Raw genomic sequence first — 57671 nt, 5'->3', positions numbered from 1 at the left:
AACTTGGGCAGCAAAAAAGGCGGCATCTTATCTTTCTGATGAATTAAAAACCCGAGTAGAAATTAAAAGTATTTATTTAAAGCCATTTAAATCTTTGGTGTTAGAAGATTTATATGTACAAGATTTAGATAAAGACACCCTCATAAACGCCCCAAAATTAACAGTAGATATTTCTTATTTCTCCCCGTTTAAGGAAAGAAAAATAGCTTTAAATCAAATTACGTTAGAGCATACAAAATTTTATTTAAAAAGCTATAAAGACTCCACCACAAACCTCTCTTTTATTATCAATTATTTTGATGGCGGCGTGGTTGATACTACAGTAAAGAAAAAACCTTTTGATTTTGTAATCAGCAATGCAAAAATTAAAAACTTAGCTTTTAAATATAGAAACTACCGAAAAGCCGATACAACACTCAAAGGCGTTAATTATGATGACGTTTATGTTAGGAATTTATCGGCAGATATAAAAAACATAGATACTAAAAATTACATTCTAAAAGCTCAAATTAATAAGCTAAACTTTATAGAAAAAAGCGGTTTTGTGCTAAAAAACTTAACTGCTGCAACTACGATTGATGCAAATAATATTATTTTAGAAAACTTATACTTAAGAACCCCAAATAGTACGCTAAGAGATTATTTTAGCATGCGTTTTAATAATTATACAGATTTTGACGATGTTATAAATAAGGTAACATTAGAAGGGCATTTTAAGAACGCAAAAATATTTGCTGAAGACATTGCATTTTTTGCCCCACAAATAGATTATATGAAGTTGCATTTATATGTAACTGGCCAAATAAAAGGCAAAGTAAATAATTTGAGAGCCAAAGATTTGACTATTAAAGCTGGTAAAGCAACTTACATTAAAGGAGATTTTGAAGTAAAAGGATTGCCAGAAATTAAAAACACATTTTTAAACTTAAATTTTAAACAAATTTATAGCAACAAGGCCGATGTTGATGATATTGTAGAAAAACTTACTGGCAGCACTAAAAATACCTTACCTAGTGTAATTAATAAATTTGGAAATATAAATTTTGAAGGCCAGTTTACTGGTTTTATAAACGATTTTATTGCTTATGGTAATTTTAAGACAAAGTTAGGTCAGGTAAAATCTGATGTTAACATGAAAATAGATAGATTTAATATCCCATCATACAGTGGTAAAGTACAGGCAATAGATTTTAATTTAGGAGAACTGCTTGATGAACCTTTAGTAAAAAGAACATCTTTTGTGGCTAATGTTAATGGAAGAGGATTTGAAATTGAAAACTTAACCGAAAAAATTGTAGCGAAAGCAACCTATTTTGAATTTAAAAATTATAGCTATAGAAATATTGATATTAATGGCACCATTAATAAACAAATATTTAATGGTAAACTTAAAATTGATGATAAAAACTTAAAATTAGATTTTAACGGAAAAGCCAATTTAAACCCTACTTTACCTGAGTTTAATTTTATAGCTACTATTAAAGACGCCCGACTCCACAAGTTAAATTTATCTAAAGATACTGTAGTTATTGATGCTGATTTGAGAACCAATTTTACAGGGAATAATTTAAGTAATATTCAAGGTGAGTTTGGTCTTAAAAATGTGAGATTAACCAATACAGAAAAATCTGTGATTATAGATTCTGTATTATTGAAAGCAGATGGCATTGGTAAAGAGAGGTTATTGGCTTTAACATCAAACGTTGGGGATGCATCAATTAAAGGCGAATATGATTTAAATACTCTTCCATCGGCATTCAAAACCATTGTTAAAAAGTACATCCCATCTTACCAAGCTAATATTGTAAAGTCTAAAAACCAAAATTTTGAGTTTAGAGTTGATTTAAAAAACTTCGATTATTTATCGAGCTTGTTTATTCCTGAACTTAAAATACCAGAACGTGGTGCTTTGTTTGGTAAATTTAATTCAGAAAAAGATTCTGTAACAATAAATGGATTTATTAAAACGCTTACTTACTCAGGTAAAACTTTCAGTAATATCATTATAGATCAAACCACGAATAACAGATCTATGGAGGCCATTATTTCTATGGATAAACTTGAATTATCTGAAGGTGGTTTATTTGTGCAAAACATTATTATACAAAACACTTTAAGAAACGACAGCTTAACATTTAACGTTAAACTTTCAGATAAAGATGCCATAAACCAACTCGATTTATACGGTTTAGTTGAATTTGGAACAGATACACTTGCAAAAGTTAGCTTGTTACCATCTGATGTAATTATAGATAATCAGATATGGAAGATTCAAGACAAAGTGCGTATTAAATTTGAAAACAACCGAACCTTGATTGAAAGTTTTGAGCTTTCTAGCAACAACCAATTAATTGCGATAAATGGAGCAATTTCTAAAAACGAGAGTGATGGATTAGAAGTGGTTATAGAAAATCTTAGAATGAGTTCTCTAAGTCAACTTACTAAAGCTTATGGTGTAAATTTAAGTGGAATTATGAGTGGCACAGCCAACCTCTCTGCAATATTAGCAACTCCAAATATAAAATCAGACATTAACATAGATTCTTTAAAATATAACGATACGCCAATTGGAGATTTAAAAACCAGCTCGGTTTATAATAATGCCACCCATAAAATTGATGTAGATGCTACTATTTTTAAAAGTGGGAGTAAAACTATGGATGTAAAAGGTAATATTGACATAAATAGCGAAACAGATAATTTTAATTTAGAAGTAGTATTAGATAAAACAGAACTAATTATTGTAGAACCATTTGTAAAAACTTTAGTCTCTAAACTTAAAGGGCAAATTAGCTCTAATTTAAAAGTATCAGGAAGGTTTGATAATCCTAAAATTAACGGCAATGTTGGTTTTATTAATACTGGTTTGGTAGTAAATTATCTAAAAACTGCCTATACGTTTACCCATAATGTTGAGATAGAAAATAGTATCATAAAAATTAACAACTTAACACTTAATGATATTAACGGAAACAAAGCTATAGCTAATGGAACTGTTGATATGCGCTTGCCCAATAATCCTACTATAAATGTGGTTTTAAATGCAACCAATTTTATGGGTTTAAATACTACCGCTAAAGATAATCCGATTTACTACGGCACTGCATTTGGTACCGGCGAATTTAGTTTTAATGGCCCAACGGATGCCATGAAAATTGTTATTAAAGCCAAAACAGAAGAAGGAACAGAGTTTACAATCCCTTTAAACGGAGCATCCACAATTAACAATAACGATTTTATAGTTTACGTTGCAAAAGACTCTACATTAAATAAAAAGCAAACAGAAAACTATTTTAATGGTTTAACCATGGAGTTTGAACTTAGTGTTGATGAAGGCTCCACAGCTAATATTTTAACAGAAGTTGGTAATTTAACCGGAAAAGGTACAGCGCAATTAAATTTAAAAATTACCAGTTTAGGCGATTTTGAAATGAAAGGTGATTACGCTATAACTGAAGGTCAGTTTGATTTTACTGCTAATAATTTAATTAATAAAACCTTTGATATAAGAAAGGGAGGAACCATTAGATGGACAGGAAACCCATCTGATGCCGACATAAATTTGAATGCGGTATATAGCACAAGAGCTTCATTAAGTCCGCTTTATGCTGCCGCAGGTAGAACCTTACCTGATAGAGACCAAAATTTGAGAGTTTTAGCCGAGGCAGAAATGTTGCTTAAAGGCTCACTATTAAACCCACAAATAGATTTTAACTTAAATTTCCCAAACAATTCTGGTTATAAAACAGAGCTTCAAGGATATTTAGATGATAAAGACAATGAGGCCCAACAGGTAATTAATTTAGTAGTAAGAAACAGCTTTAATGGTAACTCAAGTGCTGGTATAGGTTTAGATAATCAAACCTTAATTGGCTCTGGTTTAGAACTTGGTTTTAGTAAACTCCAAAACATTGTCTCGCAGACTCTAGGGGTTAAAAATTTAGATTTTAACATTCGCTCTTTAAGTGAATTTGGTATTGGTTATAGCTTTTTTGATAACCGTTTAAAAGTATCAGGCAATTTTGTAAATAACAACTTTAACGATAACTTTTTTAACGATAACGTTTTCAATTCTTCTTTTAATGATTTAACCAGAGACGCACAAATGACTTATGACATTAAGAAAGATGGAAGTTTTGTAGGTAAAATTTTTAACAGACCGTCTAACAGAGATTTTTTTAACTTAAATAGCGATATATATACCAACGGTGTAGGTTTGGTTTATGTACAGGAGTATGATACTTTTGATGAATTTTTGAAAAACACTTTTGGCAGAGGCAAGAAAAAAACAGAAGAAGAACAAAAAGAAGAATCTGAAGGTAGATCTAAAACGCAACAAACACCAATAATTTACGCTCCAAAAGAAGATGATTAAGTTATATAAAGCTGTAAATTAAAAAAACCTGCTTGAATTTAAACAAGCAGGTTTTTTAATGATATGTATTTTTGAAATAAAATTATGCTTTGCTCATTATAGAATGTCCCATTTTATCCCTTTTGGTCTTCAAATATAATTCATTGTGTTGGTTAGAATCTATTTCAATAGCAACATTTTCTACCACTTCTAAACCGTAACCAATTAATCCAGCTCTTTTAGTAGGGTTGTTGGTCATTAAGCGCATTTTTCTAACTCCTAAACTTCTCAAAATTTGAGCTCCTACACCATAATCTCTTTCGTCCATTTTAAACCCTAAAGCTAAATTAGCTTCAACAGTATCCATTCCATTTTCTTGCAGGTTATACGCTTTTAATTTGTTTATCAAACCTATCCCTCTACCCTCTTGGTTCATATAAATAATTAAACCTTTCCCCTCTTTCTCTATCATTTCCATAGATTTATGTAATTGAGGGCCACAATCGCATCTGCATGAGCCAAAAATATCACCTGTAATACAAGAACTATGTACTCTAACTAAAACAGGTTCATCTTTTTCCCAAGTTCCCTTTATTAAAGCAATATGATTTTCTTGGGTATTTACTTGTGTAAAGGCTGCCATTTCAAAATCGCCCCATTCTGTAGGAAGCTTAACAGAAACTTCTTGCTTAATTAAAGACTCCGTTTTTAAACGGTACGAGATTAAATCTTCGATAGAAACAATTTTCATGTCTAACTCTTTTGCCATTACCAACAGTTCGGGCAAACGAGCCATTTCACCTTCCTTATTCATAATCTCGCAGATTACTCCTGCAGGTTCCAATCCGGCTAGTAGCGGAAAATCTATTGCAGCTTCTGTGTGTCCAGACCTCCTTAAAACCCCTCCATTTTTAGCAATTAACGGAAAAATATGCCCTGGTCTTCCTAAATCTGTTGATTTTGTTGCGGGGTCTATTAATGCTATCACTGTTTTAGATCTATCAGAAGCAGAAATACCCGTTGTACAACCATTGCCAATTAAATCTACAGATACCGTAAAGTTAGTTTCAAAAGTTGCAGTATTTTGCCCAACCATTAATTCTAAATCTAACTCGGCACATCTTTGCTGAGTTAAAGGCACACAAATTAAACCCCTACCTTGGGTAGCCATAAAATTTATAATCTCTGGTGTTACCTTACTTGCGGCAACCAAAAAATCACCTTCATTCTCACGGTCTTCGTCATCAACTACAATAATAACTTTCCCGGCTTTTATATCCTCTATTGCTTCTTCTATTGTGTTTAGCATATTAATTTTATTGCTTTAAAACCCCTCTAATTCTATCAAATCAATTTTGAAACTTAAGCTTTTAAAATAGCTTTGTCTATTTCTATAATTGAGATGCAAATTTAATTAATTTATTGTTGTGCTTTTTTCTTATCAGTCAAACTGATGCAATAAAAGTTAAGGCTACTAATTAGATATTTACCTATACTTTTAATGCTATTAATTGAGAACCTTTTTAACTTGATTTAGTTTTACGAAATATTTTTTTGAAGAAATTTTTATAAAAATCCACGTCAAACAAAGCAGAATCTACAGTGGCCTTGTAGGTTAAAAATAAACCTATTGGTGTGAGTACAAATATGGCCATCCACATACCCCAAACTGGGTCCATGTTTCCTACTTTAACAGATTTCTCGCCTACGGTGCTAATAATATGATAAATTAAAAAGAATAAAACCGATACAACAACAGGTAAACCTAAACCGCCTTTTCTAATAATAGCACCTAAAGGAGCACCAATAAAAAACAAAACTAAACAAGAAACCGCAAGTGTAAATTTTCTGTTATATTCTATTCTGTAGCGTCTTATTACATCTGTTTTTTCTCCTTTTTGGATTATTGCTTCGTTAATGCTTTCTTTAATTGTTCTAATATTATCCTTAGCTCCAGAAAAAACTGACTCTCTTTTAATACTATCAATCCCGGCCAAAACCCCATCCTTTTTAAAGGTTATATTTTTTATAGTCTTAGCAATCCTATAATTTTGAGTGGCATAAAAAATTTTGTGGTATGGAGCTATTGATTTAAAAACATTTTTAGAAATACTATCACTTAAATGCGTCACCGAATCTTTGTAAACTAATAATTGTTTAATGTTTAGCATTTGATAGTTTCCTTTAAAAAGATTTTCATCCTCTCTTTTAAATTGAAAACTCGATAAATCAAATTTTTGCTCAGTTTCTTTAAATCTTAATCGGGTAAGTTCCTGGCGAGGGTTATAACCGGTTTTTCCTGTATTTTCTTCATACCTTACCCCATCTTTTAAGCGTAAAATCAGAAAGTTTCCGTCATCTGTTTTATACATCTCGCCCTCTTTTGCCATTAAAATATTGGTATTTCCTTGGCCTTTAGTTTGGTCGTATATTACAATGTCTTTAAGTATTTGCCCATCATTTTCCTTTTTTTCGACCCTTATAGAATAGCCTGGAATACTATTATTAAATACGCCTTCTTCTATTAAAAAAGCTGCTTTTTGTTCTCTAACATCATAAAGTAATGCGCCCATTTTAAGGTTAGCAATTGGCAGCATATAATCAGAAAAAAGAAATGCACCAATGCCTAAAAAAGTTACCAAAATAAACAATGGGGCCATTGCCTTTTGTAAAGAAATTCCAGCAGATTTTATAGCAACCAGCTCATAGTTTTCGCCAAGGTTGCCAAATGTCATTATTGAAGAAAGTAAAATGGCTAAGGGCAAAGCCATTGCTACATTGGTAGCAGCGGCATACATTAATAGTTTTAAAATCACATACCATTCAAAACCTTTACCAATTAAATCATCAATGTATTTAAATAAAAATAACATTAACAATAAAAACATCACTATAAAAAAAGTGACAATAAAAGGTCTAATAAATGCTTTTAAAACTAAAAGATGTACTTTTTTCACGCTACAAAAATAGCAAAATTATGCGCCAATTACATTAAGGAGGGTATCAATTTGAATATCCCAAATTGCTTGGCGTTCTTTTAAGTTTTCTGGCAATGCAAAATCAGTTACCATTAAAGCTACATCATTTGTAAGCTCATCTTTAATTATTTCGAACTCAAAATAAGTGTAGGGTTCGTCATCTAATAAATGAAATTTAACCAATTTGTTTTCTTTTATTGATAATAGCTTGGCTTTCTGCTCTTCACCGTCATCCCAAATAAAGGTATAAACATGATCTTTTATTTTAACATTATCTGCAAACCATTCCGACAATCCATTTGGTTCACTAATGAAGCTAAACAAAATTTTCGAAGATGATCTTATTTCGTATTCTAATGTAAATTTTACCTTTTCGCTCATGAGCTTTTACTAAATTTAAGAAATGTAATATGCGATTTAATTTTTGAAATTCATTTTTTAAATAAAAGTATTTTAAAATTAAACTAAACTTATTTTCTTAATAATTATGCCTTCAACAAAAAATTATTAGTTAAACTATTTTATATCATTAGTGATATAAACAATAGCCTTAAAAAGTTAAGATTTTGAAAATCAGAATTTTACATAAAAATAAAATAATTTTCAATATTCTTTTTAAAACGAAAGCAAATTACGCTATATTTGCAACCTCAAATAAAAATGACCCAGCGATTAACCTAAATGGTTAAAGCGCAAGATTCATATCCGCCAGCGGGCGGACTGCAGAAGAAAATTGAAATTATTAATATAAAACCCACGGCGGGGTAGCTCAGATGGTTAGAGCGCAGGATTCATAACCCTGAGGTCGGCAGTTCGATCCTGCTCCCCGCTACTAAAGCTTCTACATTGTAGAGGCTTTTTTTGTTTATACTCAACAACATCCTATGTTTACAGTTTATGTTTTGTATTCAATTAACTATCAAAAAATCTATATAGGATTTACTTCTGATTTAGAACAAAGACTGATTTCTCATAATATTTTAGGCACTAAAGGTTATACATTAAAATACAGACCTTGGGAAGTTATTCATACAGAAACTTTCGAAATAAAAACTGATGCGCTTAAAAGGGAAAAACAATTGAAAACAGCCAAAGGAAGAGCCTTTATATGGGAAATGATAAATATAGGTTAGAACTCAGAATTCATATACGCCAGCAGGCGGACGGAGTTCGATCCTGCTCCCCGCTACATAGCCTCGGCAATGTAGAGGCTTCTTTTGGTTTATCTTTTAAAAATCAAAATCTCAACCTTATTCCTTTAAACAAAGTATTTTTAATATCATTGTTTTAAATTAGAATGATATCACATATAAATGGAAAAAAAATCTGAGGCACCTGTTTTCTTTTGCATACCAGATATAACAGGGTTTACAAAGTTTATCACTTCAACAAAACATCCAGATTTTGCGCATAAAGTAATTAGCAATGTTTTAAATAATGTGATTAGTGCTAATATTTTAGGCTTAAGTGTTGCAGAAATTGAAGGTGATGCAGTTTTTTTTTACAAAACTGGCAGGTTGCCGGCGGTAAATAAAGTTGCTAAACAGTGCCAGTTAATATATCATACATTTTTAGATACCATTGCTGCTTTTGAGCAAACAGACCCTGAATTATACCATCTTTATCTTTCTAAAAATCAACTGGGTATTAAAATAGTTATCCATCACGGGCACATTATGCTTACAAAAATTAAGGGCCGCACCAAACTAATGGGTGAAGATGTGATTTTAGTCCATAAATTACTTAAAAACAGCATCATTGATCCTTGCTATATATTACTCACCAATAAATATATTGAAAAGTTAAAAGATAAAAAAGTTGTTAAAACTTGGTTTAATTGGGAAAACGTTAAAAAAGGAAAAGATAAATACGAACATTTTGGATTAACGCACTATTCTTACATATCCTTAATTGACTGTAAATCTGTTAAAATGAATATATAATTATACCTATAAAACCAACAGCACAAAGAATTAAACCAGTCATAAAAATATTATAAGACCAAGTTAACAATTTGTATTTTTTCACCAAAACACCTCCTAAATGATAAATATCAACAGACATACTATCATACAATTCGTCTTTTTGGTCTTTCAACTCCCTTACATGATCCACAAATTGCTTAAGTTGTAGTTGGGCAAAATTTCCAAAAAATAATATACTGCTACTTTTGTTGTCAAGCTCATATTTCTCTTTGGTGGTAACATTTGGGCGGGCAGATAAGATTGCAAATGTTACAGAAATTAAACTACTAATTACCAGTAACAGCATTGGAAAAACAAACCTCATGTGTTGAAAGCCTTCAGAATCTGCAAATGTGTAGCCCGAACCAAATAATGTAATGATAACAGATACAACAATCGTATTTATACTTATCATAATATTTGCTTTTTGGTCTGCCATTGAACTCAAATTCATGTGGTAACCATAAACAGAACGGTACAAGGTTTCAATTCCTCTGCCTTCTTTGTTAAGTTTAGCAGTAGTAGATTTTTCTTTTAACTGTAGCTTATACTGGTCACTTTTAGCCTTTTCAACTACTTCCCTTTGCTTCTTAATGTTACTTTCTCTTCTGCCACCATACTCGGCAACAGCTTTGCTAGTTTTAAATTTTTTGGAAATTAAAAAATCTAACTGCAGTTCAGCCCATTCTAAATCATTGTAAGTTTTTTTATTAACTTTTTCCCATTCGCATCTCAGTAATTCAGCTCTTTTATCAAATTTCTTTTTGCCTATGTTAACATAATCGGCATCATGCAAAATTTCTTCTAACAAATTTGCTTGGTTTTCACCATACTTGGTGCTTAATATCAAGGTTTTAATTTTATCAAACTTTTCTTTGTTTTCATTTTTAGAAAAATAAGCTAACATAATATTGGCGCTTTCTTCTTCGTGGTTTTTATAGTCTTTGGTGTAACCAGTATCGTGAAACCATGCAGCTATCGTTAAATTTTCTTTATCATCAGCACTTAAATTGTAACTTTCACCTAATAATTTTACTGCTTCTACGGTTTGTAACGTATGGTTAAAGTTGTGATAAACACAATTATCTGGAAGTTTTTCTTTAAATAACTCAAAAATGTGTGCTTCTACTTCTTTTTCAGAATATAAATTATCCATATATTATTTTTTTCAATTTACTAAAAATGTGCGAATGGTATAAGTTTTGATTAAACCATCATTCGTAATTATATTATCAAATTTAAATCCAAAATGCATAAATATTTACTCTTATTTTTTTCATTCTTTTTTTTATCATGTTTTAATAACACTAAATATAATAAAGCGGACGAGCAAAAAGAAACTTCAGAAAACATTGTAATTGATTTACCAAAAAAACTACAAGAAATATCAGGTATTACCTTTATTACAGATAGTTTAGTTGCCGCAATTGAAGATGAACATGGAATTATATATTACTATGATTTAGGGAAACAGGAAATTATTAAAGAATATACTTTTGCAGATGATGGTGATTACGAAGATATTGTTAAAGTGGGTTCAGACTTATATGTTGTAAAAAGTGATGGTACAATATATGAAATCAGAAATTTTGCAAATAAAAACCCAGCTGTTATTCATTATAATACCCCTTTAAAGGGTAAAAATGATATTGAAGGTTTAACCTATAATAAAGAATTGAATAGCTTGCTATTGTCTGTTAAAGAAAAAAACCTAGATAAGAACCAGAAAGACACAAAAAATATTTACCAGTTTTCATTAATTGATAAAACATTAAATGAGATACCCGTTTACCAAATTCATTTTAAAGATATAGAAAGTGCTTTTGAAAGTGATGCTCTTATTGAAGCTTCTAAAAAATTTTTGAAAGCTGCTGGCAACGATAATTTGAATGAAGTGATAAAACCATCTGCTTTAACCTATCATCCCATTGACGGCAATCTTTATATTTTATCTGCAATAAATAATATGGTGATTGTACTTGATAAAGAAGGAGCATTTTTAAACATTATTAAATTAACAGGAAAAGAGTTTACACAACCAGAAGGTTTAGCTTTCAACAGTAAGGGAGAAATGTTTATATCAAACGAAGGCAAAAATAAAAAAGGAAACATTACTAAAGTCTATCAAACAGATGCAAAATAAATACAAATTAATTTTAAGCTTTTTAATAATTAGCTTAATATATACTTCATGTACTACCTATAAACCATTTTATGCTAAAAGTGAAAGAGATTGGCAAAAAGCTAACAATCCTGATTCTTTAAAACTTGACTATACTGTTTTTTTAGTAGGTGATGCTGGAAACCCATCTTTAGATGTGCAAGAACCTACATTAAAGCTTATGGAAAAGCAAATGTATAAAACAGATACAACTATTAGTAAAAATGGTTTAGATACTGTTATCAATAAATACTCGAGCAAAAAAGATGTTGTGATATTTATGGGAGATAATATTTATAATAATGGAATGCCAGATGTAGGCGATAATGATAGACCAGAAAAAGAGAAATTTATTACCGAACAGCTTAAAATTATAAAAGACTTTAAAGGTAAAAAGATAATTATTCCAGGTAACCATGATTGGAACCACAGCCTTAGCGGTGGTTTGGCTGCCTTAAAAAGACAAGAAGAATTTGTTGAAAATTATTTAGACAGTACAGATGTGTTTTTACCAAGTAACGGTTGTGCTGGACCAATAACCGTTCAAATGAATGGCAATTTAGTAATTATTGCCATTGATAGCGAATGGTGGTTAACATCAAACGCCCGTTCTGATAGGTTTGAACAAGGTTGTACAGTAGAAAATGAAGACCAATTGATAGCACAAATTAAAGATATTGTTATTAGAAATAAAGGTAAAAATATTGTGTTTACGCAACATCACCCTTTATTTTCTAACGGAAAACACGGTGGTTATTTCACATTATTAGAATATATTTTTCCATTAACATTAGTTAAAGATAACTTATACATCCCTTTGCCAATTATAGGTTCCATATATCCTCTAATGCGCCAATATGGTTTATCACGTCAAGATATTTCTAACAAACGTTACCAAGATTTAAGAACTAAACTTTTAGCAATTTTTGAAGACCAACCTAATGTAGTTTTTGCAGCCGGCCACGAACATGCTTTAATGCTTACAAAATATAAAACGCTAAACCATGTTGTTAGTGGGGCAGGCAGTAAAAATAGTTCGTTATTTAAAGGTAACGATGCGCTATTTGGGCATGGAACAAAAGGTTTTGCTCGTTTAAACTACTATAACAACGGACAATGCTGGGTAGAATTTTGGGAGCCTATTAATGACGGCAGTACTGGAAAATTAGTTTACAGATCACCGCTGTATTCTTTACCTGCCACTAAACAAAAAGAAAGATTAGAAATAAATGCTAACTACAGTGATTCTGTAAAAGTTATGGCTGTTGGCGAACGTTATAAGGCATCAAAATTTAAACAATCTGTTTTTGGTGAACATTACCGCTCTGTTTGGGCTACACCAATTGAAATTCCGTATTTAGATTTAACTAAATTTGCTGGTGGTTTAACACCTTTACAACTAGGGGGTGGTAACCAAACCATTTCTTTAAGGTTAGAAGGAAAAGACAAAATACAATACCAATTTAGAACTATTGATAAAGATCCGTCTGCTCTATTACCAGAAGGGTTCAAAAGCACTTTTGCAGATGATTTTGTACAAGATCAAATATCTTCTGCACATCCATTTGGTGCGCTAATTATTCCCGATTTAGCAGATGCTATTGGTGTTTTTCATACAAACCCACAAATTGTGTATATGCCGTATTCTATTTTATTGGGGCCGTATTTGCAAGAAATTGGTGGCAGAGCAGGTATTATTGAGGTTAGACCCGATGAAGATTTATCTAAATTTAAAGATTTTGGTTTTACTAAAAACGCAGTAAGTACTGCAACCATGTATGAGAAAATTAAAGAAGATAACGACAATGAAGTTGACCAAAAAGAATTTTTAAAAGCAAGACTTTTTGATATGCTTATTGGAGATTGGGATAGACATGAAGACCAATGGCGTTGGGCCGAGTTTAAGAAAAAAGGTAAAGGCGAAATCTTTAAACCAATTCCGAGAGATAGAGACCAAGTATTCACAAAATTTGAGGGAGCTATTCCAAAATTAATAAGTAAAATGGTGCCAGATATTCAATCTTTTGGATACGAGATAAAAGACCCTGCTAAACTTTCTATTGCAGCCCGTAACCTTGATAGAAATTTATTAAATAAGCTTACTTATGAAGAATGGATGAATACCGCTTCATTTATGAGAGCGAAATTAACAGATGAAGTTATTGAAAAAGCAGTAAGTAAATTACCTAAAAAAGCTTTTGATTTAACCGGGGCCGAGTTAATTGCTAAATTGAAATCAAGAAGAAACGAACTTGAAAAAACGGCAAAAGCTTATTACAATGTTTTAGGTGAAGAAGTTACCATAACAGGTTCTGATAAATATGAATATGTTGAAATAGATAGGCTAAAAGATAGCACATTAGTTACCGTGTACAAAACAAAAAAAGATGGAAAACTTGATGGAAAAATATACAGCCGCTCTTTTGACAACAAACACACTCGCCAAATAAATTTTTATTTACTTGGAGAAAATGATAGTTTGGTGGTAAGAGGAAAATCTGACAGACCAATTAAACTTACTGTGGTTGGCGGTTCGCAGTCAGATTATTTAGCAGATACTGCTGAAAATGGCAGAACTGTATTTTACGATACACCACAAAATACTTTTATAAAAGGAAGAAACACTAAAGTTTATAAATCTAATGGAGGTTGGGTAAACGAACATTTACCTGATAATTTTAAATATGATAAAGGCTCAATAACACCAAATGCTGATTTTAGAAACAATAAAGACGGATTGTTATTAGGTCTCGCTTACCAAACCAAGCATTATGGTTTCAGAAAAGCTCCTTATAGTTATGATCAGAGAGCTACAATATTTCACTCTGTACAAACTAAAGGCATCTTTGGCAGTTACAGAGGCACATTCTATTCTCTTTTTGCACATAAGTATGATTTAATCTTAAATGGGAATTATGCAGGTCCAGCTTACTCTTTCAACTTTTACGGAATTGGAAATAACACCCAAAACCTAAATGACGAGGTAGATTTTTACAGAGTAAGATCAGAAACTTATAATGCAGAATTTTTTATCCAAAGAAGAGCTTCCGATCGGGTTAAGTTTGGTATCGGACCCGGATTTGAATTTATCAAAATAAATGGTAGAAATGAAGCTAACTTTTTGGCAACTCAAATCATAACTGATAAAAACCCTGGCAGGTTTTTGACTTTAAAATCTTACATAGATATTTCTTTAACAGACAGTAAATTAAAACCTCAAACTGGTTTAAATTGGCTTACAAAAGCCGAATATTACAATGAAATTAATGGTGAGAAAGATAAGTTTTTAAGACTAAGTACAGATGTATCTGCTTTTGGAACACCAAATATAGGCTTACCAATAACAGTAGCTATGCGCTTAGGTGCCAGAACTAATATTGGAGATTACAAATTCTATCAAGCAAATACCATTGGTAATAACGATAATTTAAGGGGATTTAGAAACGAGAGATTTTCAGGCAGATCTGCAATTTATGCAAATTCTGAGGTGAGGTTGCCCGTATCTACTTTTAGAAATTATGTACTTACCGGCGACTTTGGCGTTTACGCATTTTATGATATTGCTACTGTAAGAAACAGTTTTGCAGATTCTAAAAAATGGCATCAAGGTTATGGTCCAGGTATTTGGTTAAATTTATATAACAGTTTCTTAGTAAGTGCGGGTTATGGTTTCTCTAGCGAAAGTAAATTGATTTCGTTTAATGTAGGTTACAGATTTTAGTGAATTTTATATGTTAAGTACTTTTGAAAAAGATGTAATCACAGGCTTAAGCGCTCCTAAAAAATTTTTATCTTCAAAATATTTTTATGATGATGAAGGTAGCCGTATTTTCAAAAAAATTATGGAAATGCCCGAATATTATTTGAGCAATTGCGAATTTGAAATTTTAGAATTACAAGCTAAACAAATATTTGAAAGTTTAAAGTTCAAACAACCTTTTAATATTATTGAATTGGGTGCTGGTGATGGCTCTAAAACATTTAAACTTTTAGAATTTTTGATAAATGAAGAAGTTGATTTTAATTATATCCCCATAGATATATCTCAGGAAGCTATGAATATGCTAACCAGTAAATTAAAATCATCGCTTCCTAACCTAAAAATAAAACCATTAGTAGGAGATTATTTTGACGTAATGTTAGATTTCAATAAAACAAACAAACATCAAAATTTACTATTATTTTTAGGCGGTAACATTGGCAATTATCCAAAAAATAATGCAATTGCACTTATGCAACTTTTTAATAGTGCCATGAAAAAAGGTGATAAGCTATTGATGGGTATTGATTTACAAAAGAATCCGCAAATTATACACCAAGCCTATTCAGACCCACAAGGAATTACTAAAGCGTTTAATCTTAATTTATTGACACGGATAAACAGAGAACTATCTGCAAATTTCGATTTAAATAATTTTGATTTCTATTGTTATTACAACCCAAGAACTGGCGAACTTTATAGTTATTTAGTGAGTTTAAAAGAACAAGAAGTTTTTTTACCAAATAGTAAAACAACCTTGTATTTTAAAAAGGATGAACTGATTTGGACAGAACAATCAAAAAAATATTCCTTTGAAGAAATTACTAACTTAGCGCAACAATCTGGCTATTCTGTTGTTAATCATTTCTTAGATACCAAAGCGTATTTTACAGATTGTTTATTGAGTAAAAATTAAAAAAAATGGCCGAAAATATTAAAATAGTAACATTAGGTGGAGGATGCTTTTGGTGTACAGAAGCCGTTATACAAAGGTTAAAAGGGGTTAAAAAAGTAGTATCGGGTTATGCGAACGGTTTTGTTCCAAACCCAACTTATGAAGCAGTTTGTAGTGGTTCATCTGGTTATGCAGAAGTTGTACAAGTAAGTTTTGATTCTTCTATAATTAGCTACGAAAACTTATTAAAGGTTTTTATGACTAGCCACGACCCTACAAGTTTAAACAGGCAAGGTGCTGATGCTGGTACGCAATACCGTTCGGGCATTTACTACCAAACAGAAGAAGAAAAACAAATTGCCGAAAGTGTGATTAATGAATTATCAGGAATATATAGCCAAGCAATAGTAACAGAGTTAGAACCTTTAAATAACTACTTCCCCGCAGAGGCTTATCATCAAAATTATTATAACCAAAACCAATATGCCGGTTATTGTAGGGCGGTAATAGAGCCTAAAGTTGCTAAGCTGAGGACCTATTACGCAAATATGTTAAATGAAGAGGCTTTGGAGGAATAGAATTTCAAAACCATTTCTTTTTCAAAGCAATTTTTATAGCGGCAGTTTTATTAGAAACATGCAGTTTATCGTAAATATTGGAGATATGTTTACGCACCGTATGCGGGCTAATAAATAATTTTTCGGCAATTTCGTTATAGTTTAATCCATCTACAATCAATTCCAAAATGCTCATTTCCCTAATAGAAAGTTGATAATCAAACTCTTCTGTTAAAACATCTTTTACTAAAGGCGTTTGTAGTTTTACTAAGTTTAAAGTTTTACGGGCAATAATTGCCGACATTGGCACTGCACCGTCTTCTACAACCGATTTTATTGATTTAATAATTACCGATATTTTTTCGTCTTTTAATAAATAACCACAAGCACCAGCTTTAATAGCTTCAAAAATTTTATCCTCATCATCAAAAACAGTAAGCATAATAAATTGTACATCTGGGTAAATTTCTTTGGCAATTAAAACCGTTTCTAAACCATCCATTCTGGGCATTTCAATGTCCATCATTACCACCAAAGGACGCTTTTCGATATTTAATTTCTCCATTTGTTGCAAAAAATCTGCCCCATCTTCTGCTAAAAAAAGCACATCTACATCATCAGAAAAATTAAGCTGCTCTTTCAAAGAGTTTCTTAGTAAACGCTTATCATCTACAATGGCAATAGGTATTTTTTTCATCATGTTAAAATATTAAAAAGGCTGCAAATAATTGCAGCCTTTAATCAAACCTCAACTATTATCTCACTATTAATTGAGCTAAACTAAAGTTTTTAACTGTTTAATAATTTCTCAATTAATTATTCAAATAAATGATAAAATGAATAGTTTATCAATAATACAGATGTAGTATTATTTTAAAACAAGAGGATATTTAATACCTGTCATAAATTCTACAACTTTAGTTTAACTAACTTAAAGGCACAAAAATATTTACTTCTGTACCTTTGTTTGGTGCTGAATTGAAATCTATTTTTCCTTTTAAATAATCTACTCTAGTTTTAATATTTTTTAAACCAATACCTTCAAAACTATTCATATTAGATAAATCAAAGCCAATTCCATTATCCTTTACCAACGCCTTAATACTTCCATTATCGTTAATTAAATTAATAGTAAGTTCAGTTGCTTTTGCATGTTTAATAATATTACTCACTAATTCTTGTATTACTTTATATAATATCACCTCTTCATTATGCTCTAACTGATCTGAAAAACCACTTGCTTCAAAATTTACTTTTAAGTTTTGCTCATCCAATTTCTCTATAAAAGATTTAATATCTGAGGCTATTCCTGATCTTAAAAGCGCATTAGGCATCATTTTATGAGATATAATTCTTACTTCTTTACAACTTTCATCTACTAATGCAAGGGTCTTCTCTGCCAAAAATTTCTCATTACTATTTTCAAAATTTACTCTTTCTAACAAACCGGCTAAATTCATTTTTACGGCACTAAAAAGCTGCCCAACGCCATCGTGTAAATCACTACCAATACGTTTACGTTCGTTTTCTTCTGCATCAATCACCGCCTTGGTAAGTTGTTCTCGTTGTTTGGCTTGCTCGGTTGCTAAAATGGCTTTTTGTTCTAGCTGTTTTTTTCTAAACAGCCCATAACCTATTAATAGCAATAACGCACTACTTATAGCAACAATAATAATGGTATTGTTTTTTTGATTAATAGCAGCCTGTTGCTTTTGTAGTGCTAATTCTTTCTGTAAACCTTCTTTGGTAAGTGAACTAATTTTCTTTTCCTTAAGAGATGAATCTAACCTATTTTGAAGTATGGTTTGATTTTGAGAAAACAACAATAAACTATCTTCTGCCAATGCAAATTTTTGTTGAGAGATATCAAATAAATTTTTGCTAATAGCAAATTGTTGAGCCACAACTTGCAAACCTTTTAATGAATCGGATTTGTTGAGAATAAGAATTTTATTCTCTTTTAGGTTAGTTTCATATTTAGTTTGGAGTTCTAAAAGCTTGTTATTAGAAGTTTCATTAATCAGTAACTCTTTATGTACAATTTGCGAATCCTTATATAAAAAAGCTGATTTCAAATCGTTTAATTCATTATAAAAAGCAGCAAGGCTGCTATATAAAGTATGTTTAAATTTTAAAAATTCTGGCGATGTATTTGCAATTGCAAGCGCTTTCTTTTCTAAATTAATTGCTTCATTTAAACGATTAGTACCACTCAAAAAACTCGCATAATTATTATAATTTATGATTAACGACTCTTTGTCATCATCTTCTTGAGCAATTGTTAATGCTGCTTTCAAATATTTTTCGGCATTTTCTACATCTCCAATTCTCTCATAACAACTTGCCAAAGTGCTTATACTTGCTCTTTCAACATTCCGATTTTTAATTTTCTCATTAAGCTTTAAATTTTCTTTTAAAACTAAAATGGCTTCATCGTATTTCTTTTGCCCATGATAAATTGTAGAAATGTTTGCATTTACATTTAAAATTTGCAGTTCATCATTGTTCTTCTTCGCAATAGCCTTAGCCTGATTAAAAAATTTTAAGGCGATGTCGTAATTTTTTAAGTTATAATTTATAACTCCAATATTCATCGTCACACTACCCTTCAGCTTTTGTTCGTTAGCTTTTTCGTAAAAATCAACCGCTTTATAATAGTAATCGAGTGCTTTTTCAAAATTACTTTTAGCATAAAAACTATTCCCAGTATTATGGTAGCAATTTCCTAAACGTTTTAAATTATTTGATTTTTTAAATAAGTCACTTGCTATTAAATAATTCTCAATTGCTGTATCGAATTTTTTTAAAGAATTAAATACAGTTCCGTTATAAAAATAACTCCTTCCTAACTCATCAATTACATTATTCTGCTTTCCGTAAGTTATCGCCTGAGACAAATAGCTTAGTGCATTGTTGTACTTAGCGTTTAGTATATTATAAAAAGCCAATTCATTATATCCCTTTACTGCGCTAATAGGTTTCTTTATTTTTTTAGATAAACTTATACCCAGTAAATAATTTTTGGTAATATTTGCAGAGTCTTTGTTTTGCTCAAATTTTTTGGCTAATTCAAAGTATTTTTCAACTCTAACCGAATCGTTGCTTTGATATAAAACATTTTTGTTCAAACTAACAATTTGTTTTTGTTTTGCAAATGCAAAAACAGCAAAAAGCAAACAAGCAAACAGTAATTTGTATTTCATAAAATTTTCCTTAGCATATTAATATCTAATAATATTTTTTCAACAAATGAAAGAATATTAACCCTAAAAAACAATACTTTGCTTTTATAAAAATAAAACATTTGCGAAAGAAAAATCTTAAGTATTTTATTCAGCTAAAAAAAAATCATAAACATCAACAAAGCAGGGTTTCTCCTTTCGAGAACCCTGCTTTAATTAGTAAATAATTAGGTAAGTTAAACTACCAAAACAAGCTAAATCCAAAATCTACGGATTTGTATTTTCCGTTTACTAAACCTCCTGAGCTATTTTCTGTGGTAAAACTATTAAAGTTTGGACTAACCGTTATACCCAATTTATTACAACTCGGTAGGTACAATCAAAGGCTAATTTAATATTGCGAGCAGTATATTCACTTTCTGTATTATTAAAGAAAAATGAATAATGATACTTAGTATTAATCACAATTTTATCGTTCAAATACGTTAAAGCAGATAAACTAGCTCCTGGAAATGTGATACCCGCTGTGCTAAAACCAGCAGATTTAAACCCACCTATAAAACCTAATCCAATGTGTGTTTCTGATCCTAAAATTTTTATTGGCTTTTTTGGGTTAACATACCACCCAAAATCAACCTCGGCCCAAGCACCATGTATGGTTTCTTTTGCTTCAACAGTTCCTCCCCAGTCTATATTAGGAACAAGTGAAAAATCACCACCTACCCAAGCGGTATTTCCTGCTAACCAATCAATTTTAAAAATTAGATTATTTGCTTTAAATGATGCGTTGCCAGTTTTTAAAGTTACATCTGCACTGCTCATTCTATATAGGCCAAAGTATAATTGATCGTCTTGTGCTTTAGCACCTACCATTAGAAACATAAAGGCTGTTAAAATGATTAACTTTTTCATTGTTTTACTTTTTAATGGTTACAAAAACAACTTCACTTTCTTGAGCTTTTTTAGTGATGTTTGCGCCAATCATCAAAATCTTATCATCATTATCTAATAAAAAGTGTCGCTAAATTTTAATCCCCATGTGTCATTTTTTAACGACTCATATTTTGCAGTTTTAGCTCCCAAATCATAAGTTACAACAGACGGAGCTGTAATAATTTGTTTAGAATCTTTAGGTGTTACGGTTCCAAATTTCTTATCCCATTTATTGTATTCGGTTACATCTTGTATAATCCAAAACATGGTATTTTTATCTTTTGAGAAAGTAAAGTAACCCTTTGAATATTCAGCTTCTTTAACAATATACTTGTCTAGGTTTCCTTTTTCGTCAAAAATTGCATTAATTAGAGCATTTTCGCGTAGTCCATTAATATAAATTTGTCCGCTGTAAATAAATTTACCATTTACAACAGCCATTTGTAAATCGGCAACTTTAAAGCATAAATCTGCTTTAACCGACTCTCCATTTATATTTACCAAAGCGGATTGAATATCTTTTGGAGTGATACATTTTGCATAAACCAATTTACCAGCTTCTATTTTTGCAATCTGTACGTTTGGGTAATCTGATGCTTTAGGCACTGTAAAATCTGCATGAATGTTGTTTCCTTTGCCAGCCTCGCCAAACAAATAAACTGCTCCATCTTTTTCAACAACCTGGCTAACTAACCATTGCGAATTTGGAGCAGTAAAAATTAATTGCTCTTTGGTTTCGTAAGTATCACCATCAAGTCTAATGTATTCGTACTGATTTGCCGGGGCAACTTTTAAAGGTGATTTTTTGTAATCGATTGTACGAGTTAAGAAAACATAATCGTACTTACCTGGCGTTATTTCTATTTCTTTACCATAAACCAAGCATTGGTAATCAAAAGTTAATGCTTTCTCTTTTAAAATAGTTCCATTTTCATCAAACTTTCTGAAAACATTATGGGTCTTGCCTTCGGTGTTTACGTTAGCGGTGTTAAACAAAACATTACCTTGATTTGGTAATGGGTGATTAAACATAGGTATCCACATTTGTCCCTTAGCTTCTTTCATGTCTACAGCACTTACTTTATAAACTGTAGCATCTTCCGAGCAAAAACCACCTCCAGTTTTGCCTACACTTGCATTTAGCTTTAAACCTATTTTTGAAACTGCAAGTTTAAAGCCTGTCATACCGGCCGTACCGTAATAATATTTTGGAACATAAAAGAGTTATCAATAGGTCCAGTAGGCATAGCAATACCACCCACCATATTGGTAATGTTGTTCATTAAAACATTATATTTCTTACCAAATACAATTTCTCCGTTTTTTAAAGCTTCTTCGGTATTACTGTAATTTTTATTCTCGGTATTGATGTAATTAAAATCATTGTCAAAATTTAATTGATCAATATTCCATTTAACTCCCTTAAAAGTAATTGAGTTGATTCCATTAGAGGCATCACAAACTGCTTGCGAAAATTTTATAAATGTTTTTTGGGTTTGTTCATCAATACCGGCGTCAATGATCTTCCAGCCTTTGTGTTTATTTTGAGACTCTAAATCGAAGCTTTTAGTACTTACTTGTAATTGTGCAAATGCTGTGCTTCCTGCTAACAACAATAGTGCGTTTAATAAAATTCTTTTCATTTTGTTTTGAGATTTGATTAGATCAAAAGTTCAATAAAATGAGTTAGGCTTCAATAACGCATTTGTAGTATTTTTTGGGAAATAGACTTATAAAACAGGAAATTATATAGTAAAAAAAGCTGTTCTTATTGTGACAAGAACAGCTTTTTTATGATTATTTAAAAATTTTAGACTATAAAGTAGCGATTACTAAACGCTCATTTTTACTGTCATCTTTATCGTCATGATTAAAAATAATATACTTTCCATTTGGAGATATTTGATAGTTTCTTACACCAGCATCTGGTATTTTGGCATTAACAGCTGGGAAACTACCCATTACATTATTTCCGTTTTCATCAAAAAAGAATAATCCACTTTTGGTTTTTCTTCTGGTAGTGATTGTAGTTGCAGTTTCAGTTCGCTTCTCCCAATAATATAGATAACCTACAACGTACCCTTTACCTGGTGCATAATGTATATCTAAGCTGGTATCCTCCCCTTCTAAAGATTTTTTTATCCTTTTGATGGTTTCATTTTTTTGGCCTGTTTGTAGGTTTAACTCATAACCTCCGTAATTAAAGAAAACAATACGAGGGCTGGCCATAGAACTATTAAAGCCTGTTGCAGTTCCACAATCAAACTTCCTTACAAATTTGTTAGCTGTTAAATCAAATATTTCTATGCTACTATTTTGGGTTTTAGTTCCTTCATTAAATACTATAATTTCATCTACTCCAATAAATGTTTTTATTTGATAGGCTATATAAGGCTTTTTGCCATCAGGAAGTTTTTTAACAGTTATTTTACCCGTAGATAAGTCCGCAGATTTTACAACTTCATTCTTGTCTATTGAAGCTTTAGTTCTGTTCTCAATAAAAAACAAGCTTTTTCCATCTTTAGAAAAGGCCATTTGTCCCATTTCTACATAAGCATTTACAGCAACAGAATGCTCACCTGGTTTTTGAAGTAAAACATCTTCTGGTGCAGTTTGCCAATTGTTAATGACTCTCACTTCACCTTTATTAAGGACAATTGCCAACTGACCAGAATTTTCTGGATTACAAATTATCTTACCCCAAAAATAATCAATTCCTGTTTTCTTAATTTTAAAAGTTTTGATCTCGCTCTTTAACTTTAGCGAGTAAACTACAAGCCTTCCTTCTTCTTTTTGGTCCACATTAACTAAAAACAAATAGTCGGCATTCCGCGAAAACACCATGTTATCTTCATTTACATAAGGAATATAATTGATGGGTTTTCCTCTTAAGAGTTCTCCGCTTATTAGGGCATACTGCTTAGGATTCATACTTTGCGCAAATACACTTGTAACAAACAAGCTAAATGCAATAATTAATAATTTTTTCATTTTGTTTTGAGATTTGATTGTCTCAAAAGTTCAATAAAATGAGTTGCGCTTCAATAACGCATTTGTAGTATTTTCTATCGTAGAATAATCAAACTAAAACTTACTATGTAGAAAACCCTGCAATAAAATTCACAAAAAATATATTTAAACTTATATTCGCAATCTATTTATAGGTAATATATTAATTTACAAAAATTAGGATCATGCACAGAACGCACACTTGTGGTGAATTAACCATCAAAAATTTAGGTCAGGAAGTAATATTGAGCGGTTGGGTACAAAAATCAAGAGATTTAGGTGGAACTACTTTTATTGATGTAAGAGACCGTTATGGTTTAACACAATTAGTGGTTAATACTGACGACGAAGCCACCTTACGTACTAAAGTAAAAGATTTAGGTCGTGAGTTTGTGATAAAAGTGAAAGGCATTGTTGTAGAACGTTCTAATAAAAACCCTAAAATTGCAACCGGAGATGTGGAGATTAAAGTTTCTGATTTGGAAATTTTAAACGTTGCAAAACTACCTCCTTTTATGATTGAAGACGAAACAGATGGTGGTGAAGAGTTACGTATGAAATACCGCTATTTAGATTTACGCCGTAACCCAGTTCGTAATAATTTAATTCTTCGTCATAAAATGGCGCAAGAAATACGTAAATATTTAGATGCGCAAGGCTTTTTAGAAGTTGAAACTCCTGTTTTAATAAAATCTACGCCAGAAGGTGCAAGAGATTTTGTGGTGCCAAGTCGCATGAACCCAGGTGAGTTTTATGCTTTACCACAATCGCCTCAAACCTTTAAACAATTGTTAATGGTATCAGGTTTTGATCGTTATTTCCAAATTGTTAAATGTTTTAGAGACGAAGATTTAAGAGCCGACCGTCAGCCAGAATTTACGCAGATAGATTGCGAAATGGCCTTTATTGAGCAGGAAGATATTTTAAATTTATTTGAGGGATTAACTCGCCACATGTTTAAAAATGTGAAAGATTTAGAATTAGGCGATTTCCCACGTATGGATTATGCAGATGCAATGCGTTTATACGGTTCTGATAAACCAGATATCCGTTTTGATATGCAATTTGTAAGCCTCACCCCAACCCTCTCCGAAGGAGAGGGAGCAAAAGACCTTGTAAAGGGGTTTGGTTTTCCAGTTTTTGATAATGCCGAATTAGTTGTAGGTATAAATGCAAAAGGAGCTGCTTCTTATACTCGTAAACAATTAGATGAACTAACAGATTTTGTAAAACGCCCTCAAATTGGTGCAACTGGTTTAATTTACATGCGCCATAATGAAGATGGCACTTTAAAATCATCTGTCGATAAATTTTACGACGAAACGCAATTAAAAAAATGGTCAGAAGCTTTTGCTACTACCCCTGGTGATTTAGTTTTAATTATGGCTGGTGGAACTGACAAAGTACGCAAGCAATTAAATGAGCTTCGTTTAGAAATGGGTAACCGTTTAGGCTTACGCGATAAAAATAAATTTGCACCACTTTGGGTAATTGACTTTCCATTATTAGAGTGGGATGAAGAAAGCGAACGTTACCACGCTATGCACCATCCATTTACTTCGCCAAAACCAGAAGATATTGCTTTATTAGATAGCAAACCAGGCGAAGTGAGAGCAAATGCTTACGATTTGGTGATTAACGGAACCGAAATTGGCGGTGGTTCTATCCGTATTCATGATAAAGAATTACAATCTATCATGTTTAAACATTTAGGTTTTAGCCCAGAAGAAGCGCAAAAACAATTTGGCTTTTTATTAGAAGCTTTTGAATATGGCGCACCTCCACATGGCGGTATTGCCTTCGGTTTTGATAGGCTGGTTTCTATTGTAGCGGGTTTAGATTCTATCCGAGACGTTATTGCATTCCCTAAAAACAATTCTGGACGTGATGTGATGATAGATTCACCATCAACCATTGATGAAAAGCAGAAAAAAGAATTAAATATTGAAACTACGGTTTAAATTAAAAAAGGAGATTTTCTAAGAAAATCTCCTTTTTTCTTTCGCACTTAATTTTACTGAGCTATAAAACTCACTGTTAAAGATTCTTTAGCAAATCTGTCAATTATATTACCAGTTAAATTATATGTCGGTGATTTTGATACTTGAAGAAAAACATCTAAATCAGATCTTGATGACTTTAGTGTAAGCGTTTGTCGCTGCCCTTTCTCATAATCAACTTCTAAAATATAACTACCGTTAATATCTTTTACGGTTTCAATATTAGATCCCGAAAGTTCCAAAACAGGTGGTGTGCTTCCAGTCATGTAAATACCGGTACTTGCAATAATAAATATTTTAACGGTTTCTTTTTCTGCGGTAGTTGTACCCTCTTCCTTTACACAGGATAAGAATAAAATAACCGAAAACAACAGTAATAATTTCGATTTCATAAGATGATTTTTTCATCAAAAATCTGAAATTGCTTTTACATAAAAAAATCTATTTTGCGAACTATCCTTCTACAAAAACTGCAGTTCCACTTGCAGATACCATTAACATACTACCAGCACTTCCCATAGTTTCGTAATCTAAATCAATTCCTATTACAGCATTAGCACCTAACCTTGCTGCGTAATCTTGCATTTCTGCCATTGCAATATTTTTTGCTTCGCGTAAACCTTCTTCATAACTCCCTGCCCTACCGCCAACAATATCTCTTATACTTGCAAAAAAATCTTTTACAAAGTTTGCGCCTATAATGGCTTCTCCGGTAACAATTCCTAAATATTTAACTACTTTTTTTCCTTCAATGTTATTGGTGGTTGTAACTATCATAATTTTAATTTTGATTAATAATCTTTTCCATTTGGACAGAGAAGTGCTTTAAAAGTTACACAAATCGAATTTATAAGGTAATTTATTTCTCATCAAACCTAAATATTTTAAAATCTAAGCTTATTAATTTATCGGGCAAAACACATAAAGCCCAATAACTAAAATTATATTTGCATCACAAAACAAAAAAATGAAATATTATTCCTTTACCAACGAGCCTACTATACCAGAAGACGATTTTTTTATGAAAGAAGCATTAAAGGAAGCTCATTTAGCTTTAGCCGCTGATGAAATACCGGTAGGTGCTGTATTAGTTTGTAAAGGGCGAGTTATAGGAAAAGGACATAATTTAACACAAAAATTAAACGATGTAACTGCCCATGCAGAGATGCAGGCATTTACGGCTGCTTCAAATTTTTTAGGCGGAAAATATCTTTCAGATTGCACTTTGTATGTAACCTTAGAACCATGTGTAATGTGCGCCGGAGCAGCTTATTGGACACAAATTTCGAGGATTGTTTTTGGAGCTCATGATCCACAAAGAGGCTTCTCTCGTCTTTCTCAAAACATATTACATCCTAAAACACAATTTATTGGAGGGATTTTTGAAGAAGAGTGTAGCGAACTTGTTAAATCGTTTTTTCAAAAAAAAAGAAATAAATCTTAACATTAATCTGAACAATTTTAAATTTCAGGTGCTTATATTTATAATTATTAAATAATCTTTAAACTAAAAATTATGGCTTTTGAATTACCTGCGTTACCCTACGCAACAGACGCACTAGAACCAAATATTGACAAAGCAACAATGGAAATCCACCATGGTAAACACCATGCTGCCTATGTTACTAATTTAAACAAAGCTTTAGAAGGCAAAGAAGATGCTTCTTCTATTGAAGATATTTGTAAAAATATTTCTAATTATCCAGCTGCTGTTAGAAACAATGGTGGTGGTCATTTTAACCATTCATTATTTTGGACAGTAATGGGTACAAATGCTGGTGGCACTCCATCAGGAGATTTAGCAACTGCTATTGATGCTGCTTTTGGTTCTTTCGAAGATTTTAAAACTGCATTCGCACAGGCTGGTGCTACTCGTTTTGGTTCTGGTTGGGCATGGTTAATTGTTGGTGCCGATGGTAAGTTAGCAGTAACCTCTACCCCAAACCAAGATAACCCATTAATGGATGTTGCAGAAGTTAAAGGAACACCTATTTTAGGAATGGATGTTTGGGAACATGCTTATTATTTGAATTACCAAAACAGACGTCCGGATTACATTGCAGCTTTCTTTAATGTAATTAATTGGACTGCTGTTGCAGAACGTTTTGAAGCTGCGAAATAATTTGGCATCATTTTGAATAATAAAAAAACGGGAAGAAATTCATCTTCCCGTTTTTTTATGCTCAGTTATGAAGAAGTTTATTTTACCATCGTTATTTATTTTATTATTAAGTTTAAGTAGCTGTGCTGCTGTTGAAGGTATTTTTAAAGTAGGTTACTACGCAGGAATATTTGTAGTAGTTTTTGTGCTTATTGTCATCGCATTTATATATTCTAAATTCAAAAAGTAATTAGTAATAAATTAAATGGCAAGTTATTTGTTTATGGTGATTTAAATAAATAAGAAAATGAATTTAAAAAGAACTTTTGGAACAATACTTACAATATTAGGTATAATTGGTTTAATATATACAGCCGTGTCTTTTGTGCAGCAAAGCGGAGATACAAGAACTGTTATAACTTTAGGAGTATTGGGAGTTGTATTCTTTTTTACCGGAATTAGCTTGGTGAGAACAACAAAAGATGAGTCATAAAAAAAACCCGCTTTAAAGGCGGGTTTAAATTAATCATTGTTAAGTTGGCTTTTTAAGTTTTCTAAAACTCGACCACCTTTATAAAAATACCGTTGCCAATAAGGTTCTTGTAAATTGCTAATCATAACACCTTTACTAGAAGATGCGTGTGCAAATTTATTATCGCCCATGTAAACACCAACATGACTAATAGATTTGCTGTGTATTTTAAAAAAAACTAAATCACCTTCTTTTAAATCAACTTTATTGATGGGATTAACCATGCTGAAAATATTTCTTGAGTTATTTCCAATAATTGTATTAAATGTTTTATTATACAATTCGTATGCAAATCCAGAACAGTCAATACCTTTTTTTGTATCACCACCTAAACGGTAAGGTGTACCCAACCAATCGTATATAAATTGGTACATTTTAGTATTGCTTGTTGCTGATACTGCAACCCCCATTACTTGAGAAAAAAATTGACTAGCTAAATTATCTGGATCGGAAACTTCGGTTTTTGTAGCGGTGGAAGAACTTTGTTTAGAATTTTGCGCTTTTGCAGTTAAGAAAAAACTAACGAGAAGTGTAAAAATTATAATTTTCTTCATTGAAACTGATTTTATTAATTAATAAAGTAAGGATTTTATTAACGAACTAAACAAAACATTATTTTTGTTGTTGCGAAAATAGCATTAAAGTTTCTTTTACGCAAGAAGTTATTAAAGGTTTTAACAAATCTTAACAATAACTCTATTCCCAAATTCAATTCTTTGATTTAAAAAATTTGTCAAACACTAACGTTCAGAATGGTTTATCTCTCTAAATGGCTATTTTTACCTATTTAGATAAAGTATTCTCAATTTAATATCATTAAAACAACATATAGGTTTTATTTTTGTTAAGATATTAATAGATTTGCTTTCCATAATTAGAATTTACGAATGAGTTCAATTGCGATAACAAAAGAGACATACCTTGAATGGTATGAGTTGATGCTTCTGCTAAGAAGATTCGAAGAAAAAGCAGGCCAGTTATATGGTCAGCAAAAAATCAGAGGTTTTTGTCACCTTTACATAGGTCAGGAAGCTGTAATTGCAGGTGCAATGTCGGCAATTAAAAAAGGCGACAGTATGATTACCGCATACCGTGACCATGCACATCCAATAGCTTTGGGCATGTCTCCAAATGTTGCAATGGCCGAACTTTTTGGTAAAGCAACTGGCTGTTCTAAAGGAAAGGGTGGTTCTATGCACTTTTTCGACAAAGAAAATAAGTTTTTTGGTGGCCATGGCATTGTAGGTGGTCAAATACCTGTTGGTGCTGGTATAGCTTTCGCCGAGAAATACTTAGGAACAGATAATGTTAATATTTGCTACATGGGTGATGGTGCAGTACGTCAAGGTGCATTAAACGAAACCTTTAACATGGCAATGCTTTGGAAACTTCCTGTGATTTTTGTGGTTGAAAACAACGGTTATGCTATGGGTACATCTGTTGCTCGTACATCAAATACTACAGATATTTATAAATTAGGTTTAGGTTACGAGATGCCATGTATGCCAGTTGATGGCATGGATCCTGTTGCAGTGCATAACGCAATGGATGAAGCTGTACAAAGAGCAAGAAAAGGCGAAGGACCAACTTTCTTAGAAATAAGAACTTATAGGTTTAAAGGGCATTCAATGTCAGATCCTCAAAAATACCGCACAAAAGAAGAGGTAGAAGAGTATAAAGCAAAAGATCCAATTGAAATTGTTAAAGCTCAAATTCAAAAAGAAAAATGGGCAACCGAAGAATGGTTTGATGAAATTGCTGCTAAAATTAAAGCTCAGGTAGATGAAGCAGTAAAATTTGCTGAAGAATCTCCTTGGCCAGATCCGTCAGAATTATATACTGATGTTTATGTAGAATCAGACTACCCTTTTATTAAAGACTAACATTTATTTAACACAGATTATAATTATTCTCATATACAATGGCTGAAGCGATAAAAATGCCCAAAATGAGTGACACCATGACCGAAGGTGTTTTAGCAAAATGGCATAAAAAAGTTGGTGATTCTATAAAAGCTGGTGACGTAGTTGCCGAAGTAGAAACTGACAAAGCAACAATGGATTTTGAATCTTTTCAAGAAGGCGTTTTGCTTTATATTGGAGTTGAGGAAGGAAAAGCTGTTCCGGTTGATACACTTATAGCTATTATTGGCGAAAAAGGTGAAGATTACCAATCTGCATTAGATGGTGCAAAAACCGCAACAGATAAAGAAGAAGAATCCGAAGCTCCAAAAGTAGAAGAGGAAACCGACGAAGTTAAGGCAGAAAGTAAAACCGAAGAAAAAGCAACAGAAAAAGTTGATGTTTCTAAAATAGATGCCAACGTAATTAGAATGCCTGCCCTTAGTGATACCATGACAGAAGGGGTAATTAATAAATGGAATTTCAAAGTTGGCGATAAAATAAAAGCTGACGATAGCCTTGCAGATGTTGAAACCGATAAAGCAACAATGGAAGTTGTGGGTTATGAAGAAGGTACTTTATTATATTTATCAGTAAAAGAAGGCGAGGCTGTGCCTGTTAATGGCATTATTGCTATTGTAGGTAAAGAAGGTACAGATATTACTCCGCTTTTAAGTGAAGGCAATGCAAGTGCTGCACCAGAATCTAAAGCTGAAGAAAAATCAGAAGAAAAAACTAACAAAGAAGTTGCTCCAGATGCAGCCACAGCTCCAGTTAAAGAAGAAAAAGCTTCTTCATCAAATGATGATAGTAGAGTAAAAGCTTCTCCTCTAGCTAAAAAATTAGCCGAAGATAAAGGCATCAATTTAAACGATGTAAAAGGAAGTGCAGAAGGCGGCCGTATTGTTAAAAAAGATATAGAGGGTTATTCACCAGCTGCAAAACAAGAAACTGCTGCACCACAAGCAGCAAGTGAATCAGCACAGCCTGCTAAACCAGCAGCTGCTGCACCAGTAATTCCGCAATATGTGGGTGAAGAAAGTTTTACAGAGAAACCAGTTTCTCAAATGCGTAAAGCAATTAGCCGTAGCTTATCCGAAAGCTTATTTACAGCACCGCATTTCTATTTAAACATTACTGTTGATATGGATAGCGCAATGGAGGCTCGTACTCAAATAAATACGGTAGCTCCTGTTAAAGTTTCTTTCAATGACATTGTAATTAAAGCAGTAGCAATTGCATTAAAACAACATCCAGCCGTTAATTCTTCTTTCAGAGGAGATAAAATCCGTTTTAACGAACATACAAATATTGGTGTGGCAATGGCTATTGAAGATGGGCTATTAGTACCAGTTATTCGTTTTGCAGATGGAAAAAGCTTATCTCACATTTCTGCCGAAGTAAAAGATTTCGCTCAAAAAGCGAAAGCTAAAAAACTACAACCTAAAGATTGGGAAGGCTCAACATTTACTGTTTCTAATTTAGGAATGTTTGGTATTGATGATTTTACATCAATCATAAACACACCAGATGGTGCAATTTTATCTGTTGGAGCGATACAAAACGTACCAGTTGTCAAAAACGGTGCAGTTGTGCCTGGAAATATAATGAGATTAAGTTTAGGTTGTGACCATAGAGTAATTGATGGCGCAACAGGAGCTAAATTTTTACAAACATTAAAAGCTTTATTAGAGCAACCAATTAGGTTATTAGCATAAGCTGTTTTTTAATTGAATAATATCCGAGCCTCACCTTTTGGTGGGGCTTTTTTGTGGTTATAGATTGGTGATAATGGTTTTTCTAAAAAATAAATCAGAAAACCCAGTTTTAAAAATCCTGAAATCAATTATTGATTTCAAATTCTAACCTTAAAATGTAATTCTAATTAATAGTAATCACTTTTAAAGTATAACCATCACCAATTTTATGACTTGGCTTAGTTGGATAAAATAAGTTTGCAGTTAATATTGCCGCCGGAAACAAAGCAAATGCCCCAGAAAAAGCAGTTAAAGCCGGACTAATATCTAAAGAGTTGGTAATTAGCACCGCAGATGTTCCAATAATTGCAAAAGAACCAATAAAAGTAAGTAGTTCAGCAGATTTTGAAACTTTCTTTATTGCGGTAATATCCGCTATTGTAAATGACTTTTGCTTATTGGTACGTTTATCAACCTTTAACCAAATTTGATTCTCAGCAATAGAATCAACTCTTCCTCTAAAACCTAAAAACTCTGGCATTTTACCTGCTTTTTTTATTTCCAATTTGTTAGACGGATAGGCTAATCTTACGTAGTCTCCTTTTTTAATTGTTTTTGTAGTTTGATTACTAAAAGAAAGCAAGATTTTATTTTCTTGCGATTGAGCAAAATAAGAGCCTAAACAAATGGCTAAAGTGATTACGATTGACTTAATAAACATAGAATAAAAGTAATACAATTTATATTCTTAGCATAAATAAAAATATTTTTCTGGTTACTAGATTATTAACTCTCAAAAACGTACATTTGCATCCTCTTTTCGAGTAAAAGAGATATTGCAAAAATTTAATGTATTAAAAAATGGCAACTAAAATTAGATTACAAAGACACGGTAAAAAAGGAAAACCTTTTTATTACATCGTAGTAGCAGATTCAAGATCTCCAAGAGATGGTAAATTTATTGAGAGAATAGGTTCTTACAATCCAAACACTAACCCAGCAACAATTGATATCAATTTTGATAGCGCTGTAAATTGGGTAGGTTCTGGTGCAACCCCTACTGATACTGCAAAAGCAATCCTTTCTTACAAAGGTGTACTTTACAAAAATCACTTAAATGGTGGTATTGCTAAAGGAGCTTTAACTCAAGAACAAGCAGACGAAAAATTTGCTACTTGGTTAGAAGCTAAAGATGGTAAAATCCAAGCTAAAAAAGATGGTTTATCATCTAGCAAAGAAGCTACTAAAAAGACTGCATTAGAAGCAGAAACTAAAAGAAAAGAAGCTGTTGCTGCAGCTGTAGCTCTTAAAAATGCTCCGGTTGAAGAACCAGCAGTAGGAGAAGAAGTGACTGCAGAAGCTGAGACTACAGAAGAAGCAGCAACTGAAGAATCTTCAGAAGAGACAACTCCAACTGCTTAACAAGTTTATTCTTAAAGCATAAAAAAAGCTCCTTGAAATTTTTCAAGGAGCTTTTTTTATGGATTATTTTTGCTAAATATTCTTTCCTAATTTCTCCAACATATCTGGTGGTACATTTTGCAAATCTAAAACCAAGAAACCGTCTAAGCAGTCAGAAAATTTAGGATCTATATTAAAACAGATTATTTTAGCATTTAAAGCAATGTATTGCCTTAATAAAACAGGTACTTTAATGTGCGAAGTTTCAATTTCGGCAATTAAGCTATCCAAATTTTTTAAAGAACTACTGGTTGCAGTTAATAAATCTACGTCAATTTTAGAAAAATCTACTTTAAATTGTTTACGGGGTTTAACCATTTGCGCCATTTCTGTATCAAAATGGTTTCGGTATATAAAATTAACAATTAATGATTTTGAAAATTTACTAAAAGCATTGCTAATAGATACTGGCCCAATTAAATATCTAAATTGTGGATTATCTAAAACATACTTCAAAATTCCTTTCCACAATAAAAACAGAGGTAACGGCTTTTGCTGGTATTCTTTTCTTATCCAACTTCTTCCTAATTCTAAACTGTTTCTTAAAACAGGATATAGTTGAGATTTGATTTTGAAAAGTTCATAAATATAAAAACCCTTTTTTCCGTAGCTGTAAAATATTTCATCGCCTTTACCTATGCGGTAAGCACCAACCACCATTTTTGTTTCTTTATCCCAGATAAATAAATGACTGTAATAAATATCGTAGCTATCTAAATCTGTTGATTTATTGGTACCCTCACCTATTTCTCTAAAAGTAATTTCTCTTAATCGGCCAATTTCTTTAATAATGTTTGGAATGTAAGAAGTTGGCGTAATATAAACCTCGTAGTTTTTCTCTGTCCAAACTTTATGTGAGTCTCTAATTTTAGAAACTTCTGCCTCCAATAAATCAGCATCAATAGCTGGTGCAATTTCTTCGGGCTTGCCTTTAATTTTAAATAAATTATGAGCGCTAAAAATTTTCTTTACGTTTTCTAACCCTACGCCTAAAGCATAGGTTTTTGCTCTTAAATAGGCTAATATACTTGTGCTATTATCATTGTTTGGGATATCTGCAAAGGCAATTGGCTTCCCAATTCTAACTTTAATAGTATGTCCTTTTTTATTAAACAATTCTGACGGTAATTTGGCAGTTCTTAAAGTTGGGTGTATTAGAGAAAGTAAATTAAATATTAACCCGTTATTTCCGTGAAAGTAAATTGGCAATACCGGCACTTTAGCTTTACCAATTAATTTACCTACAACTGGGTGCCATAATTTATCTGTTATTTGTTGTTGATCAATTTTATAAGTTGATACCTCACCGGCAGGAAAAATACCAATAGGCGTACCAGAGTTTAATAAAGACAAAGTTGTTTTTATTCCGCTTATGCTTGATGAATGCTCTACATTTTCGAAAGGATTTACGGCAACAAAAAAATCGCTGAGATTTGGTATTTTTTTAAGAATAAAATTAGCCATCACTTTAGCATCTGGCCTAACAGTACATAATATTTTTATCAATATTAAACCTTCAATACCACCATAAGGGTGGTTGGCAATAGCCGTAAAAGCACCTTCTAACGGAATGTTTTTCCAGTCCGCTTCATTAACTTCAACTTTTACACCTACCAGTCTTAAAATTTCGTCAACAAACTCTATTCCTTCAAATTTTTCTGCTTTAGAAAAAGTATCATTAATATCGTTAATTTTCATTACCTCCATTAACAAAGCTGCCAAACCAGGCATTCTTAGCTTATTAAGCTTAGTGGCTTTAGCAAATTCTTCGGTACTAATAATTTTCATTTTTACTTGCAGTTTATTGGCTTAGACAAGCAAATTTATAAAATAATAGGTTTGAATTTTAAGTATTAAATAAATAAATAAAATCAGTTAAAAAAACAACGATTGTTTCGATAGTTAAACCAAATATTTTAAAAAACATTTTTTTGTTTTAAAACTGGTAGCAATAATTTATATTTGATTTCTACTATTTTCCTATGAATCAAAAACTTAAAGATTATTTAGAGGTTTCTCCCCGCGAATTTAGAGGTATAGTTGTTTTTGTATTAATTATGCTATTTGTATTTGTTTCTCCCTACGTTTATGAACGTATCATGTTTCAACCACTAAAAATTTCTATTGAAACTTTAACACCAAAAATTGATAGTGTGGAAGCTTTTAATGAGAAAACAGATCGTTTTTATCCTAAAGAAGAAAACAAAAAATCAACAGCTCAATTGTTTGATTTTAATCCGAATCATTTACCAACATCTGAATGGATGAAACTTGGTTTAAGCAAAAAACAAGCTTTAATGATTAAAAAATACGAAGACAAAGGCGGGCAGTTTAGAAACATAAATGATGTTAAAAAAATGTGGGCTATAAAACCCGAACTTTTTGAACAACTTTTACCTCACATTAAAATACCAGAACAAACCAGTGCTACTAATTTTAATGACACAAAAACTCCAAATAAAACTATCTCTACAGCAAAAAGTATAGCAACTGTAGAAATTAATAGTGCAGATTCAGCTTCTTTACTGGCAATAAGGGGAATAGGCCCAGCTTTCGCTTCTCGTATTATCAAATATAGAAATAGGTTAGGCGGCTTTTTATCTATTAATCAATTGAAAGAAGTTTGGGGAATTGATTCTTTAAAGTTTGAGCAAATTAAAACTCAGGTATTAATTAATACCAACGCCATTCAAAAAATAGACATTAACAAATGCACTTTTGAGGAATTAAAAACCTTTCCATATTTAAGTTATAAGCAATCAAACACAATATTGGCTTATAGAAAACAACATGGCGATTTTAAAAATGCAACGGATTTGAATAAAATTGCGATATTAACCCCAGAAATTATTCAAAAAATTACGCCCTATTTCAAATTCTGATGATTGAAGAAAGTATTAAAAAAAGCATAAGAGACATTGTAGATTTTCCTAAACCAGGAATTGTTTTCATAGACATTACTCCAATTTTAAAAGACCAAAATTTATGCAGCAATATTGTGGATGCTTTTGTGGAAGAATTAAAAGACTTAGATTTTGACGCAATTGCTGGCATAGAAAGTAGAGGGTTTTTGTTTGGTTTAATGTTGGCCAATAAATTGAATAAACCATTTATCCCGATAAGAAAAGCAGGAAAACTCCCTTACACTACCATACAGCAAAGTTATGATTTAGAATATGGTTCGGCGGTGATAGAAGTACATGCTGATGCTTTTAAACCTGGAGCTAAAATTTTAATACACGATGATTTGTTGGCTACTGGCGGTACGGTTGAAGCCACTTCATTATTGATACAAAAAATGGAAGGTATTGTTGCTGGCTTTACTTTTATAGTTGGCTTAGAGTTTTTAAATGGAAAAAATAAGCTAGCGCATTTTTCTAAAAACATTTATACCCTAGCAAAGTATTGAGCTAAAAACATAAAGGTTTAAATATAACAAAGATTATACATTCAGATTTAGCACCATATTAAAGCTAGTTTTAAGTACGGAAGTTTAATTTTTGAACTAAATACCATTTGAGCCATAGTTTGCCATATATAATATTGGTTTTATGTTATCATAAATCTGTATTTTGTATAAAACCAATTAATTATGCAAACAAATCAAAACACGTTAGGTTATAATTTCTCACAATCTGAAAGCCAAACAATGATAGCCCAAATGGTAAAAGATTTTGCTGCTAAAAAGATAAAACCTCATGTAATGGAATGGGATGAAGCCCAAACTTTCCCTATAGAATTATTTAAAGAAATGGGCCAATTAGGCTTAATGGGAGTATTGGTTCCCGAAGAATACGGAGGCTCTGGTTTAGGATATTTTGAATATGTAAAAGTGATAGAAGAAGTTGCAAAAGTTTGTGGCTCTATTGGCTTATCTGTTGCTGCTCATAATTCTTTATGTACTGGCCATATTTTATATTTTGGAAACGAGGAGCAAAAGAAAAAATGGTTACCTAAACTAGCAACTGCAGAATGGATTGGGGCTTGGGGCTTAACCGAAGCTAACACTGGTTCTGATGCTTTAGGTATGAATACTACGGCAGTTTTAGAAGGCGACCATTACATTGTTAATGGTTCTAAAAACTGGATTACCCATGGGAAATCTGGAGATATAGCTGTTGCAATGGTTCGTACTGGTGACAAAGGAAATGCAAAAGGAATTTCTGCAATAGTTATTGAAAAAGGGACGCCCGGTTTTACCCACGGTAAAAAAGAAAATAAATTAGGGATGAGAGCTTCTGAAACTACCGAACTTATTTTTGATAATGTTAAAGTACCTAAAGAAAACTTATTAGGTGTAGAGGGCGAAGGCTTTAAACAAGCTATGAAAATTTTAGACGGGGGCCGTATTTCTATAGCGGCTTTATCTTTAGGGATTGCTAAAGGTGCTTACGAAGCCGCTTTAGCTTATTCTAAAGAACGTCATCAATTTGGGAAAGCAATATCAAGTTTTCAAGCCATTGCATTTAAATTGGCAGATTTAGCAACAGAAATTGAAGCATCTGAATTGTTAATTTACCAAGCTGCCGACATGAAAAATAAAGGTTTAAATATGACTAAACAATCTGCAATGGCAAAATATTTCGCATCAGAGGTTTGTGTAAAAGCAGCAACTGAAGCAGTGCAAATATTTGGTGGTTATGGTTATACCAAAGATTTTCCGGTAGAGAAATACTACAGAGATAGTAAATTATGTACCATTGGCGAAGGAACAAGCGAAATACAAAAAGTTGTTATTGCTAGGGAAATTTTGAAATAGGTGCTTTATTTTTTAATAATTGGGGCGTTAATTGTTAGTTATAAAACTAATAATTAACGCTTTCTATTTTACTTAATGCTTAACTTAGCTTTAAAATGAGATTTAAAATATTTATTATTTGCCTAAGTTCAGTGTGCATTGCTACAAGTTGTTTTGCACAGCAAATATTGCCAATTTATAATAGCAAGAGTTTGCAAAACAGTACATTAAATATTTTTAGCGATAGTGGAAATTTAAGTATAACAGCTTATAACGCCAACATTATAAAATTAACTTTAAGCAAAGAAAAAATTACACCAGATACTACTAGCACTTTAAAACCTGTAAATGTTAGAGTAACTCAAAACCTAGAAAGTATTTTTTTTACTACAGATTCTTTAATTATTGCGGTAGCTAAATTTGATTTGAGTATTAAAATAATGAACAAGCTGGAGAAATTGCTAACAGAGAACAAAAGCTTTTTCATTAACAACCCAAAGCAGAATCTTCTTTATAGTTTAGAAAAAGAAGAAGTTTTTTTGAGCGTTAGTAAAAGAGGAAAAACCAGTAAAAAGTTAGATGATAAATTTCTTTTCAAATCTAACAAAGGCTATTTCTTGTCATTCGAAAAATCAGAAAACAGCAAAGCAGAAGTTATTAATAACACCTTTAGTTTTAAGCAAAACAAAGAACCTATAAGCTATTTGTTTTTCACAAAAGACTTAATTAACTAATTCTTAATACCAGTTAATTGCAAGAATTAATCATTATGGTGATTAACAAAAATAAGGCAAAAATGCTGTATAGGTTAAAAGTATAATCTGCTGATCTTTTTAATTTATAAGTATGTTTTCTTTTCATGATTAATTTGTTTGATGAATTAATCATAATACAAGAAGTAAACCAAAAAATTATTGTTTAAAAATTTCGTCAGATTTGGGATAGAAATCTAAAAATAAAAAAGGTGCTATTCTACAATAATTGCAGCAATAGCACCTTTTTAAATCTTGTAATTTTTTTCTTAACTCAGATATTTCCCAACAATTGGCATCCTCCTGCCCATGCCAAAAGCTTTTGGCGAAATACGTAAAATTGGAGGTGTTTGGTAACGTTTAAATTCGGCTTTATTTACCATTTTTAAAATTCTATTTACTAAAGCTTCATCATAACCATCAGCAATAATATCCTTAGAACTTTTTCTCATCTCGATATATTCAAACAAAATTTTATCTAAAATATCGTAATCTGGTAAAGAATCAGAATCTTTTTGATCTGGACGTAATTCTGCCGAAGGTGGCTTTGTAATGGTATTAATTGGGATAATTTCTCTTTCTCTGTTTATATAATTTGCCAATTGGTAAACTTGTGTTTTATAACAATCGCCAATTACAGATATAGCTCCGCACATATCTCCATACAAAGTACCATAACCAACTGCACTTTCACTTTTGTTAGATGTGTTTAGCAATATATAGCCAAACTTGTTCGACATGGCCATCATAATCACCCCACGAGAACGGGCTTGAATATTTTCTTCTGCCAAATTAGCTTCCAAACCAGCAAATTCATCTTTTAAAGTTTCATCAAAAGCATTGGCAACGGTTTTAATAGGAATAACTGTGCTTTTACAGCCAATGTTTTTAGCTAAAGCTTCGGCGTCTTTTATAGAATGATCTGAAGAATATTTAGAAGGCATTAAAACCGCCATCACATTTTCTGCACCTAACGCTTCGTATGCTAAAGCACAAACAACTGCCGAATCTATCCCTCCAGAAAGTCCTAATGTGGCTTTTGTAAAACCTGATTTTTGGAAATAATCTTTAATTCCTAAAACTAATGCTTGATAAACTTGTTCGGTATCGGTTGGTCTTTTAAAAGGTTTGTTTAATACAATCGAGCTTTGTACTTGTTCTACATTAAATACCCTAACATCTTCCTCAAAATATTTAAACTCCGACACTAAATCTCCGGCTTTATCAAAAACCAAAGAACCACCATCAAATATTAATTCTGTTTGTGCACCTACGTGGTTTACATAAAACAGCGGTAAGTTATACTTGCGGCAATTTTGCGAGAGGATAAAAATACGTTCTTCATCATGATTATAAGCAAATGGAGACGCAGCAATATTGATCATAAAATCAGGAGATTCTTTGATTAACTCATCCATTGGGCAAGTTTTATACAAAGGATTGTCGCCTAAATTCCATAAATCCTCGCAAATAGTAATCGCAATTTTATGCCCTTTATAATCAACACATTTAAACTCATGTGCGGGTTCAAAATAGCGGTACTCGTCAAAAACATCATAAGTTGGTAACAATGCCTTTTTTATTACTTGTTTCACTTCACCATCGGCTATAAAATAAGCTGCATTGTATAAATCTTTACCTTCAATAACCGGGTTATGGATAGGCAAACCAATAATGCAAGCAATACCTTGGCAAGCTTTAGCTACGTTATTTGCTGCACTTTCACAAAGTTGTATAAACTCTGAGTACTCCAAAAAATCGCGAGGGGGGTAGCCACAAATACATAATTCTGAAAAAACAACAATATCTGTTCCCTCTGCTTTTTGCTGATTAAGCGTTTCAATTATTTTTTGCGTATTGGCTTCAAAATTTCCAATATGATAGTTTAATTGTGCTAAAGCAATTTTCATAAAAAAATTAAAAATACAATTAGAAGTAAACAGCTAAATTTAAACCTAGGTAAGAACTTTTAAGCGTTCCCTCTCCTTTTTTAATATCTGTAAAGCCGTTATTAAAAGAAAGACCTAAATCTACCGCAGTTTTTTCTCCAACAAAAAACTGAGCACCACCACCAATAATTAAAGAAGCTCTGTAAAACGCAACTTCATCATATATATCTGTATTTTCAACATTTTGAGTTGCAATTGGGCTATCTTTAATATCCTGTTTTGCCCTTACATTAAACGCATTACCTAAACCAAACTGACCATAAAATTTTAAGCCGTTCATTTCATTGGTACTCAACTTTAAAGTGGCAGGAATTTCAATATATTGTAGTTTATAAATTTTTTGCTGCCCTTTGCTATCAACCTTTTCGCTTTCTGTTTGTCCGTTAATGGTAGTTAATTGCAAACCTGTACTAAAAGCGTAATTATCGGCAAAATAAAAATCGCCAACTAAACCATAAGTAAAACCTGCTCTTAATCCATTTGATTTAATGCCGTCAATATCACTTCTTATCCAACCAAAATTTGGATGTGCGGTTAAGCCCAATTTAAATCCCTTAAAATCTTCTTGTGCAAATAATGATAGCGTTGCAAGCGTAAATAGTGACGCTAATAATATCTTTTTCATAACTTCGGTTTCTAAATTAATTGTTTGTTCAAATGAAATTTAAATTTTTTTCTAAAATTACACTTTTTTTTATAATCTGTTTGTTCATTGTCTCCTGTAATCAAGAAAAAGGGATTGATACCAGTAATATAGAAATTGACTTGCAAATTGAGCGTTTTGACCAAGATTTATCAAAAATTACACCGAATACGTTAAATGAAAAGTTACCAGATTTAAAAAAGAAATACGGTGTTTTTTATACCGATTATTTTGAAAAAATTTTAAATTTAGGTAATACAGAAAATTCTGAATACATAACTGTTTTAGCTCAAGTTTTAGGCGATAAACCTTTTCGGGATTTACAACATGAAACAGATTCTATATATCCTAATTTAGACGATCAAAAACCAGCACTAACTGAAGCTTTTAAGCGAATTAAATATTACTATCCCGAATGGAAAACACCAAAAATAATTACTTATATTTCTGGTTTTCAAGTACAAACACCAATTGGCATTGGCTATGTTGGTGTAGGGTTAGATATGTTTTTAGGTAATCAATCAAAATTTTACCCTGCACTAGTAGAAAGTGTACCACGTTACATTAGCCGTAGGTTTACACCAGAAAACATTACGCCAAGGGTAGTAGAAGTGATTACCAGAGAAGAGTTATTTCCTGAATTAAATAACGACAAAAGCCTACTTTCTAAAATGATTTACAACGGTAAGTTGTTATACTTTATGAAAGAAATACAACCAAATACTGCCGATAGCGTTATTATAGGTTATTCTCAAAAACAAATGGAGTGGGCAAATGAATTTGAATCTGATACTTGGGCTTTCTTTTTAGAACAAGATTTATTATTTAATACCGATTACATGAAAATTCAGCGATATTTAGCTGAAGCTCCATTTACCCCAGGTTTAGGTAGCGAAAATGATTCGGCACCTAAATTAGCGTTATTTATAGGTTGGCAAATTGTAAAAAACTATATGAATAACAATCCAAAAATAGAGTTAAAAGATTTGATGTTAGAGAAAGATGCGCAAAAGATATTGACAATGGCAAAATATCATCCTAATCAAAAGGATTGATTTTGAGGCTGCTTTTCTTAAATTAGGTTTTAAGCGTTATGATTTTAGCTTTATGCTTTTAGTCTTAACAAAACATCTTTAAATATATATCGTTTTATACTTATGAAAATAGGAATTGTTTTAAGTGGAGGTGGCATAAGAGGGATTGCGCATTTAGGAGTTTTAAAAGCATTAAAAGATAAAAAAATAACTGTTTCACATATCACTGGCACCAGTGCTGGTGCAATTGTAGGCGCATTATACGCAAATGATGTTGACCCTTACCATGTTTTAGAAGAATTTAACAAAACTAAACTTTATAAGTATTTACGTCCAGCTTTTAGATTGCCAGCACTCTTAAACTTAGAAACTGCATTTACATTATTAAAAAAATACATCCCTCATGATTCTTTTGAGCATTTAAATATCCCCTTAACTATAACTGCTACAAACTTTAACGATGGCAAATTAGTTTATTTTTCTGAAGGCGAATTAATTAGAAAAGTGCTAGCATCAAGCTGTATACCAGGAGTATTCAATCCTATTATGATTGATGGAAAATTATATATTGATGGTGGTGTTATTAATAATTTCCCGGTTGAACCACTTTTAAATAAATGCGATATTATTATTGGCTCTTCTTGCAATAATTTACCTGTTATAGATAAACCAAGAGGAATTAAACATGTGATAGAAAGAGCAGCTTTACTTACTTTAAATCATACTTTAGAAGAAAAATGCGAATTTATTGATGTGCTGATAGAACCTAAGGGTTTGGGTGAAACCAGTATTTTTGATGTTAAAAAAGCCGAAGATATTTTTTGGTTAGCTTATGAGGAGACTTTGAGTAAAATACCAGAGATTAATAAATTGGTGAAGTAACTTTTATGCTCATGCTTAATCGGATTATTAAGCTTAAATCTCAAATTATTCATAAACCTTAGCGTATATACAAAAAAAGGGCACTATTAAAATAGTACCCTTTAAATATTTTGAAATATTAATTGCTTAGTCTTTTAAAATTCTCATCACCCCTACAATGCTAATGATAGCACCTAAAAAGGTTAACGCCCAGCCAATTAAATCAATTACTAAAGAGTGGTAAATAATTTGTTTAAGAAAAACGCCAAACAAAGTAACAAAAAGGCCACCTATAATAATTTTGTAATGTGAAGGGTTATTTGCGTTTACCATAATTATATTTTTTATTTACGCTGCAAAAATAAAACTATTGTTGAAATATTCATACTAAATAGAAAATTCTTATTAATAAATTTTGCCTTTCAGAATCTTTACTAAATAAACAGCTTATTGAAACCATTCAATTTTACATTTCAAAATTGTTGCAATAACATGTTTATCCTTTTTAAACTCTTATAAATGCTTTTGGTAAATTGCGCAAAATTATAAACAATGAGGATTGCAATTAACGGTTTTGGACGTATTGGACGTACAGTTTTTAGAATTCTGGCTGAAAACAAAGAGGTGGAAATTGTAGCCATTAACGATTTAACCGATAGCCAAACATTAGCGCATTTGTTAAAATACGATTCTGTACATGGTAATTTTAAAGGAACTGTAATTGCTGATGAAAAATCGATCATTGTAAACGGAAAAGAAGTCGCTGTTTTTGCTAAAAAAAATCCAGAAGAATTGCCTTGGGGCGATTTAAACATTGATATCGTAATTGAAGCTACCGGAAAATTTTTAAGCGAGGATTTAGCTAATAAACATATTATTGCCGGAGCTAAAAAGGTTTTGTTATCTGCACCTACATCTGATAAAAATATACCCACAGTAGTTTTAGGCGTTAACGACCAACAAATTGATTGGGATAGTCCTGTCATCTCAAACGCATCTTGTACCACCAATAATGTGGCTGCAATGGTTAAAGTTTTGGACAACAATTGGGGAATTAAAGAAGGTTATATTACCACGGTTCACTCTATGACGGGCGACCAAAGTTTGCATGATGCACCTCACAGAGATTTACGAAGAGCCAGAGCAGCATCTACTTCCATCATCCCTACTACAACTGGTGCAGCAAAAGCCATTACCAGTATTTTCCCTCATTTAGAAGGGAATTTAGGTGGCGCAGGCATTAGAGTGCCGGTTTTAAATGGTTCGCTTACAGATTTTACCTGCATTTTAAAAAAACAACCCGAATCTGTTGAGGCAATAAACAAAGCTTTTAAAGCTGCGGCCGATGGAGAAATGGCTAATATTTTAGAATATACGGAAGACCCTATTGTTTCTGTAGATATTATTGACAACCCACATTCTTGCATTTTTGATGCTCAACTCACTTCTATTGTTGGTGGTATGATTAAAGTGGTAGGTTGGTACGATAATGAATTTGGCTACTCTAGCCGTTTGGTAGATATTGTTTTAAAAATTGCAAACCAAAAACATGATTAAGTTTATAACCACCCAAGAGGTTTTACCCCTAAGAAACGAAATTCTTAGAAACGGAAAATTACAATTACAAGAGTGTGTTTTTGTAAACGATGATGAGGCAAGCACATTCCATTTAGGTTATTATGTTGCCGATGAGTTGGTTTGCGTTGCCAGTTTCCATAAACAAAACCATCCCGATTTTACTGGTGAGGCTTTTCAATTGAGAGGAATGGCAACCCAAACAGCCTATCAAGGTAATGGAATTGGAAACAAACTGGTGAATTTTGCAATCGTTTATTTACGAGGCCGAAAAATTAATTATATATGGTGCAATGCAAGAGAAAAAGCTTTTAAATTTTACCTGAGCTTAGGTTTTGAATTTATAAGTGAGCCTTTTGAAATTGAAGGAATTGGAGTGCATAAAGTGATGTATTTAAAGATTTGTTGAGATATTAACATAAGTTAGATTATTAATTTTCCCACACAAGCTTTTCTGCCCCGATGCCGGGCAGTGGTAGTTATTTTCTTATTATTTTCTAAATTTATTGTTAAGTATTCGAGATTGCTTCGCAATTTTTTTAGCCAAAAAAGCAACCAAGAACTGGTGCAAAAGTAAACACATGATGATTTTTACTTGTGAATTGGTTTTGATGTTAGAGATAAAAAAAAGATTTCATTAAGAGCAGAAAACAACAATTTACCGCTACTTTATTGTTGTTATTGAATTTCTTAAGGAAAAGTCTTGCTATAGAAATAGATGGGTTTGTGAACTATTTAAACAAGAATATATCTTTAGCAAAGACACCTGTTTTTACTTTAAGTGGATTTATTCAGATTAGAAAAAACATTAATCTAATGAATACGTTGTCACGCTGCGCTTAAAAATATGGACAGATGGAAATTTGTAGAGACGCTTCGCTTAAAGTTATCGCACCATTAGAATTTGTTTTCTATTAGAAAACTTTTTACATTTGTTCACTATAAGTAAACTGCAGATGTTTAATATCATCAATAGAAAAACACTTTTAGCTTATACTTCTGCATATCCAAAAGCAAAAAACGCTTTATTGGAATGGTATTATGAGTTCTTAAATTCTGATTTCAAGAACTTTCAAGAATTAAAGGTAGTACATAAAAGTGCAAGTTTAGTTGGTGATGATAGAGTAGTGATCAATATAATGGGTAACAATTACAGGCTGGTAATTAGAGTTGTTTTCACTTATAAAGTAATTCAGATTAAATGGTTTGGTACTGTATGATAAAATAGATGTAACCACTGTAAAATTTAAAAACTGATGGATTTAAGAATCATAAAAACTGACGAAGAATATCAAGAATTATTAGATTGGGTTGATACTCAATTTGATTTGAATATTTCTGCTGACAGCGAAGCTGGTGAGGATTTGCAAGTCGCTTTATTATTGATTAAACAATATGAAGATATACATTTCCCTATCCCTAAACCTGACCCACTATTAGCTGTAAAACAGAAAATGGAAGATGAAGGTTTAAAAAACAAAGATTTAATAGATTGGATTGGTAGCAAAAGCTATGTTTCTGCTTTACTGAGTGGTAAAAAACCTTTAACACTTAAAATTGCTAAAGTTTTGCACAAAAAATTGGGAATTCCTGCTGAAGTTTTTTTGGCTTAAGAATGATTGAGTTTTTGAAAGTGGTTTTAAATTGAGCTTAAAATCATGAAGAGTTGAGATTTCATTGTCCAGTGTCAGGGCGAGGTACGAAGCCATCTGTTCATTTTTTGCACTACCCTTCGCTAAATATTGCTTCGATATTACTTTTAATAACAAAGCAATTCTGCATATTATTGAGTCTGGAGACTCTTTTCTATTTATGAATCCGTAGTCACGCTGCGCTTAAGACTACGGACAGATGATGTTGTAATGGCATAGAAAGCAAAAACTTGTCTGCCGTATAAACTTAGTTTATTGCGATGAAATAACATAAAGCAATTCAGCCATTATAATACAAATTTGTGGTTAGCGGTTGTTAGGAATTTTAAACCATTCAATAGCCTCTAACACTTTTTTGTCTATCGAAATGTTAGCGAAATTATCACCTTCTATTAGTTCAATGTCAGGCTTTAAGTAACTGTTATAAATTTTACCATTCCTGTCTTGACTAAAACTTGCAGACAATGCAAGGAGATATCCATCTATTTTGAAATTTACATTACCGGTGGTTAGACCATAAGTTTTCTCGCCAATAAAGATTGTATTTTCCCTGCCTTTAAAAGAAATAGCTAGCATTTCACCTGCACTTGCTGTAACCTGACTTAGTAAAATAGCAATTTTCAGTTTTTTAGAACAATTGCATCTTGTAGTTACAGAGGCGACAATTCTATTTTGCTGAAAAAAATTTCCTTTTTTAAGCTTCCATGGTTCTTTGAATGTACCATCCAAATTACTAAAAGCGCCAAAAAATCCTTCTCCTATTAATTGGTGTAGTCCCGTAAATAGGGGATAGATACTTCCGCCTTCGTTTGCCCTAAGGTCAACAATAACACCTTCGATTGGCTGCTCCAGTATGCGGCACAAACTGTCTTGAATAGCCTGTCCCATGCGCTGAATATTATCTTTTGGGGAATTGGAGGGTATGAGGATGTAACCATATTTCCCATCCAGTATTTCAATATGCAATTGAGGTTTATTGCTTTTCAATTCGTCTATCAGCGTCTTTCTTAATACAATTGATGTGTCAACTACACTTATTTTCTTCCCATTCCCAAATAGAGAGGCATGGTTGTCACCAATGCTTGAGAATATGAGTTTGACCCTACGCTGAAAATCCTCAAAATTTAAATGTTCTCTTTCTGGTTTAAAAATTATGTCTTCCAATTTAATCCAGTCTACTTGTTTTCGGTAAACAGAATTTCGTTTTACTGTTTGAAAAACCTTAAACAACGTGGTTGTTAATGTGTCATTTATAAAATGTTCATCTTGCGCAAAAGTTTTTGTTCCAGCAAAGAATAATAATATAAGGGTCGTCAAAAGTATTTTTCTCATGGCATGAAGTTGAGTTTAATAACCGCTAACTTATATATTGGAGAATAAACCTCCAATACTTTGTTAAAAGTAAAAATAAATCAGCAAAACAATTTTAAATATTTTTCACTCAAAACAAAACCCCATAAACAAAAAAAAACAAGCCCCGAAGGGCTTGTTCACCAACCAACCAAACCCCAAACAAATTATTGTTTGGTGATTTTTTTATACCTCAGTAAAGCTTCCAAATAGTAATAATCTGCGTAAACTATTGGTGTGTTAATTTCTGATTTACCGGGTTTATGCCCTACGGAATGCTTTAGAATAAAATTATTATTCTCATTTAATTTGGCAGTATATGCAGGCGACGCTAAACTCGTCAGCATTTGCTCTGCAATGGTAAAATATTGTTTTTTGTTACTTTTACTATAAACACTTAACTCTAAAAATGCAGAAGCGAAAACGGCTGCAGCAGATGCATCTCTTTCTTCGTTAGGGATATTAGGTGCGTCAAAATCCCAATAAGGTACCTTGTCCGCTGGTAAGTTTGGGTGTTTAATCACGAAGTTTGCAATGCCTTCTGCCTGTTTTAAATACTTTTCATCCTTGGTTTCTCTGTACATTAAAGTATATCCATAAAGCGCCCAAGCTTGCCCCCTGGCCCAAGCAGAAGAATCTGCAGCGCCTTGATGTGTTTTCTTTCTAAAAACTTTAGTTTCTGGCAAATAGCATACTACATGGTAACTGCTAAAATCATCTCTAAAGTGGTGTTTCAAAGTATTATCAGCATGTGTTATTGCAATATCATAAAGCTTTTTATCACCAGATTTTTTAGCCGCCCAAAACAAAAACTCTAAATTCATCATGTTGTCAATAATCACCGGGTATTCGCAATCTGCATGTTTATCCCACGATTTTATTAAGCCATATTTAGGATCAAACCTGGTAGCCAAAGATTTTGCACCAGTAAGCATAGGCTCAACATAAGCTTCGTTATTGGTTAAACGATAGCCATTTCCGTACGGACAGTAAAGCATAAAACCTAAATCGTGAGTGGTGGTATTGTATTTTTCTTTATCTAAAGCAGTTGTCCATTTATCTGCTGCAACTTTCCACTTATCATCTTTGGTAAACTCATACAAATACCATAAAGAACCTCCAAAAAAACCACTGCACCACCATTCAGAAGTTCTATTATACATGTCTCCGTTTGGTTTTGTTGATTGCGGAAATTGAGTTAAATCTTGATGGGTAGCCAACATATTTTCATATTGCTTTGCAGCAAAACTCAATTCTTTATTCACATTTATTGCTACTTTTTTTTGCGCACAACCAGTGAAAATAATAGTGGCAAAAAGGGCTAAGAGTAAGATTGATTTTTTCATTTATAACGGTTTTGAATAATTATTCTTTTAAAATTGATAATTTACTGTGTCTCCAACATGCTCCCCTTGGGGTAAAGTAATTGAAATAGGTTGTGTGCTTTTTAACAACGTTGAACTAAATAACACCTGCAAATGACTTAGTTTTTGGGTAGGATCTGAAACGTATAAAACAGGCTTTTCAGATGCTATATTTTTGATTAATAAAACACAAGGCTCATTAGTAGTAATAGAAAAATTTGATGTTTTAAGAGTTCCTGCTTCATAAAAAAAAACTTGTACCATTTGCAAATCTGTGTTTTGCACAGCTTGTATTTGTTGGGTATTGCAAAGTATTTTTATAGCGTCAGATTTGATGTTAAGCATTTCTTGCTCACTAACTTGTGGCTTTACGATATAAGCGTATTCTTGTTTTTCGGGATTCTCACCATGTTTAAACCACATTTTAAAAACATCTCCTTTAACTAATTCATCTGATCTGTTTGCATTAACTTTAGCCCAGCTTCCTTTTTGTTTATCTGTAATTATTTGAATGTTACCTTTATTTGGAAAGTAATAGCCAATGCTATCATGCCAAACCCAATCAACATTTTTAGAATTAAGGTTTTTTACGTCCATCAATTTATCATCAGCGAAAGCTTTTACAGGACCTTTTAACCAAGCTTGATTTACAGTGGTTGTAATTTGTTCTTTAGCATAACTATTAATATCTGTTCCTAAACAAACCACCTCATTATCAAAGAAAAACCATGCTTTTTTAGCGGTAACCTCGTCATAATCTAATTGGTAAACACTTGCGCCGTAAAACCTATCAGAAACTCCACCGATAAAAGAATTTAACCCTCTTTCTCCCCATTCAATAGTTATTTTCTTATCTTCTAAATAATCTCTACTGGTAACACCCGGAATTTTATCCCATTCCCAAATTGGCATAATATTAAAATATTCATCACCAGTTCTTTGGATATTTGTAGAACCATCAGGCAAAAACTTCCCTAATAAATTCTCTCTATTACCCATCTCTGTCCTTACGGTTCTTTTAGAAACTGACCTCACATTAAATGAATATGTTGGTCTGGAATGAATGGTATAGTCACTTTTATAAAAGAAAGTGTGTGATGGTTTAATATTAAAAGATGCTTCTTTAGCTTGTGTAACACGTTGTTCTACATTATTATAAGCTTCAGAATTTTTTGGATTAACCTTTTTTGCCAAACTTAATAAACTTTTAACTCCAGCATTTTGAGTAATATCTATTTTATCTAAAACATCATTTCTTGCAATGCCTCTGCCTTCGGTGTTAAAATCAATATATCTGCCTCTAATTGTTCTTAAAAAAGTATCAATTAAATAATCATCAATTATTTTTAGTTTATGAGGTGGAATAGCATAACTGGTAGCCGATAGCCATGATGCAACTTTGTACGTTCCGTGTAAAAACACTTGTCCGTAACTGGCAATTTGTAGCTGTGGCCCGTGTTGGCGATAAGAAAAATCGGATTGTAAACCTTCTCTTCCACCAAAAGATATAGGTAAAAAAGCTTGATGAACTGCCGAATCCATTAAAGCTTTATTTCTAGAAACACAAGCTCTGTAAATCATGTGGATGGCTATATCCAATTTATTTGCGCCAATAGCTTTTAAAACATTACCACTATCCATTCTTTTTAATAAGGAGTCTTGCAAGGCATTTGGAATTACGCCCTTACCATTTAGTAACATTAATATTTCTCCGATTGCCGTTGGCGATGCAATTTCTTGTTGAAACCAATTGGTACTTTGCGGGTTTTGCTTTAACCAATAATCCAAAGCTGCATTAATTTGTGATGCCAATCTTTCTTTATCAGCGAAAGCGAAATTTTCTGAATTGAGTATGATTGCAAACTGTTTAACTCTTTGCAAATGGATAAGTGGTGTCCAACCGGTTTCTGCTGTTGATGAATAATCAATACTCGGCCAAAAACCTTCTTCTTTTAAAGACGAGCTGTTACTTTTTACAGCTGCTTTTAGCTCATTAATTTTAACATCAGCCTTTAAATAATCAATAATTCTTGATTCGATAACCTGAAATTCATCTTGCGCAAAACTTGTATTTACTGCACAACAAAAAACTCCCAGCATACTGAAATATTTAAAGAACTTTTGATGCATTTTAAAAGACATAGAACAATTAATTATGTACTTTTTTATTTGGAGTAGCTGCCATTAAAAAGGTTAATTTACCTCCATCAGTAATTTCTTGATGGGTAATATAATAACGATTTAATGCTTTTCCGTTTAAAAGAACTTGTTTTACATAAACGTTTTTAGCCGATTGATTTTTTGCATCAATAGTAAATTGTTTGCCGTTTTCTAAATTTAAAGTTGCATTTAAAATTGATGGGCTACCTAAATCGTAACGATCTGAACCTGGCGCTGTTGGGTAAATCCCTAGAGATGACATCATATACCAAGCACTCATTTGTCCGCAGTCATCGTTTCCGCCTAAACCATCTGGCCCGTTGTGGTATTGTTTTTCCAAAATCATGCGTACTGTTTTTTGCGTTTTCCATGGCTGCGATGTGTAATTGTACAGATAGGCAACATGGTGTGCAGGCTCATTTCCGTGAACGTAATTTCCGATAATTCCTTCTCTGGTAATATCTTCTGTGTGAGCGAAAAACTCATCAGGCAAATCCATGGTAAACAAAGAATCTAAATGTGGAATAAACTTTTTATCGCCACCCATTATTTTTATCAATTCTTTTGGATTTTGAGGCACATATAAGCTATAATTCCAAGCGTTTCCCTCAATAAATCCTTGCCCTTCGGTTTCTAAAACATCAAAATCTTTCCGGAAAGTACCATCAGATAAACGAGGACGCATAAAACCTATAGAAGCATCATAAACATTTCTCCAATTTTCTGATCTTTTAATAAATGTATTATAAACTTCTGTGTTGCCTATTTTTTTAGCTAATTGCGCAATACACCAATCATCATAAGCATATTCTATGGTATTAGAAACGGCTGTTCTGTTTTTATCTGAAGGCACATAACCTTTATCAATATAATCTCCAATTCCTTCAAAATAACGTTGGTTTGCTGTAGTAACGCAAGCTGCTAAAGCTTTATTTACATCACCTGTGAAGTTTCCTTTAATAATGGCATCTGCAATTACAGAAACGCTGTGGTAGCCGCTCATACACCAAGTATCATTTGCAGAATTTGACCAAATTGGCAACATCGGCAAAGCACTTTGATCGAAATGTGCCAACATAGATTTAACCATATCGTCGTTCCTTTTCGGTTGGATGATATTAAAAAAGGGATGCAAAGTTCTATAAGTATCCCACAAAGAAAAAGTGGTGTAATTGGTAAAACCTGTGGCTTTATGTATTCTTTGATCTAAACCTTTATACTCTTTATTGGCATCCATGTAAACCGTAGGGCTTAAAAAGGCATGGTACATGGCTGTATAAAAATTGATAGCATCTTCTGGTTTAGCAGTTTTAACTTCTATTTTTTGAAGTTCATTATTCCACGCTTGTTGCCCTTGTTTTTTAACCAAGTTAAAATCCCAGACGGGTATTTCTGTTTGCATATTTTGTAAAGCATTATCTGTGCTTACCGGCGAAATAGCGAATTTAATTTTTACCTTTTCCCCTTCTTCTGTATCGAAATTAAAGTACATCTTAATTTTTTTAGCAGCCATTTCTGGGAAGTTTTTTGTTTGATCAAACTTTGCCCAAAAACCTTTGTAAACTTCTTTTGGGCTGTAATCTTTTGCTCCGTAAGATTTAAAAGGCTTAGAAAAAGACATGGCAAAATAAACAGTTCTGTTTTTTGCCCAACCGCTTGTTTGTCTTGAGCCTATCACTAAAGAATCATTTACAACCCTGTAATAAGTCCAAACGTTTTTGTTATCGTAATTATAAATTCCATGCATTAAATCTAAAATTATGTTAGATTCTTTAGATTTTGGGAAAGTATATTGATGAAAGCCAACACGAGTAGAAGTTGTTAATTCTGCTAGAATGTTATCATCGTCCAATTTCACTTTGTAATAGTTGGCTTCAGAAACTTCATTTGCATGACTGTATTTAGAGCGGTAACCATTTTCAGGATGATTGGCTGTACCGGGATTTAGTTGAACTTTACCAACTGTTGGCATTACCAAAAAATCACCTAAATCTGAATGCCCTGTACCACTGTAATGGGTATGACTAAAGCCAACTATTGTAGGGTCATCATACTGGTAACCAGCACAATATTTATACACATCTTTATTGTATTTTCCGTTTTCTTCGTAAGATAAAGTATCAGTATCTGGACTTAATTGCACCATCCCAAAAGGTACAGTAGCACCCGGAAATGTGTGCCCCATTTTTTGAGTACCAATAATAGGCTTTACATATTTATATAATTCAGTCTTTTCTTGTGCATTTACAAGGCAAGTTAAATGACCAATTATAACGGTAATGAATAAACATTTACTGAACTTATGCATAAAGAATATTTAAAATATCGAATAAAAACTAACTAATTATTGGACCTTAATATCGGTTGATTTTTGAGTGTACAATAATTTTTTCTGATCTATTTGCTCAAAAGTTACTTTCTTTAATAATGCACCATGTACATCATCCATAATTATTGGCAACCTGTAATCTTTCTTTTCTGCAGTTAAATGAAGGTTAGAAAAATTGATATTTTTCGCATGTCGTACATAAATTCCCCAAGCTGGTAATTCTTTAAACTGAGAAAACTCTGGGTACTGAGCTGGTTGCTCTGGTATGCTATCCAATTTATCTAAAGGTACGTAAGCCACAAATTTACTACCTCTGCCTGGGTAAGAAATTTTGAAATTTGTAAAAGTTACATCGTTAATATATTGCCCCGGTAAGCCTGCAATTACTATTGGCGAAATATTTCTTGGCATATCTTCAATTGGTCCTTCGTAATCATAACCAGCATCTGCTTTTTCAAACGGAACATCAGCAACTACATTTTTTATAGATATTCTATCCATAGTAGATTTTTTACCTACTACTCTTTCGCCTAATCTTAAATAAATTACGTTACCTGTGTTTATACTTTTTAAGCCATCAATTAAAATATCCTCTAAAAAGCCACCATCAACACTTTGTAAAGCAATTGCAGAGCGGTAAGTATTGTAAACCGTATTGTTAATTGCTTTAATATTTCTAAAACCACCTTTACCGGCAGTACCTAATTTTATTCCATTTGCACTAGTACGTACAATGTTGTTTTCAATCAAAATATTATTACAAAAGAAGCCTTCTGTATGTGATTTTAGGCAAATGCCATCATCCGCAGCATCAATGTTATTATTGGTAATAGTGACATTTTGGCAATCAACAACATCAATTCCGTCGCTGTTCCAAAAGGCTACATTATTCACTGTAATATTATCAATCACCATGTTTTTACAGCGCTCGTACGTTTGTAACCAGCAAGCAGAATTTTGCAGAATTAAATCTTTAATGGTAACGTTGTTCACATTAAAAAAATAGATAATCATTGGTCTAATTGACTCCCTTGTGCGGTCGTATTTTAAAATATCTTCAATTAAACCATCGTTTGCATAAGCGATAGAGTTATTTGCCAATGCCCGGCCTTGTCCGTCAATCATTCCTTTACCCGTAATGCCCACATTTTCTATATCTCTGGCATGGATAAGCGCCGTTTGACCTATTCTATCATAATCAAACGGATTTGTAGAACCTAACAAAACTGCACCTTCCTCTAACTGTAAGGTTACATTTGATTTTAGGTGAATAGAACCTGTTAAATATCTGCCAACGTGAAAAACCAATCTGCCACCGCCATTTTTGTGAATATAATCTATCGCAAATTGAATAGAACGCGTATTTAGCGTATTTCCATCATGTTTAATATGGAAAAATGATGCTTTATAATCTTTAGCAAATAGCCCTGCTGTTTGTATCAGCATAAAAAGGACAATAAGAATCAGTTTTTTTTGATGTTTCATGTGATTAAAAATTTTTGATTAAAATAAATTTACAGGACCAATTAGTCCTAATGATTGAAGTGGTTGTGCTTTTCTTGGATTGTTTGTCCAGTATTGTGCAGTAGCATTTTCTGTTAATGATTGCATGTAGTTCATCATTACAGTTGTCACCTTAATTTCTATTGTATTTTCGCCAGATTTTAGGATTTTGTTTATAGCGTAAGCTCTTCTTCCATACCACTGAGTGCCTAAGCTTTGGCCGTTAACAATAAGTTCTGCAATACCAGCTACTTTACCTAAATCTAAATACTGAGGATTTAAATTACCTTTTAAATTGATAGTGGTTTTGTAAGAAACTGTACCGGCAAAACGGGTAAAATCTGGTAAATCTTTTAAATCTGAAAGCGTTTTAAACTCTTGATTTTTTACAGTTCCATCTATATGGTTAAAAGTTGCATTCCAAACTGTATTTAATAGCAAAGCATTCTCTTTTACTTCGGGAATTGGATTCCAATTTTCTCCATGTTTATCTTTATTAAACACAATAATTCTCGAATCTGCTGGTGCAAGCTTAATTTTTAGTTGACCATCTTTTAAGTCGAGTTTAAACTTATCGCCACTTGCTGCATCCCAAATCCAAGCTTGTTTATTTGCTGTAATTTCTGATGAAAATTTAGCCTCTAAATCAATACTTTTATGAGCACTAGCATTGTTAACTATTAGTATTTCAGCGTCTTTTGTTTGATACCTAATTTGAGTAACCAAAGTATTTGGTGCTGTAATTTTTAGGTATGGCGTGATGTTATATTTCTCTTGAACACTCGCGTACCATGCTTTAAAGTTTGATTCTGGCTTTGCTAAATAGATAAATTGCTTTGGATATTTCTTTAATTTCTGCATCCAGTTTTTTACTTCTTTATCTTTTTGTTGATGGTTTAACCAGCCCAAAGATTGCTCTGGATAAGCTTCAATGCAGAAGATACGTCCTCCTGCTTGTACAAAATCATATAATTTTTTTGCAGTTTTAGGTTCTATACTTTTAACTTCTATTAAAAAAAGCGTATGGTATTTCCGATCACCATAAGTCATAAAGCCTTTACTAAAATCAGCATCGGCAATTACTTGTTCTGATATGTAATCACAAGCATTCCCGTTTTGATGGATAGATTCCCAAACCAACATTTGGTAAGCTGGTGTAACACGAGAAGGGAATGGTTCCATTTGTGCACCAAACTCGCTCCACATATCGCCAGTTGGCGCCATTATAGCAATATCTGCAAAGAAAGTAGCCTGCTGTAATAAAGCTGATTGCCTTGCTCTGTAATCTGTATAATGTTTAAAATACGGCCACATGGTATTTTGTTCATTAAAATAACCGCCATAAGTTATCCAACCAGGGAAAGCAGCTGCTTTTGGAGAGTAATTAAATCCATGGAAAATGGGATGTGTAATACCTGAAATGGTGCTTTGATCTCCAGCTATTTTAAAAAGCTCTAAAGATTCATTAAATACCATATCAGTATTTGTTAATTCTTCTGAACTCACTAATTTTTTTCCTTTTAAATGCGCTGCTGATGATACAGCCTTATTTATCATGGTATTACCACGACCTAAATGCCAAGGATATTTGGTGAAATCTGCTTCAGAAATTTCTTCGCCAATACCGTATTTAATCCAAGTTTCTCCTTCGGGTATATCCATCATAAAACTTCCCTCTAAAGGAAAATGACCTCTACCATAAGCCTGAGCTCTTGATTTGATGTTATTATCTTTACACCATTTGCTAAAAGTGTAAGAGAATCTTTCTCTAAACAACTCTGCTTTGGTGTATTCAAAATCATAACGCATACGGTTTAACATTTTCTCCATTTCTGGGCTAACATTAACAGCATAAGTTAAATTAACGGTATTGCCCATTCTGCCTGTTTTAAACAAAATAAAAGGTAGGTAAGGATATAAATCATAACCTCTTCGTTTCTGAAATTCGGTCATCATATCGCTATTCCAGTTTGCACCTTCCATTTCTAAACTATCTATAAAAAAAGACCTTACATACGGAGCTAATGGTCCAATTCTATTTTGGATGGAATCAGTTATGCGATTTAGATACTTATTAACTGCAGCTTCATTATAATGATTAAGTACTGGCCCTCTGCCACCCGGCGCACCTTGTATCACTTTCATAAAACCATCTATTTTAACCAATGCATAAACTGCAAACTTTCCTTTTGGTAGGTCTATTTTTAAAACATCGTTTATAACTTGGTTTTTGATATTGATGATTTGGTCCATACTGATTAAAGGATCAGTTACCA

General features: G+C 32.3%; 48 protein-coding genes, 1 tRNA gene and 1 pseudogene (2 of these 50 cut by a window edge). 26 read left to right on the top strand and 24 right to left on the bottom strand.

Features of this window, described 5'->3' with window-relative positions:
• Positions 1-4375 carry the 3' portion of a translocation/assembly module TamB domain-containing protein gene (locus tag ACFSSE_RS10395; RefSeq protein ID WP_379041453.1) on the top strand. It extends 44 nt beyond the left edge of the window, so the window shows 4375 of its 4419 coding nt (coding positions 45-4419); its start codon lies off the left edge, out of view; it ends in the stop codon at positions 4373-4375.
• Positions 4376-4457: 82 nt separating this feature from the next.
• Here ACFSSE_RS10395 and ACFSSE_RS10390 read toward each other — a convergent pair whose 3' ends face one another.
• The 3 genes from ACFSSE_RS10390 to ACFSSE_RS10380 form a co-directional block, all read right to left on the bottom strand.
• On the bottom strand, positions 4458-5663 hold the full coding sequence (locus ACFSSE_RS10390) for a bifunctional 3,4-dihydroxy-2-butanone-4-phosphate synthase/GTP cyclohydrolase II (protein WP_379041451.1): 1206 nt from the start codon (positions 5661-5663) through the stop codon (positions 4458-4460).
• Between the two features lie 214 nt (positions 5664-5877).
• Positions 5878-7311, bottom strand: a complete 1434-nt coding sequence (locus ACFSSE_RS10385; RefSeq protein ID WP_379041449.1) for an LptF/LptG family permease — start codon at positions 7309-7311, stop codon at positions 5878-5880.
• An 18-nt stretch (positions 7312-7329) separates the two neighbouring features.
• Complete coding sequence (locus tag ACFSSE_RS10380) at positions 7330-7713, bottom strand: START-like domain-containing protein (protein ID WP_379041447.1); 384 nt, start codon at positions 7711-7713, stop codon at positions 7330-7332.
• Positions 7714-8090: 377 nt separating this feature from the next.
• Here ACFSSE_RS10380 and ACFSSE_RS10375 point away from each other — a divergent pair.
• The 3 genes from ACFSSE_RS10375 to ACFSSE_RS10365 all read left to right on the top strand — a co-directional run bounded on the left by ACFSSE_RS10375 (position 8091) and on the right by ACFSSE_RS10365 (position 9275).
• Positions 8091-8164 (top strand) — tRNA-Met (locus ACFSSE_RS10375).
• A 52-nt stretch (positions 8165-8216) separates the two neighbouring features.
• Complete coding sequence (locus ACFSSE_RS10370; RefSeq protein ID WP_379041445.1) at positions 8217-8465, top strand: GIY-YIG nuclease family protein; 249 nt, start codon at positions 8217-8219, stop codon at positions 8463-8465.
• Positions 8466-8645: 180 nt separating this feature from the next.
• A complete protein-coding gene (locus ACFSSE_RS10365; protein ID WP_379041443.1) occupies positions 8646-9275 on the top strand; it encodes a DUF2652 domain-containing protein in 630 nt (209 codons plus the stop codon).
• Here ACFSSE_RS10365 and ACFSSE_RS10360 read toward each other — a convergent pair.
• On the bottom strand, positions 9259-10452 hold the full coding sequence (locus ACFSSE_RS10360) for a Pycsar system effector family protein (RefSeq protein ID WP_379041441.1): 1194 nt from the start codon (positions 10450-10452) through the stop codon (positions 9259-9261). The genes ACFSSE_RS10365 and ACFSSE_RS10360 overlap by 17 nt on opposite strands.
• Positions 10453-10545: 93 nt before the next feature.
• Here ACFSSE_RS10360 and ACFSSE_RS10355 point away from each other — a divergent pair, with 93 nt between their 5' ends.
• The 4 genes from ACFSSE_RS10355 to msrA are packed head-to-tail and all read left to right on the top strand — an operon-like array spanning position 10546 to position 16690.
• Positions 10546-11439 carry an SdiA-regulated domain-containing protein gene (locus ACFSSE_RS10355; protein ID WP_379041439.1) on the top strand — a complete coding sequence of 298 codons (894 nt, stop codon included), beginning with the start codon at positions 10546-10548 and terminating at the stop codon, positions 11437-11439.
• Positions 11429-15178 carry a metallophosphoesterase gene (locus ACFSSE_RS10350; RefSeq protein WP_379041437.1) on the top strand — a complete coding sequence of 1250 codons (3750 nt, stop codon included), beginning with the start codon at positions 11429-11431 and terminating at the stop codon, positions 15176-15178. Before ACFSSE_RS10355 ends, ACFSSE_RS10350 begins: the two co-directional genes overlap by 11 nt.
• 10 nt (positions 15179-15188) lie before the next feature.
• Entirely contained in the window at positions 15189-16133 is a 945-nt protein-coding gene (gene egtD / locus ACFSSE_RS10345; RefSeq protein ID WP_379041435.1) for an L-histidine N(alpha)-methyltransferase, read from the top strand.
• A gap of 5 nt (positions 16134-16138) precedes the next feature.
• Positions 16139-16690 (top strand): peptide-methionine (S)-S-oxide reductase MsrA, encoded by a 552-nt coding sequence (msrA, locus tag ACFSSE_RS10340; protein WP_379041433.1) that lies wholly within the window; start codon positions 16139-16141, stop codon positions 16688-16690.
• Positions 16691-16694: 4 nt separating this feature from the next.
• Here msrA and ACFSSE_RS10335 read toward each other — a convergent pair whose 3' ends face one another.
• From ACFSSE_RS10335 to ACFSSE_RS10310, 6 genes are all read right to left on the bottom strand, one after another.
• Positions 16695-17369, bottom strand: a complete 675-nt coding sequence (locus ACFSSE_RS10335; RefSeq protein ID WP_379041431.1) for a response regulator transcription factor — start codon at positions 17367-17369, stop codon at positions 16695-16697.
• A 226-nt stretch (positions 17370-17595) separates the two neighbouring features.
• Complete coding sequence (locus ACFSSE_RS10330; RefSeq protein WP_379041429.1) at positions 17596-19872, bottom strand: tetratricopeptide repeat-containing sensor histidine kinase; 2277 nt, start codon at positions 19870-19872, stop codon at positions 17596-17598.
• Positions 19873-20196: 324 nt separating this feature from the next.
• Positions 20197-20763, bottom strand: a complete 567-nt coding sequence (locus tag ACFSSE_RS10325) for a hypothetical protein (RefSeq protein WP_379041427.1) — start codon at positions 20761-20763, stop codon at positions 20197-20199.
• Between the two features lie 93 nt (positions 20764-20856).
• Entirely contained in the window at positions 20857-21969 is a 1113-nt protein-coding gene (locus ACFSSE_RS10320; protein ID WP_379041425.1) for a hypothetical protein, read from the bottom strand.
• Positions 21966-22427, bottom strand: coding sequence for a hypothetical protein (locus ACFSSE_RS10315; RefSeq protein ID WP_379041423.1), 462 nt, complete (start codon positions 22425-22427; stop codon positions 21966-21968). The genes ACFSSE_RS10320 and ACFSSE_RS10315 overlap by 4 nt, the downstream gene beginning before the upstream one ends.
• A gap of 172 nt (positions 22428-22599) precedes the next feature.
• A complete protein-coding gene (locus ACFSSE_RS10310; RefSeq protein ID WP_379041422.1) occupies positions 22600-23775 on the bottom strand; it encodes a hypothetical protein in 1176 nt (391 codons plus the stop codon).
• 203 nt (positions 23776-23978) lie between these two features.
• Between ACFSSE_RS10310 and aspS the strand changes: the two genes are divergently transcribed.
• The gene (aspS, locus tag ACFSSE_RS10305) at positions 23979-25754 is read left to right on the top strand and encodes an aspartate--tRNA ligase (protein WP_379041421.1); all 1776 of its coding nucleotides are present in this window, start codon (positions 23979-23981) and stop codon (positions 25752-25754) included.
• 53 nt (positions 25755-25807) lie between these two features.
• Here aspS and ACFSSE_RS10300 read toward each other — a convergent pair whose 3' ends face one another.
• Both ACFSSE_RS10300 and ACFSSE_RS10295 read right to left on the bottom strand, forming a co-directional pair.
• A complete protein-coding gene (locus tag ACFSSE_RS10300) occupies positions 25808-26185 on the bottom strand; it encodes a hypothetical protein (protein ID WP_379041420.1) in 378 nt (125 codons plus the stop codon).
• A gap of 61 nt (positions 26186-26246) precedes the next feature.
• Complete coding sequence (locus ACFSSE_RS10295) at positions 26247-26570, bottom strand: heavy metal-binding domain-containing protein (protein WP_379041419.1); 324 nt, start codon at positions 26568-26570, stop codon at positions 26247-26249.
• A gap of 190 nt (positions 26571-26760) precedes the next feature.
• Here ACFSSE_RS10295 and ACFSSE_RS10290 point away from each other — a divergent pair, with 190 nt between their 5' ends.
• The 4 genes from ACFSSE_RS10290 to ACFSSE_RS10275 all read left to right on the top strand — a co-directional run bounded on the left by ACFSSE_RS10290 (position 26761) and on the right by ACFSSE_RS10275 (position 28387).
• A complete protein-coding gene (locus tag ACFSSE_RS10290) occupies positions 26761-27237 on the top strand; it encodes a nucleoside deaminase (protein ID WP_379041418.1) in 477 nt (158 codons plus the stop codon).
• A 72-nt stretch (positions 27238-27309) separates the two neighbouring features.
• Positions 27310-27915, top strand: coding sequence for a superoxide dismutase (locus ACFSSE_RS10285; protein WP_379041417.1), 606 nt, complete (start codon positions 27310-27312; stop codon positions 27913-27915).
• 67 nt (positions 27916-27982) lie between these two features.
• Complete coding sequence (locus ACFSSE_RS10280; RefSeq protein WP_379100886.1) at positions 27983-28144, top strand: phosphatidate cytidylyltransferase; 162 nt, start codon at positions 27983-27985, stop codon at positions 28142-28144.
• 57 nt (positions 28145-28201) lie between these two features.
• Positions 28202-28387 (top strand): hypothetical protein, encoded by a 186-nt coding sequence (locus ACFSSE_RS10275; protein WP_379041416.1) that lies wholly within the window; start codon positions 28202-28204, stop codon positions 28385-28387.
• Between the two features lie 29 nt (positions 28388-28416).
• Here the strand turns inward: ACFSSE_RS10275 and ACFSSE_RS10270 are convergent, their stop codons facing one another.
• Positions 28417-28980 carry a C40 family peptidase gene (locus ACFSSE_RS10270; protein WP_379041415.1) on the bottom strand — a complete coding sequence of 188 codons (564 nt, stop codon included), beginning with the start codon at positions 28978-28980 and terminating at the stop codon, positions 28417-28419.
• A 333-nt stretch (positions 28981-29313) separates the two neighbouring features.
• Here ACFSSE_RS10270 and pdhA point away from each other — a divergent pair, with 333 nt between their 5' ends.
• The gene (pdhA, locus tag ACFSSE_RS10265) at positions 29314-30309 is read left to right on the top strand and encodes a pyruvate dehydrogenase (acetyl-transferring) E1 component subunit alpha (RefSeq protein WP_379041414.1); all 996 of its coding nucleotides are present in this window, start codon (positions 29314-29316) and stop codon (positions 30307-30309) included.
• 38 nt (positions 30310-30347) lie between these two features.
• Positions 30348-32045 (top strand): 2-oxo acid dehydrogenase subunit E2, encoded by a 1698-nt coding sequence (locus ACFSSE_RS10260; protein WP_379041413.1) that lies wholly within the window; start codon positions 30348-30350, stop codon positions 32043-32045.
• Between the two features lie 163 nt (positions 32046-32208).
• Here the strand turns inward: ACFSSE_RS10260 and ACFSSE_RS10255 are convergent, their stop codons facing one another.
• Positions 32209-32745 carry a hypothetical protein gene (locus ACFSSE_RS10255; RefSeq protein ID WP_379041412.1) on the bottom strand — a complete coding sequence of 179 codons (537 nt, stop codon included), beginning with the start codon at positions 32743-32745 and terminating at the stop codon, positions 32209-32211.
• 140 nt (positions 32746-32885) lie between these two features.
• On the opposite strand from ACFSSE_RS10255, the gene ACFSSE_RS10250 reads away from it, so the two are divergent.
• The gene (locus ACFSSE_RS10250) at positions 32886-33446 is read left to right on the top strand and encodes a 30S ribosomal protein S16 (RefSeq protein WP_379041411.1); all 561 of its coding nucleotides are present in this window, start codon (positions 32886-32888) and stop codon (positions 33444-33446) included.
• Positions 33447-33518: 72 nt separating this feature from the next.
• Here the strand turns inward: ACFSSE_RS10250 and ACFSSE_RS10245 are convergent, their stop codons facing one another.
• Entirely contained in the window at positions 33519-35273 is a 1755-nt protein-coding gene (locus tag ACFSSE_RS10245) for a lysophospholipid acyltransferase family protein (protein ID WP_379041410.1), read from the bottom strand.
• Between the two features lie 194 nt (positions 35274-35467).
• Here ACFSSE_RS10245 and ACFSSE_RS10240 point away from each other — a divergent pair, with 194 nt between their 5' ends.
• The 4 genes from ACFSSE_RS10240 to ACFSSE_RS10225 all read left to right on the top strand — a co-directional run bounded on the left by ACFSSE_RS10240 (position 35468) and on the right by ACFSSE_RS10225 (position 38957).
• Positions 35468-36367 (top strand): helix-hairpin-helix domain-containing protein, encoded by a 900-nt coding sequence (locus ACFSSE_RS10240; protein ID WP_379041409.1) that lies wholly within the window; start codon positions 35468-35470, stop codon positions 36365-36367.
• The gene (locus ACFSSE_RS10235; protein ID WP_379041408.1) at positions 36367-36894 is read left to right on the top strand and encodes an adenine phosphoribosyltransferase; all 528 of its coding nucleotides are present in this window, start codon (positions 36367-36369) and stop codon (positions 36892-36894) included. Before ACFSSE_RS10240 ends, ACFSSE_RS10235 begins: the two co-directional genes overlap by 1 nt.
• A 183-nt stretch (positions 36895-37077) precedes the next feature.
• Positions 37078-38244: an acyl-CoA dehydrogenase gene (locus ACFSSE_RS10230; RefSeq protein WP_379041407.1), complete on the top strand. Its 1167-nt coding sequence runs from the start codon at positions 37078-37080 to the stop codon at positions 38242-38244.
• Positions 38245-38339: 95 nt separating this feature from the next.
• Positions 38340-38957, top strand: a complete 618-nt coding sequence (locus ACFSSE_RS10225) for a hypothetical protein (protein ID WP_379100883.1) — start codon at positions 38340-38342, stop codon at positions 38955-38957.
• Between the two features lie 287 nt (positions 38958-39244).
• Here the strand turns inward: ACFSSE_RS10225 and ACFSSE_RS10220 are convergent, their stop codons facing one another.
• Positions 39245-40885, bottom strand: coding sequence for an NAD+ synthase (locus tag ACFSSE_RS10220; RefSeq protein WP_379041405.1), 1641 nt, complete (start codon positions 40883-40885; stop codon positions 39245-39247).
• A gap of 19 nt (positions 40886-40904) precedes the next feature.
• Positions 40905-41549, bottom strand: coding sequence for a porin family protein (locus ACFSSE_RS10215; RefSeq protein ID WP_379041404.1), 645 nt, complete (start codon positions 41547-41549; stop codon positions 40905-40907).
• Positions 41550-41581: 32 nt separating this feature from the next.
• Between ACFSSE_RS10215 and gldB the strand changes: the two genes are divergently transcribed.
• Together gldB and ACFSSE_RS10205 are read left to right on the top strand one after the other, a co-directional pair.
• The gene (gldB, locus tag ACFSSE_RS10210) at positions 41582-42622 is read left to right on the top strand and encodes a gliding motility lipoprotein GldB (RefSeq protein ID WP_379041403.1); all 1041 of its coding nucleotides are present in this window, start codon (positions 41582-41584) and stop codon (positions 42620-42622) included.
• Between the two features lie 102 nt (positions 42623-42724).
• Entirely contained in the window at positions 42725-43483 is a 759-nt protein-coding gene (locus tag ACFSSE_RS10205; RefSeq protein ID WP_379041402.1) for a patatin-like phospholipase family protein, read from the top strand.
• 126 nt (positions 43484-43609) lie between these two features.
• On the opposite strand, the gene ACFSSE_RS10200 is transcribed toward ACFSSE_RS10205, so the two are convergent.
• Complete coding sequence (locus ACFSSE_RS10200) at positions 43610-43795, bottom strand: hypothetical protein (RefSeq protein ID WP_379041401.1); 186 nt, start codon at positions 43793-43795, stop codon at positions 43610-43612.
• A 219-nt stretch (positions 43796-44014) separates the two neighbouring features.
• Here ACFSSE_RS10200 and gap point away from each other — a divergent pair, with 219 nt between their 5' ends.
• The 4 genes and pseudogenes from gap to ACFSSE_RS10180 all read left to right on the top strand — a co-directional run bounded on the left by gap (position 44015) and on the right by ACFSSE_RS10180 (position 46650).
• Positions 44015-45019, top strand: a complete 1005-nt coding sequence (gene gap, locus ACFSSE_RS10195) for a type I glyceraldehyde-3-phosphate dehydrogenase (RefSeq protein WP_379041400.1) — start codon at positions 44015-44017, stop codon at positions 45017-45019.
• A gap of 151 nt (positions 45020-45170) precedes the next feature.
• Positions 45171-45446: pseudogene (locus ACFSSE_RS10190) on the top strand (GNAT family N-acetyltransferase); the annotation flags it as partial.
• 547 nt (positions 45447-45993) lie between these two features.
• Positions 45994-46257, top strand: a complete 264-nt coding sequence (locus ACFSSE_RS10185) for a type II toxin-antitoxin system HigB family toxin (RefSeq protein ID WP_379041399.1) — start codon at positions 45994-45996, stop codon at positions 46255-46257.
• 36 nt (positions 46258-46293) lie between these two features.
• Positions 46294-46650 carry a helix-turn-helix domain-containing protein gene (locus ACFSSE_RS10180; RefSeq protein WP_379041398.1) on the top strand — a complete coding sequence of 119 codons (357 nt, stop codon included), beginning with the start codon at positions 46294-46296 and terminating at the stop codon, positions 46648-46650.
• Positions 46651-46995: 345 nt separating this feature from the next.
• Here ACFSSE_RS10180 and ACFSSE_RS10175 read toward each other — a convergent pair whose 3' ends face one another.
• The 6 genes from ACFSSE_RS10175 to ACFSSE_RS10150 all read right to left on the bottom strand — a co-directional run.
• Positions 46996-48021 carry a S41 family peptidase gene (locus tag ACFSSE_RS10175; protein ID WP_379041397.1) on the bottom strand — a complete coding sequence of 342 codons (1026 nt, stop codon included), beginning with the start codon at positions 48019-48021 and terminating at the stop codon, positions 46996-46998.
• 185 nt (positions 48022-48206) lie between these two features.
• Positions 48207-49385: a glycoside hydrolase family 88 protein gene (locus ACFSSE_RS10170; protein WP_379041396.1), complete on the bottom strand. Its 1179-nt coding sequence runs from the start codon at positions 49383-49385 to the stop codon at positions 48207-48209.
• Between the two features lie 27 nt (positions 49386-49412).
• Positions 49413-51503: a polysaccharide lyase family 8 super-sandwich domain-containing protein gene (locus tag ACFSSE_RS10165; RefSeq protein ID WP_379100880.1), complete on the bottom strand. Its 2091-nt coding sequence runs from the start codon at positions 51501-51503 to the stop codon at positions 49413-49415.
• 49 nt (positions 51504-51552) lie between these two features.
• Complete coding sequence (locus ACFSSE_RS10160) at positions 51553-53871, bottom strand: GH92 family glycosyl hydrolase (protein WP_379041394.1); 2319 nt, start codon at positions 53869-53871, stop codon at positions 51553-51555.
• Positions 53872-53907: 36 nt separating this feature from the next.
• The gene (locus tag ACFSSE_RS10155; protein WP_379041393.1) at positions 53908-55377 is read right to left on the bottom strand and encodes a glycoside hydrolase family 28 protein; all 1470 of its coding nucleotides are present in this window, start codon (positions 55375-55377) and stop codon (positions 53908-53910) included.
• Positions 55378-55395: 18 nt separating this feature from the next.
• Positions 55396-57671, bottom strand: partial view of a glycosyl hydrolase gene (locus tag ACFSSE_RS10150; RefSeq protein WP_379041392.1) — the 3' portion only. Its footprint extends 592 nt past the window's final position; 2276 of the gene's 2868 nt are visible here — the last part of the coding sequence; its start codon lies off the right edge, out of view; it ends in the stop codon at positions 55396-55398.

This window comes from Pedobacter alpinus (assembly GCF_042684645.1).
Lineage (GTDB): Bacteria > Bacteroidota > Bacteroidia > Sphingobacteriales > Sphingobacteriaceae > Pseudopedobacter > Pseudopedobacter alpinus.
This window is presented reverse-complemented; position numbering and strand designations above follow the sequence as displayed.

Coding starts and splice junctions, on each gene's coding strand:
- ACFSSE_RS10200 (WP_379041401.1), bottom strand. CDS start 43,795: ATGGTAAACGCAAATAACCCTTCACATTACAAAATTATTATAGGTGGC.
- ACFSSE_RS10370 (WP_379041445.1), top strand. CDS start 8,217: ATGTTTACAGTTTATGTTTTGTATTCAATTAACTATCAAAAAATCTAT.
- egtD (WP_379041435.1), top strand. CDS start 15,189: ATGTTAAGTACTTTTGAAAAAGATGTAATCACAGGCTTAAGCGCTCCT.
- ACFSSE_RS10215 (WP_379041404.1), bottom strand. CDS start 41,549: ATGAAAAAGATATTATTAGCGTCACTATTTACGCTTGCAACGCTATCA.
- ACFSSE_RS10320 (WP_379041425.1), bottom strand. CDS start 21,969: ATGACAGGCTTTAAACTTGCAGTTTCAAAAATAGGTTTAAAGCTAAAT.
- ACFSSE_RS10330 (WP_379041429.1), bottom strand. CDS start 19,872: ATGAAATACAAATTACTGTTTGCTTGTTTGCTTTTTGCTGTTTTTGCA.
- ACFSSE_RS10180 (WP_379041398.1), top strand. CDS start 46,294: ATGGATTTAAGAATCATAAAAACTGACGAAGAATATCAAGAATTATTA.
- ACFSSE_RS10170 (WP_379041396.1), bottom strand. CDS start 49,385: ATGAAAAAATCAATCTTACTCTTAGCCCTTTTTGCCACTATTATTTTC.
- ACFSSE_RS10285 (WP_379041417.1), top strand. CDS start 27,310: ATGGCTTTTGAATTACCTGCGTTACCCTACGCAACAGACGCACTAGAA.
- ACFSSE_RS10220 (WP_379041405.1), bottom strand. CDS start 40,885: ATGAAAATTGCTTTAGCACAATTAAACTATCATATTGGAAATTTTGAA.
- ACFSSE_RS10295 (WP_379041419.1), bottom strand. CDS start 26,570: ATGATAGTTACAACCACCAATAACATTGAAGGAAAAAAAGTAGTTAAA.
- ACFSSE_RS10310 (WP_379041422.1), bottom strand. CDS start 23,775: ATGAAAAAATTATTAATTATTGCATTTAGCTTGTTTGTTACAAGTGTA.
- ACFSSE_RS10245 (WP_379041410.1), bottom strand. CDS start 35,273: ATGAAAATTATTAGTACCGAAGAATTTGCTAAAGCCACTAAGCTTAAT.
- ACFSSE_RS10380 (WP_379041447.1), bottom strand. CDS start 7,713: ATGAGCGAAAAGGTAAAATTTACATTAGAATACGAAATAAGATCATCT.
- ACFSSE_RS10185 (WP_379041399.1), top strand. CDS start 45,994: ATGTTTAATATCATCAATAGAAAAACACTTTTAGCTTATACTTCTGCA.
- ACFSSE_RS10225 (WP_379100883.1), top strand. CDS start 38,340: ATGAGATTTAAAATATTTATTATTTGCCTAAGTTCAGTGTGCATTGCT.
- ACFSSE_RS10335 (WP_379041431.1), bottom strand. CDS start 17,369: ATGATGAAAAAAATACCTATTGCCATTGTAGATGATAAGCGTTTACTA.
- msrA (WP_379041433.1), top strand. CDS start 16,139: ATGGCCGAAAATATTAAAATAGTAACATTAGGTGGAGGATGCTTTTGG.
- ACFSSE_RS10365 (WP_379041443.1), top strand. CDS start 8,646: ATGGAAAAAAAATCTGAGGCACCTGTTTTCTTTTGCATACCAGATATA.
- ACFSSE_RS10355 (WP_379041439.1), top strand. CDS start 10,546: ATGCATAAATATTTACTCTTATTTTTTTCATTCTTTTTTTTATCATGT.
- ACFSSE_RS10290 (WP_379041418.1), top strand. CDS start 26,761: ATGAAATATTATTCCTTTACCAACGAGCCTACTATACCAGAAGACGAT.
- ACFSSE_RS10165 (WP_379100880.1), bottom strand. CDS start 51,503: ATGCTGGGAGTTTTTTGTTGTGCAGTAAATACAAGTTTTGCGCAAGAT.
- ACFSSE_RS10350 (WP_379041437.1), top strand. CDS start 11,429: ATGCAAAATAAATACAAATTAATTTTAAGCTTTTTAATAATTAGCTTA.
- ACFSSE_RS10175 (WP_379041397.1), bottom strand. CDS start 48,021: ATGAGAAAAATACTTTTGACGACCCTTATATTATTATTCTTTGCTGGA.
- ACFSSE_RS10315 (WP_379041423.1), bottom strand. CDS start 22,427: ATGAAAAGAATTTTATTAAACGCACTATTGTTGTTAGCAGGAAGCACA.
- ACFSSE_RS10360 (WP_379041441.1), bottom strand. CDS start 10,452: ATGGATAATTTATATTCTGAAAAAGAAGTAGAAGCACACATTTTTGAG.
- ACFSSE_RS10155 (WP_379041393.1), bottom strand. CDS start 55,377: ATGAAACATCAAAAAAAACTGATTCTTATTGTCCTTTTTATGCTGATA.
- ACFSSE_RS10240 (WP_379041409.1), top strand. CDS start 35,468: ATGAATCAAAAACTTAAAGATTATTTAGAGGTTTCTCCCCGCGAATTT.
- ACFSSE_RS10300 (WP_379041420.1), bottom strand. CDS start 26,185: ATGAAATCGAAATTATTACTGTTGTTTTCGGTTATTTTATTCTTATCC.
- ACFSSE_RS10270 (WP_379041415.1), bottom strand. CDS start 28,980: ATGAAGAAAATTATAATTTTTACACTTCTCGTTAGTTTTTTCTTAACT.
- aspS (WP_379041421.1), top strand. CDS start 23,979: ATGCACAGAACGCACACTTGTGGTGAATTAACCATCAAAAATTTAGGT.
- ACFSSE_RS10280 (WP_379100886.1), top strand. CDS start 27,983: ATGAAGAAGTTTATTTTACCATCGTTATTTATTTTATTATTAAGTTTA.
- ACFSSE_RS10205 (WP_379041402.1), top strand. CDS start 42,725: ATGAAAATAGGAATTGTTTTAAGTGGAGGTGGCATAAGAGGGATTGCG.
- gldB (WP_379041403.1), top strand. CDS start 41,582: ATGAAATTTAAATTTTTTTCTAAAATTACACTTTTTTTTATAATCTGT.
- ACFSSE_RS10235 (WP_379041408.1), top strand. CDS start 36,367: ATGATTGAAGAAAGTATTAAAAAAAGCATAAGAGACATTGTAGATTTT.
- ACFSSE_RS10275 (WP_379041416.1), top strand. CDS start 28,202: ATGAATTTAAAAAGAACTTTTGGAACAATACTTACAATATTAGGTATA.
- ACFSSE_RS10230 (WP_379041407.1), top strand. CDS start 37,078: ATGCAAACAAATCAAAACACGTTAGGTTATAATTTCTCACAATCTGAA.
- ACFSSE_RS10250 (WP_379041411.1), top strand. CDS start 32,886: ATGGCAACTAAAATTAGATTACAAAGACACGGTAAAAAAGGAAAACCT.
- gap (WP_379041400.1), top strand. CDS start 44,015: ATGAGGATTGCAATTAACGGTTTTGGACGTATTGGACGTACAGTTTTT.
- ACFSSE_RS10390 (WP_379041451.1), bottom strand. CDS start 5,663: ATGCTAAACACAATAGAAGAAGCAATAGAGGATATAAAAGCCGGGAAA.
- ACFSSE_RS10325 (WP_379041427.1), bottom strand. CDS start 20,763: ATGAAAAAGTTAATCATTTTAACAGCCTTTATGTTTCTAATGGTAGGT.
- ACFSSE_RS10260 (WP_379041413.1), top strand. CDS start 30,348: ATGGCTGAAGCGATAAAAATGCCCAAAATGAGTGACACCATGACCGAA.
- pdhA (WP_379041414.1), top strand. CDS start 29,314: ATGAGTTCAATTGCGATAACAAAAGAGACATACCTTGAATGGTATGAG.
- ACFSSE_RS10160 (WP_379041394.1), bottom strand. CDS start 53,871: ATGCATAAGTTCAGTAAATGTTTATTCATTACCGTTATAATTGGTCAT.
- ACFSSE_RS10255 (WP_379041412.1), bottom strand. CDS start 32,745: ATGTTTATTAAGTCAATCGTAATCACTTTAGCCATTTGTTTAGGCTCT.